Source organism: Enterobacter cloacae complex sp. OE43NF (genome assembly GCF_023544405.1).
Lineage (GTDB): Bacteria > Pseudomonadota > Gammaproteobacteria > Enterobacterales > Enterobacteriaceae > Enterobacter > Enterobacter cloacae.
The window spans coordinates 1-55,921 of record NZ_JAMJFW010000031.1 but is presented as its reverse complement, the minus strand read 5'-3'; the positions used below and the strand labels follow the sequence as shown (position 1 = coordinate 55,921).

Genomic DNA, 55,921 nt, shown 5'->3' with positions numbered 1-55,921 from the left:
CCCGGTCGGCGAGCGCCTGAAGCGCCGCAGGATCCAGCAGGCTCTGGATATCGGTTTTCAGCTCGCGCGGGTCGGTGATGTGGGCATCGCGCAGGCCAAAGGCCAGTTTGGTGGCTTCCACAATGCGGTGCACTGTCCCGGCGTCGTCGGCATCGGCCATCGCCAGACGGTCGGCGATGCCGAGGATCGCCAGCGAGACCAGCCCCTGCGTCGGTGGGGCGAGGTTCCAGACCTCACCCTGCTGATGCGCTAATTTCAGCGGCGTGGTGCGCCGGGCGACATGCGCGTTCAAATCCGCCAGCGTAATGGGCAGGCCGAGCGTCTCCATCCCACGGGCCAGACGCGCCGCCAGCGGACCACGATAAAAACTCTCCAGACCCTCTTCGGCAAGTTGCGTCAGCGTGGAGGCCAGCGCCGGTTGATAAAACCGGCTGCCGACCTCCGGTGGTTTGCCGTCTACCAGCCAGGTTTCTGCAAAGCCGGGCAGGTCTTTCAGTTCGTCGAATTTACTGGCGGTGGCAGTGGCCTGCGAGGCCGTGACCGGCGTGCCATTGCGGGCATAGTCAATGGCATCTGCCAGCAGGCGCGTCAGCGGCAGGGCGTTGCCCGTCAGCGCATGTGAGACTTTAAGCGCCTCCGCCCAGCCACTGACGGTACCCGCCACGGTCAGCGCCGCACGGGGGCCGCGGTGGGGGATGTGCGCCAGATCGCCATAGGCGGCAAGCGTCGCCAGCGATCCCGCCGCGCCGCTGGCATCGATGGCAATCGGTTCGCCGCCGGGGGGCACGATAAGCCAGAAGCCATCGCCGCCCAGGCCATTCATATGGGGATAGACCACGGCAATGGTGGCCGCTGCCGCGACCATCGCTTCAATCGCGCTACCGCCATCGCGCAGCACAGACAGCGCGCTCTGGCTGGCAAGATGATGGGGGGCAACCGCCATTCCGTGAACGGAGACATTACTTTGCATGAACAGTCCTCATAACCCTGAAAGTCACAAGGCGCTGCAAAAGCTGTTCCAGGTATGAAAGAAAAGTTTCATGTCATCCCGGCTGATAAGCTGGCATGCTTAATGAATAGAGAGCAAGAGATGAAACAAACGTTACAGAGGCGTTATGGAACAGCTTGATGAACGACTGAAAGCACAATACGCGTCACTGTCGCCGCAGGAGCAGCGGGTGGCGGATTTTATTTTCGATCACTTCGACGACCTGATCAGCTACAACAGCGCCGAGCTGGCACAGCTGAGCGGGGTGTCGAAAGCCACGGTGAGCCGCCTGTTTAAGCGTCTGGGCTATGAGAAGTATAAGGACATGCGCGATGAGCTGCGTACCCTGCGCCAGAGCGGTATGCCGCTGACGGACAACCGCGACGCGGTGCAGGGCAATACGCTGCTGGCGCGTCACTATAAGCAGGAGATGGCTAACCTGACCCAGTGGGTGAATGCCCTGGATGCCCGGCAGTTTGCCGACGCGATGGCGTGCATGGTTAAGGCGAAGCGCATCGTCATTATAGGGATGCGTAACGCCTATCCCGCGGCGCTGCACCTGCGTCAGCAGCTGTTGCAGGCGCGCGGGCAGGTGCTGGTGTTGCCGCAGCCCGGGCAGAGCCTGAGCGAAGAGCTGGTGGATCTCACCCCCGACGATCTGGTGGTCATGATGGCCTTTCGCCGCCGCCCGCGCATCATCCGCCCGCTGCTGCAGCAGCTTCAGAGCAGTGGTATTCCGGTGCTGCTGATGTGCGAGCCGCAGGCGCACAGCCTGTTTCCGCTGGCGAGCTGGCAGCTTTGCGCTCCGCTGGACAGCGTCTCAGCCTATGACAGCTACGCCTCGGTCAATAGCCTGATTAACCTGCTGGCAAACGCCTTCCTGCATGAAATCCTCGATAAAGGCCGTCCGCGCATTCATGAGATCGCCACCCTGTATCAGCACCTGGACGAGCTCGAACAACGATAATGGGGCATCGGTGTGGTGCTTTGCATTGAAATGGTGCAGTGAGGCGGGGCGAAAAAGAGACAGCTTTTCCGCCCCGCCTTTGTTTTATCAGGCATTACAACAAAATCCCGCGTTTCGCTTTATCTGGCACATTAGTTGCAAAATCCAATTCAAAGAATCTTTTGTTTCATATTAACGTTACGGGGAAGCACCATGAAAAAATTGTTGATTGCACTGGCCGGGGCCGTCTGTCTGCTCACTAACCTGTCGGCAAAGGCGGACCAGCTTCAAAATATTGAAAAACGCGGCACCATTCGCATTGCCGTGCCGCAGGATTTCCCGCCGTTTGGCTCGGTCGGAACCGATCTGCAGCCGCAGGGCTATGACATCGATATGGCGCGTTATCTGGCCAAACAGATGAAGGTCAAGCTGCAACTGGTTCCGGTGACCAGCGCCAACCGCGTGCCGTATCTGCAAACCGACAAAGTTGACCTTGTCATTTCAAGCCTCGGTAAGAATGCGGAACGTGAAAAGGTGATCGATTTCAGCCGCGCCTATGCGCCGTTCTTCCTCGGGGTGTTTGGCCCGAAAGGCGCAGAGCTGAAAGATGCCGCCGCCCTGAGCGGTAAAACCATCGGCGTGACGCGTGGCGCGGTCGAGGACATGGTGCTGACCAGCCTGGCGCCGAAAGACGCAGACGTAAAACGCTATGAGGACAACAACACCACGCTGTCGGCGTATCTGTCCGGACAGGTGCAGTATGTGGCCACCGGCAACCTCGTGGTGGCGGCCATCTCGCGCCAGAACGCGGAGAAAGCTCCGGTGCCGAGCTTTATGCTGAAAGATTCACCGTGCTTTATCGGGCTGAAGAAAAATGAACCAGCGCTGAAGGCGAAAGTGGATGCGCTGATTGAACAGGGTATTAAAGACGGCACCCTGAACGGCTTCTCTGAGCAGTGGCTCAAGGCGCCGCTGCCGGCAAGCCTTGGCGTGTAAGGCAATGACAGATCAACTCCATTTCTCTGAGCTCTGGCCGCACTGGCCGGCGCTGCTGGCCGGGCTGTGGGTCACCATCCAGTTGACGGTGATGGCGACCCTGGGCGGTCTGACGATTGGTATTTTCGGGGCGGCTATTCGCAGCGGGCGGGCGACGTGGTTTAGCCGGATCTGGGGCGGTTACGTGGAGATTATCCGTAACACGCCGTTTGTGGTGCAGCTGTTTTTTATCGTCTTTGGCCTGCCCAATATGGGGCTGAAGATGACGGCGGGTGAGGCGGCACTGCTGGCGATGGTGATCAATCTGGGCGCGTACAGCACGGAGATTGTCCGGGCGGGCATTCAGGTGACACCCAAAGGGCAGTGGGAGGCCGGACGCGTGCTGGGGCTGACCCGCACCCAGACCTTCATTCGCGTGGTGTTACCGCCTGCGCTACAGCGTATTTATCCGGCGCTGGTGAGCCAGTGCATTATCGTGATGCTCGGCTCGTCGGTGGTGTCGCAGGTCTCGTATGAAGAGCTGACCTTTGCCGCCAACCTGATCCAGTCCAGAACGTTTCTGAGCTTTGAGGTTTATCTGGTGGCAACCGGGATTTACTTAGCGCTGTCGATTACCCTGCGTCAGCTGATGATGGCGGCAGGACGCAAATGGCTGGGGGTACAGGCATGATGACCACCTTTACCGACTGGGACATTATTCGCAACCTGCTGCTGGCCGGGCGCTGGACGATACTGCTGTCGCTGGTGGCGTTTGTCGGCGGCGCGGTGGTGACCCTGCCGCTGCTGCTGCTGCGTCTCACTGGCGGGCGAATGATCATGCGCCTGATCCGCGGCTATATCGAACTGTTTCAGGGTACACCGCTGCTGATGCAGCTATTTCTGGCGTTCTTCGGCGTGGCGCTGTTCGGCATCGATGTCTCGCCATGGACCGCCGCATCGCTGGCCCTCACGTTCTACACCAGCGCGTTTTTGCTTGATATCTGGTTTGGCAGCATTCGCGCGCTGCCCAAAGGGCAGTGGGAAGCGTCGCGCTGTCTGGGGCTGACCTTTGGCCAGACGCTTTATCGGGTGGTCGCGCCGCAGGCGTTGCGGATTGCGATTGCGCCGACGGTCGGTTTTGCCGTCCAGGTGATTAAGGGCACGGCGCTGGCGTCAATCATCGGCTTTATCGAGCTGACCAAAGCCGGGACGATGCTCACCAATGTCACTTATCAACCGTTTAAGGTCTTTGCGCTGGTGGCGCTGGGCTACTTCATTCTGTGTTATCCGCTGTCGCGTTACAGCCGTTATCTGGAGACTAAATTCAATGCCTCTCATCACCATTAATCAGGTGCAGAAGTACTACGGCGATAACCATGTCCTGAAGGGGGTCGATCTCGATATCGACATGGGTCAGGTGATTTCGATTATCGGGCGCAGCGGATCCGGCAAAAGCACCCTGCTGCGCTGCATCAACGGTCTGGAAGGGTATCAGGACGGCAGCATCAAGCTTGGCGGCATGACCATTACCGACCGGGATTCCCAGGCGCGTGAAATCAGCCGCTCGGTCGGGATGGTGTTCCAGAACTTTAACCTGTTCCCGCACATGACGGCTCTGGAAAACGTGATGCTCGCCCCGCGTCGGGTGCTGAAGAAAAGCGCCGCCGAATGCCGGGCGCTGGCGCAGCAGATGCTGGAGAAAGTCGGCCTCGGCGATCGTCTGGATTACTACCCGTCGAGTCTCTCCGGCGGCCAGCAGCAGCGCGTGGCAATTGCCCGTGCGCTGGCGATGTCGCCAAAAGTCTTACTTTGTGACGAGATCACCTCCGCGCTCGACCCGGAACTGGTGGGCGAAGTGCTTAAGGTGCTGGAGCAGCTGGCAGCAGAAGGGATGACCCTGATTCTCGTGACCCATGAAATGAATTTTGCCCGCGAAGTGGGCGACCGCGTGGTGTTTATGCACCAGGGGAAAGTCTGGGAGCAGGGCGACAGCAAAACGCTTTTCGCCAACCCGCAGACCACCGAACTGAAGCAGTTCATCTCCTCCGTGCGCGGCCTCAACTGATAAGGACTTAACAATGGATATCGCTCAATTTCCGCAACTTAATCCGCCGCCGCGTCTGCTGATGGGGCCGGGGCCGATCAATGCCGATCCGCGCGTACTGCGCGCCATGTCGAGCCAGCTGATTGGTCAGTACGACCCGGCGATGACCCACTACATGAACGAAGTAATGGCGCTCTACCGCGGGGTGTTCCGCACCGAAAACCGCTGGACGATGCTGGTGGACGGCACCTCGCGCGCGGGCATTGAGGCGATTCTGGTGTCGGCCATTCGCCCGGGCGATAAAGTGCTGGTGCCGGTGTTTGGCCGCTTCGGCCATCTGCTGTGCGAAATCGCCCGCCGCTGCCGGGCGGAAGTGCATACCATCGAGGTGCCGTGGGGCGAGGTGTTTACCCCGGATCAGGTGGAGGATGCCATCAAACGTATTCGTCCCCGTCTGCTGCTGACCGTGCAGGGGGACACCTCCACCACCATGCTGCAGCCGCTGGCCGAGCTCGGCGCGATTTGCCGCCGTTATGACGTGCTGTTTTACACCGACGCCACCGCGTCGCTGGGGGGGAACGCGCTGGAAACCGATGCCTGGGGGCTGGATGCCGTCTCCGCTGGCATGCAGAAATGCCTTGGCGGTCCGTCCGGCACGTCACCGATCACCCTGAGCCCACGCATGGAAGAGGCGATCCGCCGCCGCAAATGCGTCGAGGAGGGGATCCGCACCGACGCCCATCGCGACGGCGACGAGGAGATGATCTACTCCAACTATTTTGATCTCGGCATGGTGATGGATTACTGGGGGCCGGAGCGGCTGAACCATCACACTGAAGCCACCACCGCGCTGTTTGGCGCCCGCGAATGCGCGCGGCTGATCCTGCAGGAGGGGCTGGACAACGGCATCGCCCGGCACAAGCTGCACGGCGATGCGCTGCTGAAAGGCATTCAGGCGATGGGGCTGGAGACCTTTGGCGATCTGAAGCACAAGATGAACAACGTGCTGGGCGTGGTGATCCCGCAGGGCGTTAACGGCGATCAGGTGCGTAAGCTGATGCTGGAAGATTTCGGCATCGAAATTGGCACCTCGTTTGGCCCGCTGCACGGCAAGGTATGGCGCATTGGCACCATGGGTTATAACGCCCGTAAAGACTGCGTAATGACCACCCTGAGCGCGCTGGAGTCGGTGCTGAACTACCTGAAATTCACCACCCCCCAGGGGGCGGCGATGCAGGCCGCGTGGGATCATTATCGCCGCGAGACGTCACAATGAGCCCGGCGGCAGAGCGGGTGATGGCCCGTGCCGATGCGCTGGCCGCCATCAGCGAAACCCCGGACGGCCTGACGCGGGTTTATCTTTCCACGCAGCATCTGCAGGCCAACCAGCTGGTCGGGCAGTGGATGAGCCAGGCGGGCATGACCGTCTGGCAGGACAGCGTCGGGAATATTTGCGGGCGCTATGAGGCGCAGCTGGAGGGCGCACCGGCGATACTGCTTGGCTCGCATCTGGATACTGTGCGCAATGCCGGGCGCTACGACGGCATGCTTGGCGTGCTCACCGCCATTGAAGTGGTGGACAGTCTGCATCAGCAGGGCGTGCGCCTGGCGCAGGCCATCGAGATTGTTGGCTTCTGCGACGAAGAGGGAACCCGCTTCGGCATCACGCTGTTAGGCAGTCGCGGCCTGACTGGCACCTGGCCGGAGAATTGGCTTGATACCTGTGATGCCAGTGGCGTAAGCGTGGCGCAGGCGATGGTGCAGGCGGGGCTGGATCCCGCACGGGTAGCACTTGCCGCGCGGCATCAGGACGATTTCAGCGCCTGTCTGGAGCTGCATATTGAACAGGGGCCGTGCCTGGAGCAGGAGGGGCTGGCGCTGGGGGTGGTGGAAGCCATTAACGGTGCGCGGCGTCTGAACTGTCTCTTTACCGGCGAAGCCGGGCATGCCGGTACCGTGCCGATGGCTCACCGTAAAGATGCCCTGGCCGCGGCTGCCGAATGGATGGTGCAGGTTGAAAACACCACCCGACAGCGCGGCGGCAATCTGGTTGCCACGGTGGGGGCGTTACGCTGCCTGCCCGGCGCGGTCAATGTGATTCCCGGCGAGGTGGCGCTCTCGCTGGATATTCGCGGCCCGCAGGATGCCCCGCTGGACGCACTGCTCACTGAACTGCTCATTCAGGCGGAAGAGATCGCAGCCCGGCGTGGGCTCCGTTTCAACGCCGAGGAGTTTTACCGGATCGCCGCCACGCCCTGCGATGCCAGACTGCAATCGCTGTTAGGGGAAGCCGTGACATCGGTTCAGGGCCGTACGCTATCGCTGCCGAGCGGTGCCGGGCACGACACCATTGCGCTGGCAGAACGCTGGCCGGTGGGGATGTTGTTTGTGCGCTGCAAGGGGGGCATCAGCCACCATCCGGCGGAGTCGGTGATGGCTGAGGATGTCGCGCTGGCGATTGAGGCGTTTGGGCGGGCGGTGAGAGCGCTGGCTGACGGTGGCGCGCGTTAAGCCACCGAACGCACCGCATCTTCGATATCAGCGCTCACCCGTACATCCTGGTCATCAAAAACCATGCAGTGATGGTCGTCAAACGCCACGTCTATCTTCTGCCAGGGCGCGAACTTCACGTCGCCCGGCAGCAAGATCTTCACGTTGTCATGGCCATAGCATTGCCCAAACAGGTAAGTATTGTTTCCCAGTCGCTCCACCACTTCACAGTTAAATTCCAGCCGCGTGCCGCGGTGAAGGTCGGTGGTTAAATGTTCCGGGCGGATGCCCAGCGTGACCTGACTTCCCGGCTGCAGCGGTGTGGTGGTTATCGCGAGCGTGAGCGACTTCTGTTGCGATAGCCTGACGGTAAGCTTACCTGGCTGCCAGGCTTCAACGGTCGCCGACAGAAAGTTCATCTTCGGAGAACCGATAAACCCGGCGACAAACTTATTTGCCGGTTTGTAATAGAGATCCATCGGGGCGCCCATCTGCTCAACCTTGCCATAGTTCATGACCACGATCTTGTCGGCCAGGGTCATCGCTTCGATCTGGTCGTGCGTGACATACACCATGGTGGTTTTCAGCTCCTGATGCAGGCGGGCAAGGTGCAGACGCATCTCGACGCGCAGTTCGGCGTCCAGGTTAGAGAGCGGTTCATCAAACATAAAGACGCGCGGGTTACGCACGATGGCGCGGCCTATTGCCACGCGCTGGCGCTGCCCGCCCGAAAGCTGTTTAGGTTTGCGGTCCAGCAGATGGGAGAGCTGCAGCGTTTTTGCCACCATCTCCACCTGGTGACGGATCTGTTCTTTTGGGACCTTATTCACTTTCAGCCCGTAGCCCATGTTTTCGGCGACCGTCATGTGCGGATAGAGCGCGTAGGACTGAAACACCATGGCCACGCCGCGGTGGGAAGGCGCGACGTCATTCATGACCTCATTACCGATTAAGACTTCACCTTCGCTAATCTCCTCCAGACCGGCAATCATGCGCAGCATGGTCGATTTACCGCAGCCGGAAGGGCCAACAAAGACGGCGAATTCCCCGTCTTCAATTTCAAGATTCACGTTGTGCAAGGTGACGGTGTCGCCAAAGCGCTTGGTGACATTCCTTAACTGTATGTTTGACATCAGTGTTCCCCGAGTAAACCGCTGTCTATGTTTTACGTATAACAATCAGGTTCAACATAGCTGGACGGTGCAATTTGTCTGTATTGACTATAACTTCCAGTATTCATGCGCCCTATACAGATTTTCCATTAATGTTATGACGATCACACAACTTACAGTTTTTTGTAGAGTTATCATGATGTGAAGGGTAGCGTATACCAAACCAAAGATATTTGACGTCATACGTGCAGCATCTGATTTTGATGAATTTTAGATGAGGCAGATAAGGCGTTAAATGTCATAACAACCATAAAATTGTTATACCTTCACATGAGGTTTGTAATGAAAAAGAACCTACTTGCCGCTCTGATCCTCTCTACGCTCTCGGTGCAGGTACATGCCACCACGCAGCTTAACGTCTGGGAAGACATCAAGAAGTCATCCGGTATAAAAGAGGCGGTGGCTGACTTTGAAAAACAGTACGACGTTAAGGTCAACGTCCAGGAAACCCCTTACGCCCAACAGCTGGAAAAACTGCGTCTGGATGGCCCGGCGGGCATTGGCCCGGACGTGCTGGTGATCCCTAACGATCAGCTGGGCGGCGCCGTAGTGCAAGGGTTGCTGACCCCCCTGAATCTGGAGGCTAAGCAGACCGAACAGTACACCCCGGCCTCAATTAATGCCTTCAAAATGGATAATGCCCTCTACGGCGTACCGAAAGCGGTCGAGACGCTGGTGCTGATCTACAACAAAGACCTCATCGACAAGCCCCTCAATTCGCTGCAGGACTGGTATGACTTTTCGAAACAGCAGCGCGCGAAAAACCAGTACGGCCTGCTCGCCAAGTTCGACCAGATTTACTACAGCTGGGGGGCAATTTCCCCGATGGGCGGCTACATCTTCGGTCATAACGACAAGGGCGGCTATAACGCCAGCGACGTTGGCCTGAACAAGCCGGGCGCGGTAGAGGCCGTGACGTACCTTAAAAAATTCTACGCCGACGGGATCTTCCCGGCCGGGATAGTCGGTGACAACGGTCTGAACGCCATTGACTCCCTGTTCACCGAGAAGAAAGCGGCAGCCGTGATCAATGGGCCGTGGGCATTCCAGCCGTATGAAGCAGCAGGGATCAACTACGGCGTTGCGCCGCTGCCAACGCTGCCCGACGGCAAGCCTATGAGTTCTTTCCTTGGCGTGAAAGGCTACGTTGTCTCCACGTGGAGCAAAGACAAAGCCCTGGCGCAGAAATTTATCGAATTCATCAACCAGCCGCAGTATGTGAAAACGCGCTACATCGCCACGCGTGAAATCCCGCCGCTTACCGCGATGATCGACGATCCGATTATCAAAAACGACGAAAAAGCGAGTGCCGTCGCGGTACAGTCGGCGCGCGCAACTGCCATGCCGGGCATCCCTGAAATGGGTGAAGTCTGGGGGCCAGCCAACGCCGCGCTGGAGTTGAGCCTGACCGGCAAACAGGATCCTAAAGCCGCGCTGGATAGCGCAGAAAAACAGGTCCAGATGCAAATCGAAGCCATGCAGGCCAGCAACCAGTAATTTTCTGCCGTCGCAAAACGGGAGGACTCTCTCCCGTTTTTTTGAAAGGAGTTGTCTGTGAGTATCATCCCGGAAAATTTTGCCAGACCGCACGGGGCCGGGCGCCATGCCTGGACCGGCCTGCTGCTAGCGTTCATCCCCGGCTTCGGCCAGTTCTACCATCGTCAGTGGCTGAAAGGGATCATCTTCCTGGTACTGCTGGTGAGTTTTATCGGCGTATTTGCCGATTTTCTGCGCGAAGGGCTGTGGGGGCTGGTGACGCTGGGCGAGGAGGTGCCGCGGGACAACTCTATCTTCCTGCTGGCTGAGGGGATCATCAGCGTGCTGATCGCCGCGTTTGGCGTGATGGTCTGGTACCTGTCGATGCGTGATGCGTGGGTGAATGGCAGAAAACGCGATACGGGACTTGCGCTTAACAGCGTGCGCAAGCAGTACCAGATGCTGCTGAGCGACGGCTTCCCGTATCTGATGATCACGCCCGGCTTTATCCTGCTGGTGTTTGTAGTGGTTTTCCCGATCCTGTTCGGCTTTGCCATCGCCTTTACCAACTACAACCTCTATCACACGCCGCCGGCTAAGCTGGTGGACTGGGTTGGGTTTAAGAACTTCATCAATATCTTCACGCTCTCCATCTGGCGTTCGACCTTCTTCGACGTGCTGCAGTGGACGGTGGTCTGGACCCTGCTCGCTACCACGCTGCAATGTTCGGTAGGCGTGCTGCTGGCCATTCTGATAAACCAGAAAGATCTGCGCTTTAAACCGCTGATCCGCACCATCTTCATTCTGCCCTGGGCGGTGCCGGGCTTTGTCACCATCCTGGTGTTTGCCGGAATGTTTAACGACTCCTTTGGGGTGATCAACAACGCCATTCTGGCCTTCTTCGGCATCGCGCCAAAAGCCTGGATGACCGATCCGTTCTGGACCAAAACGGCGCTAATTATGATGCAGACCTGGCTCGGCTTCCCGTTTGTTTTCGCCATGACCACCGGCGTGCTGCAGGCCATTCCGGACGATCTGTACGAAGCGGCGACCATGGACGGTGCCAGTAGCGCGACTAAGTTGCGTACCATCACGCTGCCGCTGGTGCTTTACTCGATTGCGCCGATTCTGATCACTCAATACACCTTCAACTTCAATAATTTCAACATCATCTACCTGTTTAATAACGGCGGACCGGCGGTGGTAGGGTCGAATGCGGGTGGGACGGATATCCTGGTGTCGTGGATCTACAAACTGACGATGTCCTCTTCGCAATATGCGATTGCGGCGACCATCACTATCCTGCTGTCGATCTTTGTCGTCGGGCTGGCGCTGTGGCAGTTCCGCGCCACGAAATCGTTCAAAAATGACGACATGGCGTAAGGAACGGAACAATGGCTCAATCACAAAGTATTAAACGTGAGAAGTGGGTTCGCCTCTCGCTCTCCTGGCTGGTTATCGTGCTGGTCTCGATAATCATCATTTACCCGCTGGTGTGGACGGTCGGTGCGTCGTTTAACGCGGGTAATAGCCTGCTGAGCTCGTCGATTATTCCAGAGAACTTCTCGGTGCAGCACTATGCCGACCTGTTCAACGGCCAGGTGAACTACATGACCTGGTACTGGAACTCAATGAAAATCAGCTTTCTGACCATGGTACTGACCTTAATCAGCGTCAGCTTTACCGCCTACGCGTTTTCGCGCTTTCGCTTTAAGGGGCGCCAGAACGGTCTGATGCTGTTCCTGCTGCTGCAGATGATCCCCCAGTTCTCGGCGCTGATTGCCATCTTCGTGCTGTCGCAGTTGCTGGGCCTTATCAATAGTCATCTGGCGCTGGTGCTGATCTACGTGGGCGGCATGATCCCGATGAACACTTACCTGATGAAAGGCTACCTTGATGCCATCCCGAAAGATCTGGATGAATCCGCGCGTATGGACGGGGCCAGTAATTTCCGGATTTTCATCGAAATTATCATGCCGCTTTCGAAGCCGATTGTGGCGGTGGTGGCGCTGTTCTCCTTCACCGGGCCGCTGGGGGATTTCATCCTCTCCAGCACCATTTTGCGCACCCCGGACAAATACACCTTACCCATCGGGCTTTATAACCTGGTGGCACAAAAAATGGGGGCCAGCTACACCACCTACGCGGCAGGCGCGGTCCTGATTGCGGTGCCGGTGGCGATCCTCTACCTGGCGTTACAAAAATACTTCGTCTCCGGCCTGACCTCCGGGAGTACCAAAGGATAACCATGAAAAGACTCAAACCCGCTTTGCTCGCCGTTTGCCTCTCATGTGGCCTTGCCGCGAGTGCTTTTGCTGCCGACGCGGTGAAAACGCGTCCGTTTAACACCATGCCTGCAGATTTTATTAAGGGGGCGGATATTTCGACCCTACTGGAAGCCGAACAACACGGCGCGAAATTCTATAACCAGAACGGCCAGCAGCAGGATGCGATTGCGATCCTGAAGGCCAACGGCGTGAACTATGTACGCCTGCGCCTGTGGGTTGATCCACAGGATGCGAGCGGCAAGACCTATGGCGGTGGCAGTAACAACCTGGAAAACACGATTGCGCTGGCGAAGCGCGTGAAGGCGCTGGGCCTGAAGCTGCTGCTCGATTTCCACTACAGCGATTTCTGGACCGATCCGGGCAAACAGTTCAAGCCGAAAGCCTGGGAGAAGATGGACTACCCGCAGCTTAAAACGGCGATCCATGACTACACCCGCGACACCATCGCCCGCTTTAAGCAAGAGGGCGTACTGCCGGACATGGTGCAAATCGGTAACGAAATCAACGGCGGCATGCTGTGGCCGGAAGGCAAAAGCTGGGGGCAGGGCGGCGGCGAGTTTGACCGTCTGGCCGGACTGCTCAACGCCGCGATTGGCGGGCTAAAAGAGAATCTGACCGGCGGCGAGCAGGTGAAAATCATGCTGCACCTGGCCGAAGGGACTAAAAATGACACCTTCCGCTGGTGGTTTGACGAAATCGCGAAGCGCGGCGTGCCATTCGATATCATCGGCCTGTCAATGTACACCTACTGGAACGGCCCGATTAGCGCGCTGAAGGCCAATATGGATGACATCAGCAGGCGCTATAACAAAGACGTGATTGTGGTGGAAGCGGCATACGGCTATACGCTGGACAACTGCGATAACGCTGAGAACAGCTTCCAGGCGAAAGAAGAAAAAGACGGCGGCTATCCGGGTACCGTTCAGGGCCAGTACGATTATATTCACGATTTAATGCAGTCCGTTATTGATGTTCCGGACCACCGTGGCAAAGGCATTTTTTATTGGGAGCCGACCTGGATTGCCGTACCGGGCACCACGTGGGCGACCAAAGCCGGCATGAAATATATTCATGACGAATGGAAAGAGGGGAATGCCCGCGAGAATCAGGCGTTATTTGATTGCCAGGGAAAAGTGCTGCCATCAATAACGGTATTTAAATAATTTTTATCTTCATTCAGGACGTTTTTAATATGAATAAATTTGCGCCTTTAAGCCCAAAGGTCGCGGCGTTATTGCATGGCGCCGACTATAACCCGGAGCAATGGGAGAATTATCCCGGTATTATTGAAAAAGATATTGCCATGATGCAGCAGGCAAAATGTAATGTGATGTCGGTGGGCATATTTAGCTGGGCAAAGCTGGAGCCGCGTGAAGGGGAATATGATTTTGCGTGGCTGGATAATATTATTGAAAAACTGTATGCGGCAGGTATTCATATTTTCCTTGCTACGCCAAGCGGCGCGCGTCCGGCGTGGATGTCGCAAAAATACCCTGAGGTGCTGCGCGTCGGGCGCAACCGGGTGCCCGCGCTGCACGGAGGCCGACATAACCACTGCATGTCATCGCCAGTGTACCGTGAGAAGACATTCACCATTAACCGCCTGCTGGCGGAGCGTTATTCACACCATCCGGCGGTGCTGGGCTGGCATATCTCTAATGAATACGGCGGCGAATGTCACTGTCACCTGTGTCAGGCACGTTTTCGCGACTGGCTGAAGGCGCGCTATAAAACCCTGGACGTGCTGAACCACGCGTGGTGGAGCACCTTCTGGAGCCACACCTACACCGACTGGTCGCAGATAGAGTCCCCTGCGCCGCAGGGAGAAGTATCGATTCACGGCCTCAACCTCGACTGGCGTCGCTTCAATACCGCACAGGTGACCGATTTCTGCCGCCATGAAGTGGCCCCGCTAAAAGTAGCGAATGCGGAACTGCCGGTAACCACCAATTTTATGGAGTATTTCTACGACTACGACTACTGGCAGCTTGCGAAGGCGATCGACTTTATCTCCTGGGACAGCTATCCGATGTGGCACAAGGAGAAAGACGAAACGGCGCTCGCCTGCTACACCGCCATGTATCACGACATGATGCGTAGCCTGAAGGGCGGTAAGCCCTTCGTGCTGATGGAGTCGACGCCGAGCACCACCAACTGGCAGCCAACCAGCAAGCTGAAAAAGCCGGGGATGCATATTCTCTCGTCAATGCAGGCGGTGGCGCACGGAGCGGATTCGGTGCAGTACTTCCAGTGGCGTAAAAGCCGCGGGTCGGTGGAGAAATTCCACGGCGCGGTTATCGACCACGTGGGTCATCTGGATACCCGCGTCGGGCGTGAAGTGACGCGCCTGGGCGAGATGCTGGCACGCCTGCCGGAGGTCGCAGGTTGCCGTACCGAGGCCCGGGTGGCGATTGTCTTCGACCAGCAAAACCGCTGGGCGCTGGATGATGCCGAAGGTCCGCGCAATATGGGAATGGAGTACGAAAAAACCGTCAACGAGCACTATCGTCCGTTCTGGGAAAAAGGCATTGCGGTGGATGTCATTGACGCTGACGGCGATCTGAGCGACTACGCGCTGGTGGTGGCCCCCATGCTTTATATGGTACGCGAAGGGTTTGCCGAGCGGGCAGAAGCCTTTGTGGCTAATGGCGGGCATCTGGTGACGACCTACTGGACCGGCGTGGTGGATGAGACCGATCTCTGTCATCTGGGCGGTTTCCCTGGCCCGCTGCGCAAGCTTCTGGGCATCTGGGCGGAAGAGATCGAGTGCCTGGGCGAGGGGGAACGCAACCTGATTCAGGGGCTGGCAGGCAACGCGGCAGGTTTGCAGGGGCCGTATCAGGTGCGACATTTATGCGAGCTGATCCACGCTGAGTCCGCACAGGTGCTGGCGACCTACCGCGATGATTTCTACGCAGGTCGCCCTGCGGTAACGGTCAACCGCGTCGGTAAAGGCAAGGCGTGGCATGTCGCTTCACGTAACGATCTGCCGTTCCAGCGCGATTTCTTCGCCGGGATTATCAACGAGCTGGCACTACCGCGCGCCATCGAGTGTGAGCTCCCGCCGGGCGTGGTTGCCACGGCACGCACGGATGGCGAAACCACCTGGGTGTTTGTGCAGAACTACACGGCACAGCAGCAGTACATCACGCTGCCACAGGGGTATACCGACTGCATGACAGACGCCGCTGCTGCGGGCGATACCGCTCTGCTGCCCTGGGACTGTCGTGTGCTCAGGCGTAAAGCGTAATTGATTTTCTCCCTCTCCCTGTGGGAGAGGACTGGGGTGAGGGCATCAGACCGCACCGTCCGGGCAAAAAGGCACAGAACGCCTGCTCCACGAGCAGGCATTTTTTTATCTGCATATAATGAGGCGTATTATGGACAGTCAAATTACCCAGCGTTTAATTCCCGCGTTTGGCGGCGACGATAATATCGAACACGTCGAAGCCTGTATTACCCGCCTGCGCGTGACGGTAAAAGATTTAAATAAAGTTGACTCAGAGGCATTACAGAATGAAGGGGCGCTGGGGGTAATTATTATTGGCCAGCAGGTGCATGCCATATTTGGCAGGCAGTCTGATGCCTTACGTCAGTTATTAGATGAACATTTTAATCAATAAATAAAAAAAGGGATAGCCAAAATAATGGCTATCCCGAAACAGGCGAATAAACTGCCAGTTGTTGGAGATACAATAACGATTAACGCATTTTAGAAATAAATATTACCACCAGGCTTCAACCTGCACGCCGAAATTCCAGGTATTACTGGCGGTGCCGTCTTCGAAGGATTTCCCATGTTCGGAATCATTCAGGTAGGAGGCAAACACCCGTAGCTCGGGACGTGACATAAAATCAGGTCCGTCCGCCAGACCTAAGGCGATCGTGTACTTCTCACCGCTCTGCTTGTAGTTTGAACCGTCGGTATAGGTATCTTTCTGGTAGAACCCGCCCACTTCACCAATCAGACGCACATATTCGGTGAACTGATACTGCGCGCGGCCCACCAGCGAAATCAGGCGCGATTTATCGGTATACTGCGTGGTGTCATCCGCCGAGCCCCAGGTCAGGACGTGGTTAAAGGAGAGCTTATCGGTAATGGGAATTAAGCCGGTATTAATCACGCGGTAGCCGCTGGCATCGTTCACATAGTTCCACATGTCGTACCAGCCGCCCCCCTGGGAAACCATGTTCTGCGCCAGACCTTTGTTGGCATACTGCAGCACCAGCTTGTTATAGCCGCCCAGCATGTCCTGGCTGATCTCTCCGGTTACCATCACGCCGTTGTCGGCCTCGTACAGCCCGCCATACTCTTTCTGTTTGTTGGTCGGGTTTGGCATGGCATAGTCAATACCCACTTCCGTCCACGCGCCTGCCCACGGTTTCCAGCCCGCATAGCGGAGATCGATATAATTAATGTTCACGTCGTTATCACCGTCAACGCGGTAGTCCACGTCGTTGGCATCGCCGCGGATCCAGGCCACGGAGACCGCGCCAGGGCCGAGCGTATAGTTTTCAATACCTGCACCGGATCCCGAGATGTTCCAGTATTTGGTGTCAATGATGTGCAGATCATGACGCTGGTAATAGCGCTTCCCACCCCAGATAACCGCATTCGGATCGCCCGGGATCAACCCCTTGATCTGCAGGTTAAGCTGACGCAGGCCAAACTGAGCGTCGTCGCCAAAGGTGGTTTCGTTATCGTTAGAGCCGTCAGACACCATGCTCACCATGCTGTCGAGATAAAAGCTCACGTCGTTCTTTTTGTAGACCTCAGAGCCCAGTTCCAGCTCGCCGTAGGTATCGGCTTCGTTACCCAGACGGCCTATTTTATTCTTCTGCCACTCCTCCATCCCACCATCCCGTGAGACGCCCACGCCGGAGCGAAGATAGCCATGAAAATCAATCGGTACTGAAGACGCAGCAAACAGCGATGGAGACGCTAACGCGGCAGCCAGCGCAACGGATACAGAGCGGATCGTCGTGTTCATTGTTACCCTCTTATTGTTTTGTAATACGTTCACAAATCCGCTGTCATAAAATGCCTAAACCTTCTGGCTGGCAATTGAACGATCCTAAATGTGTGATTAACTGCAAATAAAATAGACAATTTTGTTACGAGTGATGAGCTGTGCCACAAATTATGGCATTGTGAGCGTAATACTTTTTGATGGTGTTATGTCTGCGAAGTGAGGGCGGTGAGCGTTTTTTTACAGCGCCCCTGTTACAATCATCGCATAACAACATAAGGAACCGGACCATGAAGTCGAAAAGCGCAACGTTAGAGGACGTCGCACGCCATGCAGGCGTCTCCTATCAGACCGTGTCCAGGGTACTGAATAAATCTGCCAATGTATCCGAGGCCACGCGCCACAAGGTTGAGAAATCCATAGAGTTATTGCGGTATGTGCCGAATCGCCTGGCCCAGCAACTGGTAGGCAAGCAGAGCCAGACCGTCGGGCTGGTGACCATTTCGCTGGCTCTGCACGCGCCTTCTCAGGTGGCGGCAGCTGTAAAACGCTATGCGAACGTGGAGGGATACCAGGTACTGATCTCAATGATAGATGAGAACGTCAACCAAAGTATTCAGGACTCTATCAACGAACTGAAGTCCCAGCTGGTGAGCAAGGTGATCATTAACGTGCCTCTGGAGGCCGAAGAGGCGCAGAAAATCGCCACCGACAACGACGATATCGTCTGTCTTTTCCTGGATGTCGACCCGTACAGTTCTGTGTTTAACGTTTCGTTTAACCCGGCGGATGGGACCCGCGCCAGCGTTAAATACCTTTACGAGCTGGGCCATCGCGACATCGCCCTGCTGGCGGGGCCGGAGTCCTCTGTGTCGGCACAGTTGAGGCTAAAAAGCTGGATCGAAACCCTGAAGGGTTACGGGCTGGAGCCCGCTTCGGTGATCCGCGGCAACTGGGATGCGCAGAGCGGGTATGCCGGTGCGCTGCAGATGTTGCGCGAAACGCCGCAGTTTTCCGCCGTACTGGTGGCCAACGACCAGATGGCGCTGGGCGTACTGAGCGCCTTCCACCAGCAGCAGATTTCCATTCCGGGCGAGAAGTCGGTGATTGGCTACGATGATACCTACGAAAGCTCGTTCTTCTACCCGGCGCTGACGACGGTCTCACTGGATTTAGATCTGCAGGGCAAAGAGGCGGTGCGCCGCATTCTGGACAGCGGCGAAGAGAGTGCCCTGCGCATGTCTTCGATTTTACCTGCCCGTCTGGTGGTGCGACAGTCCACCGGGCCGAAAGGGGAGAAGGGAAAAAACCTCCAGGCGCTGGCCCAGCAGCTGCGCGAGATTGCGCATCAACTGGGTGATGTGTAGCGGAGTGAGCACCTCAATCACAGGAAAGAGGTGCTCGTAAGATTACTCCAGCCCCAGCGTATACTGGGCGATTTTGAAGTAGATAATCAGCCCGGTACCGTCGATAAGCGTCGCGATAAACGGCGCGGAGACGACGGCCGGGTCAATGCCGCAGCGCTTGAGTACCATGGGAATAACGGACGAGACTATGGCACTCCACAGCGTAATGCACACCAGCGTCAGGCTGACGATAAGGGTAATTTCCAGCCCAATCCCCATCATCCATGCGCGGATGCACCCGGCAATACCGAGCGTGACGGCAATCATCAGTGAGGTGGTCATCTCTTTGCAAAGTACGCGACCAACATCGCGCAGATGCACTTCACCCAGCGCCATGGCGCGCACCAGCGTGGAGGTGATCTGCGTTCCGCTGTTCCCGCCGGTGCCAATCAGCAGCGGGATAAAAAATGCCAGCGCAATGGCGGACTCCAGCGCCTCTTCAAAGTGCTGGATCACCGAGCTGGTGTAGGCTTCCGCGACAAACAGCAGCAGCAGCCAGACAGAGCGTTTTTTCCACAGGCTGAAGGCGCTGGTCTCCAGATAGGGCTTTTCCAGCGGCAGCGTGGCCCCCTGGCGCTGGGCATCTTCGGTGACATCGTCTTCCAGCAGGTGAGCCATTTCGCGCTCGGTGAGGCAGCCAACCAGCTTGCCGTGGGTGACCACGGGCACCACATCCGCACCGCTGTGGGCCAGCAGTCCGGCGACATCGGCCCGCTCATCTTCCGGTTTGACCTGCAGAAATTGCGACAGCATCAGCGATTTTACCGGCTGTACGGTATCGGTGGTTTGCAGTAATTTGCGTACCGCAATCATGCCTGCCAGGCGACCCTGATCTTCAATGAAAATATGCGACGGAATATCATCGTCTTTTAATTTTTCGAAAAACTGCTCGCGCGCCAGCGCCACGCATAACGAAATATCGAGGACAATAAAATCGGTATTCATATATTGCGCGATAGCGCTGTCATTGAATACCGGGTTCTGGTTGTGAATAGCGTAAGACATAGTGAATTCCCTTTGAATAAAAAATCTCTCAGGGGCGAGCAAGACAGGGCATGTCGAAGAGGAGATCCCCACGTCCTGGGTTCAGCACTGTACACCGTATCCCGTAAGGGAAGTTATACTGACAAAGCCTTGATTCGACAGTGCCTGTTTTACCCTGTGCGGGTTCTCTCGAACCTGCCAGAGCGATAACGTGTATTTGTACAGGAGCCTCGCCATAACGAGATCGTTGTAAACCAGCGGGATAATACGCTTATTTTATTTTCCCGCTCTGGAATTTAAAAAATGTTTAGGGAATGTTTATGTATTCATTATTCATGACGCGTTGAGTCTTTATTTAAACTTGCTCGACTTTAATAAGAAGGTAAATATTCACGAGGAGAACAAGGTGGCGTGGTTTGACAATCTGCTCAATCATTTTGCGCATTATCCGACGCATCTCTTTGCGCTACTCTTCGTGCTGGCTTTGAGTAAATCCACGGTGCTGATCTCCTCCGTGCTGCCGCCCGCCTCGGTGATGTTGCTGACCGGGATCACCGTCAGCCAGGCGAGCCTGCATCCGGCGTTGACGTGGCTGGCGGTGGTAATGGGGGCCACGCTCGGTTCGCTGCTGAACTATCATATCGGTCAGTTGATGGGGCATACGCGGCTGGTGACGCGCATTACCTCAAAACATGCCGATACATTTTTGCGGGTGCAGCATCAGCTACAGAAAAACGGCGTGCTGGTGCTCTTCACCGCCCGTTTTCTGGCGGTACTGCGCTATATCGTGCCGCTGGCGGCGGGCATGCTCAGGCTCAACCGGGTGAAGGTTTACGCGGTCAGCCTGTTTTCTGCCGCCGTCTGGGCGGCGCTGTATGTCGGCATTGTCACCGGCATCAGCGCCTTTTAAGTTACAAACTTCCCATTCCGCCGTCCACCAGCAGTTCCGTTCCTACCGTGTAACTGGATTCGTCGGAGGCCAGATAGAGCGCGGCTTTTGCCAGCTCCGTCGTCGAGCCCATTCTGCCCAGCGGCACAAGCTTGATGATCTCCGCCATCATCGCGTTAAGCGTTTCTTCGCTTAAGCCCGTTTTCGTAAAGGCCGGGGTTTCTACCGGGCCGGGGCTCAGACCGTTAACGCGAATGCCGCGCGGTAACAGCTCTGCTGACAGTGTGCGTGCCAGCGACAGCAGGGCGGCCTTGCTCGCGGCATACACGCTGCTGGTGGGCAGGCCGATGCGCGCGCTTACGGAGCCGCACAGGATCACCGAGGACGGATTATTCAGCAGCGGCAGCAGCGCCTGAATTAAAAAGAACGGTCCCTTCAGGTTGATGCCCATAAGACGATCCCAGGCCTCTTCCTGCCACGCTTCCAGCGGTGCGTGCGTCACGTCGCCGGCGTTGAGAAACACCGCGTCCAGGCGTGGCCAGCGGGCGGCAAGCGTCTCCGCCAGCGCTTTTTGCGAAGCAATATCTCCCGCTTCGGTCGGGATCACCCAGGCCTTATCGCCCAGAATGCGCTCTGCTTCGGCGAGCGTTTCCGGGTTACGACCGGTGACGGCGACATGCGCCCCTTCGGCGAGAAACATCTGCGCAGTGGCAAGGCCAATGCCGCTGGTTCCGCCGGTAATCAGCGTATATTTACCTGCTAAACGACCCATGTTCTTCTCCTGAAATGTCTCTGGAGAAAGCACTATAGAAACGTTAGTATCGAAAGGAAACCAGGTACCAATTGGATACTAATGCGGCAAGAGGTGTGCTATGGCGGAATTGCTCGATATACGTTGTGAAAAAAATTCTGAGGTTTATGTCTGCCCGATGACGCAGTTTGTGAACCTGATTTCCGGGAAGTGGGCGATCCCTGTTCTTTATCGCCTGATTATCCTCAATGCGCCGGTACGCTTTGGCGATCTGCTGCGCGCTACCGCCCCCATCACGCAAAAAGAACTCACGAAGCAGCTCAGGCTGTTCGAACAGCGCGGGCTGGTGTCGCGCACGGTTTACCCGGAGATCCCACCGCGCGTGGAGTACCAGATAACGGGGCTGGGGTTGACCCTGCAAGGGGCGCTCTCGCCGCTGGCCGCCTGGATGAGTGAGTACGGCGACCAGCTTGAGCGTTAGCCTACTGTTTTACATAGCGCGGCGCCGGGATGCCGGTGCGGGCGCTGTTAAACAGTTCCAGACGTGCCGTTTCGTAGCGATCCCATAGGCTGGCATCATGCATTGGCGGAATGGTAATCAGCTCGCCCTGATCCAGACCCGCCAGCGAAGCATTCACCATATCGTCAGTGGTCATCACCGAGCCTTCCGGCAGATCGTTCACCGTCACGCCGGAATGCTGCCAGATTTCTGTTGCCGTTGCGGCGGGTAACACGGCCTGAATACGCAGATTGCTGTCGGCAAACTCCTCCTGTAACCCACGGGTAAAGCTGAGCACCCAGGCTTTGGTGGCGCTGTACAGCGCGCTGCCTGCACGCACGTGCAGGGACAACACCGAGGCGATATTGATAAGCGTACCGTGGTTATTCTGCGCCAGGCGCGGCAGGATCGCATAGGTCAGGCGCATCAGCGCCGTGGTGTTGAGGGTGTTAATGGCCTGATGCGCGGCCACATCGCCCGCGAGGAACGGGGCCATCTGCGCGGTGCCGGCGTTGTTAACCAGCGCATCAATGGCGGTATTGCTACGCAGTTCGTCTTCTACCGCGCGGATCCCGGTTTCATCGGTGAGATCGGCCACCAGAATATCGACGCTCACGCCATAGCGCGCGCGCAGGTCGGCGGCGAGGGTTTGCAGCCGATCCTCGCGGCGGGCGACCAGGACCAGGTTAGCGCCGCGCGCGGCAAGGCGATCGGCATAGACGGCACCAATCCCGGAAGAGGCACCCGTAATCAGGGCGGTTGTGATTTGCGTAGTCATCGTGTGTTACCTCAAAGCAAAGTGGGTTATTTGGTTTCAATATGAAACTGAATTCACTGTCTGCTATTTGGTTTTATAATGCAACTATGTTGGTGGTCATTTTGTGCTTTTGCCGTCGGGAACGATCAGGAGGGTAGTTTAGCCACGATCTCTTCAGGCGTAAGTTCGCGGCCATCATCGGCGATAAGCAGCAGTTTACGCAGCGGTTTGCGCTGTTCGCTATCAACGAGAACGGTGCCGCATTCGTTTTCCGCGAACAAAAATTCATTGCCCCACTGGGACAGGGCAACCAGCACCGTCTGAAGTGCGCGTCCCTTGTCGGTCAGAACGTATTCCTGCCAGGCGCTGCCGTCGGAGGCGGGCTGGAGCCGGAGGATGCCTTCATCGACCAGCAGTTTTAGCCGCGCGGTCAGCATGTTTTTCGCGATACCGAGGCTTTTCTGGAACTCGCCGAAGCGTTTAATCCCACGCAATGCGTCGCGAACAATCAGCAGCGACCACCAGTCGCCGATGATATCCAGCGAACGGGCGACAGGGCAGGTACTCTCTTCAAGACGGGTGCGTTTCACAGGCAAATCTCCGGGCGTATGTAGTTTTATTATAAAACTAATCTGCTCACCGGGTAAGCGTGTTATTCATCAGTTTGAGAAATGCTTCCCGGAAAATTGTCACGGATCTGTCACACTGAACGCGACATTTTAAAACGAGTGAGGAATTAGGGATGAGAAAAGCACTACTCGCGGTGGCCGTAGCCGGTCTCTTTTCAGCAGCCTCCGGGGTGCAGGCGCAAGAGACGCCGGAAGGGTATCAGCTGGAGCAAGTTTTAATTATGAGCCGTCACAACCTGCGCGCACCGCTCGCCAATAACGGCAGCGTGCTGGAGCAGTCCACGCCAAAGCAATGGCCTGAATGGGAAGTGCCGGGCGGTCAGCTCACCACCAAAGGTGGCGTGCTGGAGGTTTACATGGGGCACTACATGCGCGAGTGGCTGGCCCAGCAGGGGATGGTGAAGACGGGAGAATGTCCACCGGCGGAGAGCGTTTATGCTTACGCCAACAGCCTGCAGCGCACCGTCGCCACAGCGCAGTTCTTCATTACCGGCGCGTTCCCGGGCTGCGACGTGCCTGTGCACCATCAGGACAAAATGGGCACCATGGACCCAACCTTTAATCCGGTAATTACCGATAACTCACCGGAATTCCGCGAAAAAGCGCTCAAGGCGATGGAGTCCGAGCGCCAGAAAATGCAGCTTGGCGAAAGCTATAAGCTGCTGGAGCAGATGACGAACTACGCCGATTCGCCGTCGTGCAAAGAGAAAAAAGTCTGTTCACTGGCAGACGCGAAAGATACCTTCAGCGCCGACTACGAAAAAGAACCGGGCGTTTCCGGGCCGCTGAAAGTGGGCAACTCGCTGGTGGATGCGTTCACGCTGCAGTATTACGAAGGCTTCCCGGCCGACCAGGTGGCCTGGGGAGAGATTAAAACCGACCAGCAGTGGCGCGTATTGTCGAAGCTGAAAAACGGATATCAGGACTCGCTGTTTACCTCAACCGAGGTGGCGCAAAACGTCGCCAAACCGCTGGTGAAGTATATCGATAAAGCCCTGGTTACCGATCAGGCAAAAGCGCCGAAAATCACCCTGCTGGTGGGGCATGACTCCAACATTGCCTCTCTGCTGACGGCGCTGGACTTCAAGCCGTACCAGCTGCATGACCAGCAGGAACGCACCCCAATCGGCGGCAAAATTGTCTTCCAGCGCTGGCACGACAAAAACGCCAACCGCGAGCTGATGAAAATTGAGTATGTGTATCAGAGCTCAGAGCAGCTGCGTAACGCCAGCGTGCTGTCGCTGCAGTCTCCGGCGCAACGCGTGACGCTGGAACTGAAGGGATGTCCGGTGGATGCGAACGGTTTTTGCCCGATCGATAAATTTAATACGGTGATGAACGACGCGGCGAAATAAGATAATCCCCCCGCGCAGGCGGGGGGAAACGCTCAGACGTTTTTACGTTCGATGGTTTGCTCACCCCAGAAGAGCGAGTCTTTGTCCGTTTTTTCGAAGGCGCGTACCAGCACTTCATCATTGCCTTCTTCCCAAATCTGCTCTGCCAGTTTTTCATCGTATTTCGCGACTTCAAAAATGGCTTCGGCGATCTCCGGAGAGGTATTGCGTAAACTTGCCCATTCGCCCACGTGGTGAGCTTTGGATTCTTGAGTTGGCATGCTTGTCCTCCTGTTGAGTTAGCCGTTCAGTTTTTTGGCCAGACCCGCGACATATTCACCCTGATAGCGGGCGATAGCGAGCTCTTCATTGCTCGGCTGTCGGGATCCATCGCCACCGGCAATGGTGGTTGCACCGTAAGGTGTGCCGCCACGTACCTGAGAGACGTCAAACAGTTCCTGCGCGCCATAGCCAATCGGTACAATCACCATCCCATGATGAGCAAGGGTAGTCCAGGTTGAGGTAATCGTCTGTTCCTGGCCTCCGCCGGTCCCGGTGGAGCTGAACACGCTGGCGAGTTTGCCGTACAGCGCGCCAGAGGCCCACAGCCCGCCCGTCTGATCGAGGAAGGTGCGCATCTGGCCTGACATATTGCCAAAACGGGTGGGGGTGCCGAAGATAATGGCGTCGTAATCCGCCAGCTCCTGAGGCGTGGCGACCGGCGCATTCTGGGTTTTTCCTCCGGCTTTGGCGAACGCTTCTGCCTGCATGGTTTCCGGTACGCGTTTTACCACAACCTCCACGCCGTCCACTTTGTTTGCACCTTCTGCTACCGCGTGAGCCATGGTTTCAATGTGTCCATACATGGAATAATAGAGCACCAGAACTTTAGCCATTTTGCATCACTCCTCGTTTGTTTTTTCTGACAGCGAATCGCTGCGTTCATTTAAAGATATGACATCACAGCCAGACTGCAAAAATGAACGGCATTTCTTTGATTTATAACAATATGCTGACCATCGCGGCTTGTAGCAAAATGAAACATTTTTACCGCCGACGATTTTTGAAATGATAAGAAAGGCTTATGAATGACCGCCGCGTTTTCTCACCCAAAAGACTGAGATCTTGTTGCAGAATATTAACTACAGCTTGCCGGATACCCTCAGTCCACTAAGCTTAGTTTCACGCGGCACAGATAAAGGCGCTGTCCTTTAGCCGCGAGGTGAAAGAATCCTCTTTTACTGAATGCAATATGATGTCTAATGTTTCACACACTGGAGGTTAGAGATGGCAAACCATCGTGGTGGTTCAGGTAATTTCGCCGAAGATCGTGAAAGAGCATCAGAAGCAGGCCGTAAAGGTGGCCAGCATAGCGGGGGTAATTTTAAAAATGACCCTCAGCGCGCATCTGAGGCTGGCAAAAAAGGGGGTAAAAACAGCCATGGCGGCAATAAGTAAGTCGCCGGGTTGAAAGACCTCTGCCGCCGGGATCTCCCGGCGGTTTTTTTATTTCTGTAACATTGAACTGCAATCAAAGGCATCGCACACTAGTCCCTTCATTCTACGTTCTGGTGCCTCATGTCTGTTTCTCGTTTTACCTTCTCCGTCAAACCTCAGGAAGCGATCCTCATTCTGATCACCATGTTCTGGGGCGGAACCTTTCTCGCCGTCCAGTATGCGGTCACCCTGAGCGATCCGTTCTTCTTTGTCGGCCTGCGCTTTGCGACGGCAGCGATTGCCGTGGGGTTGATCTCGTTGAAAACCCTGCGCGGGCTGACCCTGCAGGAGCTCAAGGCCGGGGTGGCGATTGGCGTGGCGATTGCCATGGGGTATAGCCTGCAGACGTGGGGGTTACAGTCAATTTCCAGCAGTAAATCGGCCTTTATCACCGCCATGTATGTGCCGCTGGTGCCGTTATTGCAATGGCTGTGTCTGGGACGCCTGCCGGGTGTGATGTCCTGCATTGGTATTGTGCTGGCGTTTATCGGCCTGATTTTGCTGGCCGGGCCGGAAAATAACCTGCTGGCACTGGGGCCGGGCGAGATCATTACTCTGGTGGGAGCCATTGCGATTGCCGCGGAAATTATCCTCATCAGCGCCTGGGCCGGGAAGGTCGACGTTAAGCGCGTCACGGTGGTACAGCTTGCCACGGCGTCGCTGGTGGCGTTCGCGACGATGGTTCCGGCAGGGGAGTCGGTTCCGCCGATGTCTACCGGGCTGGTGGTGGTGGCGCTGGGGCTGGGTATTTTCAGCGCCATTATTCAGGTGACCATGAACTGGGCACAGCGCAGCGTGTCGCCGACGCGGGCGACGGTGATCTACACCGGGGAGCCGGTCTGGGCGGGGATTTTTGGACGCATTGCCGGAGAACGCTTACCGCTGCTGGCGCTGGTCGGCGCGGCGTTTATCGTTGTTGGGGTGCTGGTGAGTGAGCTAAAGCTCAAAAAACGACGTAAGGCGATTGCCGGGTAAGCGCAGCGTCACCCGGCAAGTAAGGGGGACTTATATCAGGTGGAGGGGGTGATGGCTTCCCCTTGCGCTTCATCCCCTTTCCGGCGGCTCAGCAGGGCATTAAGCAGGATCGCCCCAAAGGTCGCCGTACCAATCCCGCCAACCGTAAACCCGCCCAGCGTCAGGGCAAAATCACCTGCACCCAGCACCAGCGTGACCGCCACCATAATCAGGTTACTGTTCTGGCTGAGATCGACGCGATGCTGTACCCAGATGCGCGCTCCCGCCACGGCAATCAAGCCGAACACCACAATTGATGCGCCGCCGATGACCGGCGAGGGAATGGTGTGGATCAGCGCACCAAATTTTGGTGAGAAGCCGAGCAGCATCGCCATGACCGCCGCCGCCACGAACACCAGCGTGGAGTAGACTTTCGTTACCGCCATCACGCCAATGTTCTCGGCGTAGGTGGTGACACCGCTGCCGCCCACCGACCCGGAGAGCATCGTCGCCAGGCCATCCCCGACAAACGCGCGCCCCATATACGGATCCATACTGCGCCCGGTCATGCCCGCCACGGCCTTCAGGTGCCCTAAGTTCTCCGCCACCAGGATCACCGCGACAGGGGCGATAAGCATCATCGCCTGCGTGTTAAAGGTTGGCGACGTGATCTGCGGCAGACCGAACCAGGCAGCCTGATGGAGCAGGGTAAAGTCGACAGGCTTGCCGAAACCAAAGACATTGGCCAGCAGGGCGTAGATCAGACAGGCCACAATCAGCCCGACCAGAATCAGCAGACGCTGAACCATGCCGCGGGTGAATACCGCCACCAGACCGATACACAGCACGGTGATCACCGCCATCCAGCTCTCAAACGGCGAGCCGGAGACACTCTTCACGGCAATTGGCGCCAGGTTCAGGCCAATCGCCATCACCACCGCACCGGTAACCACTGGCGGCATCATTCGCTCGATCCAGCGGGTTCCGATCTTCATCACCACGACGCCAATCAGGGTATAGACAAGACCACAGGCGATAATGCCGCCGAGGGCGACGCTGAGGTTGGGGTTGATCCCCTGACCGTTAAACCCGGTGGTGGCGATGACCACGCCGACAAAGGCGGCGCTGGAGCCCAGATAGCTGGGCACGCGCCCGCCGGTGACAAAAAAGAACAGCAGGGTGCCAATACCCGACATCAGAATGGAGAGATTGGGGTCAAGGCCCATCAGCATCGGCATCAGCACCGTTGCACCAAACATGGCGACCGCGTGCTGGACGCCCATCACCAGGGTTTGCCCGAGCGGGAGCCGTTCATCCGGCGCGACCACGCCAGGTTCTGTAGAGGTCGATTTCAACTGCCAGTGGGGAAATCCGAACATTGCCATGAGCTGCTTCCTTAAGAAGGGTTAACAGGCGGGTCGCATAAGCGCGTGGTAGCCGCGGTCAAACCACACCAGCCCCTGCGGGGCGGGGTGGCGGATAATGGACACGATGTCGCAAAACAGAATGTCGTGGGTGCCGACGCTGACCACCTGGCTGATACGGCAATCAAACGAGGCCAGCGCCTCCTCCAGACGCGGGCAGCCCGTCTCGCCCGTCTGCCAGCGGGCAGCGGCGAAGCGATCTTCCATCGGCGTTTTGCCGCCAAACAGGTTGGAGAGTGGCTCCTGTCCGGCGCTCAGGGTGTTGACGCACAGGGTGCGGTTTTCGCTAAACGTCGGCCAGACGGACGCGCCGCGGTTAAGACACACCAATAGCGTCGGGGGCGAGTCGGTGACGCTGCATACGGCGCTGGCGGTGAAGCCCGCTCTGCCAGCAGGGCCGTCGGTGGTGATGATATTGACCGCCGCGCCCACACAGGCCATGGCATCGCGAAAGGTTTGTTTATCGGGTGTCGTCATGATGGCTCCTTACGCCAGCCCGCAGGCGTCTTCAAAGGCCAGGCGCGGCAGACGGCCGTAGAGTTTGCCCACATCGCCATAGCCGATATTGATCAGCAGATTGCTTTTCAGCAGCGTGCCGGTGAAAAAGGCTTCGTCGACTTTTTGCCGGTCAAAACCGGACATCGGGCCGGTGTCCAGCCCCAGGGCGCGACAGGCAAAGATGAGATAAGCGGCCTGCATGGAGCTGTTGCGAAAGGCGGTCTCTTCAGCGTGCGCGGGGCTGGTGGTAAACCAGCTCTTCGCATCCCCGTGCGGGAACAGTTCAGGCAGACGCTCATAAAATTCCGTGTCCCACGCCACAATCGCGGTGACCGGTGCGGTGAGGGTTTTCTCCAGGTTGCCGCTGGAGAGTGCGGGGCGCAGCTTCTCTTTACCCTCTGCGCTGCGCACAAACACAATACGGGCCGGGGAACAGTTAGCGGAGGTAGGCCCCCATTTCATCAGGTCGTAGATCTCGCGCAGCGTCTCGTCGCTGACCGGTATGTCCAGCCAGCCGTTGTGGGTGCGTGCGCCGGTGAACAGTGAATCCAGCGCGGCAGAGGTAATGGCTTCGCTCATCGAAACTCCTTATAAAGCGGGTTCATGGCTGTTCAGCAGGCTGGCAAGCCCGTTAAGCAGCAGGGTATTAAACGTTTCCGGCTCGGTGACGTTGCAGGCATGACCGCCCTGGCGCATCACCACGCTGTGGCTGTGCGGGAGCGCCGCCTGCAGCTCAGACGAGCAGACAGAGGGCACCAGCAGGTCATCGGCGGAACAGATAAGGTGTACCGGGCAGGCGATGCGGGCGGCATGGCGACTAAAATCGGCCTTTTTCAGCGCGTTCAGCCTGCGCAGCAGATTGTTTTTGCCCTGAAAGTGCGCCAGCGCCAGTGCCTCTTCAGCCTCCAGACGCGGTGCGCGGGCGGCCATCCAGTCTGCCGGATAGAGAAACAGCGGCTGCGCCTCTACCCACGCCTGCGCGCCACCGGCATGCAGCAGCCGTTCGCGGATCTGAAAGCAGCGTCGGGTATGGGCATTCAGCGTCAGCCAGCCGTTGACGCACACCAGCGCTTTGAGCGCATCGGGGTTGTCGAGCGCCAGCTGCAGGCCGATCAGCGCCCCCAGCGCATGGCCGACCACACAGTAGCGGGTGATGCCGACCGCGGTCAGCGCCTGTGCCAGCTCACCGGCCATCTGCGCCAGGGTGTACTCTTCCGGCAGGGTGTCAGGGTTATTGCCGGTGCCACGCTGGTCGTAACAGACCACCTGATACTCCTGTTCCAGCGCGGCTAGCTGGGGTAACCAGTAGCTGCCGCCCCCGCCGAGTCCGGCAATCAGCACCACGACGGGCGCGCCGTCAAACGGGGGCGGTGAGACGGAGAGCTTCATGGCAGCCTCACTTTCCAATGTGCGCAACGGTGGCGATTTCAACCAGCGCGTCCGGCTTCACCAGCCCGCACTGAATGCAGAAGCGGGCCGGCTTATCGCCGGGGAAGAACTCCGCGTAGATCTCGTTAATCGCGGCGTAGTTTTTCCAGTCGGTGATAAAGATGCTGTTGAACGTCACATCCTCCATCGTGCCACCTGCGGTTTCGATCACGGTCTTGATCGTCTCCAGCACGTGGCGCGTTTGCGCCTTTGGGTCGTTGATAAACACCACGTTGTTGTCTTTATCAAACGGCAGGGTACCGGAGACGTACACCACGCCATCGGCGAGCGTGCCGGGGACAAACGGCGCAATCGGCGTGCTGGTGCCCGGTGGAATAATCACGGATTTCGGCATCGTATGTCTCCTCAGGCGATACGGGCGAGCGGCGGGTTCAGGGCGTCGCAAAAATCGGCGACGTTACTGACCCAGCCAAAAAAGGTTTCGATATTGAACAGCGCCGCTTTCTGGGCAAATTCCGGCCCCGCCTGATGAGTGGCGTCTTCCAGTACCACGCCGAAATACTCGAGGAAGAAGCCGTCGCGCAGGGTCGACTCCACGCAGACATTGGTAGCAATGCCGGTAAAGACCAGATGACGAATGCCCCGGCTGCGCAGCAGGCTGTCGAGCGGCGTGTTGAAAAAGCCGCTGTAGCGCGGTTTGGGCAGCACGATATCGCCTGCTTCCGGCACCAGTTCATCCACCAGCTGATAATCCCAGCAACCTTTAGCCAGCAGCTTGCCCTGCAGTTCGGGCCGTTTGCGCATGGTTTTCAGGGCGTTCGATTTGTGAAAATTGGGCGAGCCGGGGCCACCGGCTTCCACGTATTGATCGTCCCAGCCGTTCTGAAACCAGATGATGAGCATCCCGGCGGCGCGTGCGGCGGCGACGGCGGTTTTGATGTTCTCAATCACCGGCCGGGTGGCGGAGACGTCAAACCCCGCCAGATCCAGATAACCGCCGGGGCTGGCGTAGGCGTTTTGCATATCCACCACAATCAGCGCGCTCTGCGGTGCAGAAAAGGTGATGGCTTCCGGACGGGCATTAAGGGTTGTCATTACGCCACCTCCTTGGTGATGGCGGGAATGTGGGCGCGGCACTGCATCAGCGGCTGAATGCGCTCGCCGAAGGTCTCCACACCGGTGAGGAAATCGTCGAAGGTCAGCAGAACGCCTTCCGCGCCGGGAACGGCGGCCACTTCGTCGAGCATTCTGGCAACGCTGGCATACGAGCCGACGAGCGTGCCCATGTTGATATTGACGGCAGAGGTCGGGTCGGCCATCTGGCGCACGTTGGTGTCCGCGCCGGAACGGGTATCTTTCTGGCTCTGTTCGGTGAGCCAGCTCAGGGCCTCGTCGTCGGCCCCGTCCTTATAACGCTCCCATTTGGCGCGCGCGGCCTCATCGGTTTCGTCGGCAATGACCATAAACAGCACGTAAGAGCCCACATCACGGCCGGTTTTGTCGGCGGCCTCTTTCATGCGTGCGGCGGTTGGGGCGAAGGCGGCGGGGGTGTTGACGCCTTTACCGAAACAGAAATTGAAGTCGGCGTATTTTGCCGAGAACGCCATTCCCGCGTCGCTCTGCCCGGCGCAGATCACCTTCATTGGCGCAGAAGGCTGCGGGCTGACGCGACAGTCATTCATGGTGAAGTAGTCACCTTTGAAATCGCTCTTGCCGGTACCCCACAGATCGCGCAGCACCTGCACGTATTCGGTAAGGTACTCATAGCGGCGCGAGAAGTACTCATCTCCCGGCCAGAGCCCCATCTGGTCGTACTCCGGCTTTTGCCAGCCGGTGACCAGATTGACGCCAAAGCGTCCCCCGGAGATGGAGTCGATAGTGGAGGCCATCCGCGCGACAATGGCTGGCGGCAGGGTGAGCGTGGCGGCGGTGGCGTAGATCTGAATCCGTGACGTCACCGCCGCCAGGCCCGCCATCAGGGTGAAAGACTCCAGATTGTGATCCCAGAATTCGGTTTTGCCGCCAAAGCCGCGCAGCTTGATCATCGAAAGTGCAAAGTCGAAATGGTAGTGCTCCGCTTTTTGCACGATGGCTTTGTTCAGCTCAAAGGTCGGCATGTATTGCGGGGCAGTGGTCGAGATAAGCCAGCCGTTGTTGCCGATGGGTACAAATACGCCAATTTTCATCACGAACCTCTCTTCACTACGTTGCAGGTGAACAGGGTTTTGCAAAGGGAGTGCCAGTTTTTAAAATGGCTTTGTTATTAATGTGTTAATCAATGGTTTCTGAATTGAGCGTGACAAAAGTGGACTAACTGGTCAAAAACATTGCACACAAAACAGGCATTCATGCGCGATGGGAGTGCAGGATGTCGTGGCGAGGCGGGGGTTTTGCTATGCTGTTGGCAACGCAGAATAAGGAGAGCGGGATGACACAAGGCGCAGTGAAAACAGCAGGTAAACGTTCGCAGGCGGTGAGCGCCAAAAAGCACGCCATCCTCAGTGCGGCGCTGGAGACCTTTTCACAGTTCGGCATTCACGGCACGCGCCTGGAACAGGTGGCGGAGCAGGCCGGGGTGTCCAAAACCAATCTGCTCTACTATTACCCGTCGAAAGAGGCGCTGTATGTGGCAGTAATGCAGCAGATCCTGGATATCTGGCTGGCGCCGCTAAAGGCCTTTCGTCAGGAGTTCGCCCCGCTGGTGGCGATCAAAGAGTACATCCGCCTGAAGCTGGAGGTCTCCCGTGATTATCCGCAGGCATCCCGGCTGTTCTGTCTGGAGATGCTGCAGGGCGCGCCGCTGCTGAAGGCAGAGCTGACGGGGGATTTAAAACAGCTGGTGGACGATAAATCCGCGATCATCGCCGGGTGGGTCGCCAGCGGCAAACTGGCACCTGTCGATCCGCAGCATCTGATCTTTATGATTTGGGCCGCCACCCAGCACTATGCAGACTTTGCGGCCCAGGTGGAAGCGGTAACCGGAAAGACGCTGCAGGACGAAGCGTTTTTCCAGAGCACTCTCGAAAACGTGCAGCGGATGATTATTGAAGGGATCCGCGTGCGCTAGTTTCCCTCACCCTAACCCTCTCCCACGGGGAGAGGGGACTGTTCTGTGCTGTCTTTTATCCCTCGCCCCTATGGGGTGAGGGGACAGCTTAAGTCGCCCTCTTCACACTGCATCAGCGAGGCCAGAAACGCCTCGCGTTCCACGGTTTTCTCCGTCAGGCACTGACTCATGATCATAGGCTGCACGCTGCCTCCCTCGGTACCAGAACCGATAAAATTGCAATCCGCATCGCGCAGGGCGATCCACGCCTGCTGCGCCTTTTTCAGCAGGTCACGCTGTGGGGCCGCCGCACGCTTAATGGCGGACTGATAAGTCTGGTTGAGCTTTTTATCAGCGGCCTGGTACTGCTGCGCGCTACAGGTATTCAGTTCAAGCTGCGTAGTGGCGTTGTCGCACTCGTCGGCCAGCGCGCTGGCGCTCAGCAGCAGGGCGGCGCCTGCGAGAAATACTCTTTTCATCATCCCCTCCGTGTAAAAAAGCCGGATGCGCTGTGCTTATCCGGCCTAAGGTGAAGTTGTAGCCCCGGTTAGCGTAGCGTCACCGGGGAGAGTGTACACGATTACCCGATTGTCATCAGGCTGGCGTTACCGCCCGCTGCCGCGGTGTTGACGCTGAGCGAACGCTCCACGTACAGGCGCTCCAGCAGCAGGTTGGTTTCACCGCGGGCGAAGCCCTGCACCGAAACAATCGCCCCGCTGCGGGCCGCAACCTGCTCGCACAGTTCGCGCAGCTGATCGGAATCACCGTGGTAGATAACCGCGTCAAACGGCTGCGCAAGCAGGGCATCAGGTTTCGCAAAGTGAATGCGGGCAGACACCGCTTTCGGCAGTTGCTTCGCCAGATCGCGGTGCAGACCGTCTTCCGGCCACAGCACTTCACAACCTGTTGCCATCGCGGCGGCCAGCTGAACCAGCGCATCCTGTTCGTTATCCGCCACGCACAGCACGCGTTCACGCGGCATCAGCGTCCAGGTGTTGCGTTCGCCGGTAGGACCCGGCAGCAGACGCTGCGTGCCAGCCTGCGCCAGCTCGCCGTACTGCTGTGCGACAGCGCGCAGCTCAGGACGTTTTTCCGCCCAGGTGATGAGTGCTTCCAGCGGCTGCGTCAGCACGGTTTTCAGCTGGACATCCACCGGATAGTCCGCGTCCTGGCGTGCCAGCGTCACGCCCAGCGCGCGCTCAGGACGGTTCGCCAGCAGACGGTACAGATAGAGCGGGCCACCCGCTTTAGGACCGGTGCCGGAGAGCCCCTCGCCGCCGAACGGCTGCACGCCCACGACCGCGCCAACCATGTTGCGGTTGACGTACAGGTTGCCCACTTTGGCGCTGCCGGTGACCTGGGCGATGGTTTCGTCGATACGGGTATGCACGCCGAGCGTCAGGCCATAGCCGGAGGCGTTGATCTGCTCAATCAATGCATTCAGGTTGTTACGGTTGTAACGCACCACGTGCAGGACCGGGCCGAAGACCTCTTTTTTCAGCTCGTCGAAGCTTGCCAGTTCGATAAGCGTAGGCGGCACAAAGGTGCCGGTCTGCCACTCGCGGGCATCTTCGCTGTTCTCGCGCACGGCCTGGAACACTGGACGGCCTTTGGCACGCATGGCCTGAATGTGGTTTTCAATATTCGCTTTGGCTTCCGCGTCGATCACCGGCCCGATATCGGTGGTGAGGCGGCCCGGGTTGCCCATGCGGCACTCGGCCATGGCACCACGCAGCATCTTCAGCGTGTGGTCGGCCACGTCGTCCTGCAGGCACAACACGCGCAGGGCGGAGCAGCGCTGACCCGCGCTGTCAAAGGCGGAGGCCAGCACGTCTACCACTACCTGCTCGGTGAGAGCAGAGGAGTCGACAATCATGGCGTTCATGCCGCCGGTTTCCGCGATGAGCGGCGTTGGGCGGCCCTGGGCATCCAGACGGGTGGCGATGTTACGCTGCAGCAGGGAGGCCACTTCGGTCGAGCCGGTAAACATCACGCCGCGCACGCGGTTATCCGCAGTGAGCTTCGCACCCACTGTTTCACCCCGCCCAGGCAGCAGCTGCACCACGCCCGCCGGTACGCCCGCTTCCAGCAGGATGTTAATCCCCTGAGCGGCAATCAGCGGGGTTTGCTCCGCCGGTTTGGCCAGCACGCTGTTGCCTGCGGCAAGCGCGGCGGCAATCTGGCCGGTGAAGATCGCCAGCGGGAAGTTCCACGGGCTGATACAGACCACAGGACCAAGCGGGCGGTGCGTTTCGTTATCGAAATCATCGCGCACCTGGCCTGCATAGTAGTGCAGGAAGTCGACGGCTTCACGGACTTCGGCGATGGCGTTGCTGAAGGTTTTCCCCGCTTCGCGCACCAGGATACCGATGAGCGACTGCATCTGATCTTCCATCAGCACTGCGGCGCGTTCCAGAATGGCGGCACGTTCTTGCGGCGGGGTGGCGAACCAGATTGGCGCGTTGTTTACCGCGCTCTCCAGCGCCTGCTCCACTTCCGCTTCCGTGGCTTCACGCACGTAGCCGACAATATCTTTTGGCTCTGCCGGGTTGATCACCGGCTGCATCTCGCCGTCTGCGACCGGCTGTTCCAGCATCGGTTTGGCCTGCCATTTCTGCAGTGCGCTGTTGAGCAGGGCAGAGGAGAGGGACGCCAGACGGTGTTCGTTGGCGAGATCCAGACCCGCCGAGTTGATGCGGCCTTTGCCGTACAGCTCGCGCGGCAGGGCAATCTTCGGATGCGGCAGACCAATCTGGCCTTCCTGTGCCGCCATTTTCTCAACGGCCTGCACCGGATCGGCAACCAGTTCGTCCAGCGGCAGGGTGGTATCGGCAATGCGGTTAACGAAGGAGGTGTTCGCCCCGTTCTCCAGCAGACGACGCACCAGGTACGCCAGCAGGGTTTCATGGGTACCCACCGGAGCATAAATACGGCACGGACGGTTCAGCTTGCCCTCTGCCACTTTACCGGTGACCTGCTCGTACAGCGGTTCACCCATGCCGTGCAGGCACTGGAATTCGTACTGGCCCGGATAGTAGTTCTGCCCGGCCAGGGTGTAGATCGCCGCCAGGGTATGAGCGTTGTGGGTAGCGAACTGCGGGTAGATCAGGTTTGGTACGCCGAGCAGCTTTTTCGCACAGGCGAGGTAAGAGACGTCAGTGTAAACCTTGCGGGTGTAAACCGGGTAGCCTTCCAGACCTTCCATCTGGGCGCGTTTGATCTCGCTGTCCCAGTAAGCGCCTTTTACCAGACGGATCATCAGGCGACGACGGCTGCGGCTGGCCAGGTCAATCAGGTAATCAATAACGAACGGGCAGCGTTTCTGGTAGGCCTGAATAACAAAGCCAATTCCGTTCCAGCCTGCCAGTTCTGGCTCAAAGCACAGTTTTTCCAGCAGATCGAGCGAGATCTCCAGACGGTCTGCCTCTTCGGCGTCGATGTTGATGCCAATGTCATACTGGCGCGCCAGCAGGGTCAGGGATTTCAGGCGCGGGTAGAGCTCTTCCATCACCCGGTCGTACTGCGCGCGGCTGTAGCGCGGGTGCAGGGCGGAGAGCTTGATTGAGATGCCCGGACCTTCATAAATACCGCGACCGTTGGACGCTTTACCGATGGCGTGGATCGCCTGCTGGTAAGAGACCATGTAGGCCTGCGCGTCGGCAGCGGTCAGGGCCGCTTCACCCAGCATGTCGTAAGAGTAGCGGAACCCTTTATCTTCCAGCTTGCGGGCGTTGGCCAGCGCTTCGGCGATGGTTTCACCGGTAACAAACTGCTCGCCCATCAGGCGCATCGCCATATCCACGCCTTTGCGGATCAGCGGCTCGCCGCTCTTGCCGATAATACGGTTCAGGGAGCGGGAGAGGTTCGCTTCGTTGTGGGTCGAGACCAGCTTGCCGGTAAACAGCAGACCCCAGGTGGCGGCGTTAACGAACAGCGACGGGCTGCGGCCAATGTGTGACTGCCAGTTGCCGTTGCTGATTTTGTCGCGGATCAGCGCATCGCGGGTGGCTTTGTCAGGGATACGCAGCAGTGCTTCTGCCAGACACATCAGCGCCACGCCTTCCTGGGAGGAGAGGGAAAACTCCTGCAGCAGGCTCTGCACCATACCGGCACGGCCGCTGGCGGTTTTCTGGTTACGCAGTTTGTCGGCCAACTGATACGCCAGGCTGTGCGCCTGCGCGGCGACGGCTTCAGGCAGGCGAGCCTGCTCCAGCAGCATTGGCACGGCGTCCGTTTCAGCACGGCGGTACGCACCGGTAATGGCGGCGCGGCTGACGGACTGCGGCAGGATCTGCTCCGCGAACTCCAGGAACGGCTGATGATTCTCGTCGCCAGCAACCGGCGCGTCTTCGCTCTCATTGGCGGCACCTGCCAGCAGGGCGGGCAGCTCGGGCAGACCTTCGTCGCTCTCAAGCCGTTCGAGATAGTTAAAAATTGCCTGCTTGATTAGCCAGTGCGGCGTGCGGTCAATGCGGGTTGCTGCGGTCTTAATCCGTTCGCGGGTTGCGTCATCCAGCTTAACCCCCATGGTGGTCATGCCCATGCCAAAACTCCTGTTGTTCTTTGATCGTGTTCGGTGGTTAGCCTGAAATATCCACCATGTTGCAACTTTGTGCAACCGTGTTAAATGTGACCCGGCTAGCAAGCTGAAAAATGAATGGATTGTTAACGGATGGTTAGCTGGAAAAAAGCGCTGGCTTCTGCATACGAAGCCTGTTTTTATGCGGTACTTAACACTTTTAAAAGGTGCAACCCGTATAAATGTGAGCGAGTGCAACCTATACGAAAGACATATAAAACCGGGGATGAATTTGATGTAAATGCAGTGTTAAATCGTTTGTGTGCGAGCACTGCTTACGGCAGGATACGCGCGGCCAACAGAAACACAGATACCCATCACCCCGTTCCGGTGATGACATAACAAGGCAACCCGGACGGTTGTCGCTCGACTTTTGGAGAATTTGAATGGCAATGAGCACACCGATGCTGGTGACATTTCTCGTTTATATTTTTGGCATGATCCTGATAGGGTTTTTGGCATGGCGTTCTACAAAGAACTTTGACGACTACATTCTGGGTGGCCGCAGTTTAGGCCCAATGGTGACTGCGCTTTCTGCGGGGGCATCGGACATGAGTGGCTGGCTGCTGATGGGGCTGCCGGGTGCGATTTTCATCTCCGGCATCTCTGAAAGCTGGATCGCCATTGGCCTGACTCTCGGGGCGTGGATTAACTGGAAGCTGGTAGCAGGCCGTCTGCGCGTGCATACCGAAGTGAACAACAACGCCCTGACGCTGCCGGATTATTTCACCGGCCGTTTCGAAGATAACAGCCGCATCCTGCGCATTATCTCGGCGGTGGTGATCCTGCTGTTCTTCACTATCTATTGTGCCTCCGGCATTGTGGCCGGTGCGCGTCTGTTCGAAAGCACCTTCGGCATGAGCTACGAAACCGCCCTGTGGGCCGGTGCGGCGGCTACCATCCTCTACACCTTCGTGGGTGGGTTCCTGGCGGTAAGCTGGACCGACACCGTGCAGGCGAGCCTGATGATTTTCGCCCTGATCCTGACCCCGGTGATTGTGATCTTCACCGTTGGTGGTTTTGGCGAGTCGCTGGAAGTGATCAAGCAGAAGAGCATTGAAAACGTCGATATGCTCAAAGGGCTGAACTTTGTCGCCATCGTCTCCCTGATGGGCTGGGGTCTGGGCTATTTCGGTCAGCCGCATATCCTGGCGCGCTTTATGGCGGCCGACTCTCACCACACCATCGTTCATGCGCGTCGCATCAGTATGACGTGGATGATCCTCTGCCTGGCAGGGGCGTGCGCGGTGGGCTTCTTTGGCATTGCATACTTCAACAACAACCCGGCGCAGGCGGGCGCGGTAAACCAGAACGCCGAGCGTGTGTTTATCGAGCTGGCGCAGGTGCTGTTTAACCCGTGGATCGCCGGTATTCTGCTCTCCGCTATTCTGGCGGCGGTGATGTCCACTCTGAGCTGCCAGCTGCTGGTCTGCTCCAGTGCGATCACCGAAGACCTCTACAAGGCATTCCTGCGTAAAGGCGCAAGCCAGAAAGAGCTGGTGTGGGTAGGGCGCTTCATGGTGCTGGTGGTGGCGCTGGTGGCCATTGCGCTGGCGTCGAACCCGGAAAACCGCGTGCTGGGTCTGGTGAGCTACGCGTGGGCGGGCTTTGGTGCGGCGTTTGGTCCGGTGGTGCTGTTCTCCGTGATGTGGTCGCGTATGACCCGTAACGGCGCGCTGGCGGGGATGATTATCGGTGCGGTCACGGTTATCGTCTGGAAACAGTTCGCGTGGCTGGGTCTGTACGAAATTATCCCGGGCTTCATCTTCGGCAGTCTCGGTATTGTGGTCTTTAGCCTGCTGGGTAAAGCGCCGTCTGCCTCCATGCAGAAACGCTTTGCGGAAGCGGATGCCCATTACCACACTGCGCCGCCGACGAAGCTCCAGGCTGAGTAATTTTTCTTCCTGCACACTGTAAGCCGGGTGAGCGTCAGCGCCACCCGGCTTTTTTCTTGCCAAAATCCGTAATTTACGGTGATATCGCTGCACTTATAACAATGAGGATAGCGAAGCATGACAATCAAAACAGGGTTACTGGCAGCGGCATTCCTGATGCTGGCTGGCTGTACGGCACCGTCGCAGCATACGGCGACTGACACCTGCAAAGTGGATAACCAGATGCAGCAGACCACGCTTTATTTCGGCTTAAATCGTCCGGCCGGGGCGCAGATCACCCCCGACGAGTGGCAGCAGTTTGTTGACCGGGACGTGACGCCGCGTTTTCGTGATGGCTTAACGGTGTTTGATGCGCGCGGACAGTGGCTGGGCAACGACGGTAAAGTGGCGCGTGAGCCGAGCAAGGCGTTGATGCTGATCCACGGAAAAGATGCGCAGAGCGAGAAGAACATTGAGGCGTTACGCGGTATCTATAAATCCCGCTTTGCGCAGGAGTCGGTGATGCGGGTCGATCAGCCGGTGTGTGTGCAGTTTTAAAGAAAACGGCGGGATAACCCGCCGTTGTTGCATCGTAGGCCGGGATCGCTGCGCGCCACCCGGCATCACATCACAATACCAGGCCCGCAAAGCTCGCCGACAGCAAACTCACCAGCGTCGCGCCATACACCAGACGCAGACCAAACCGCGACACCACGTTGCCCTGCTGCTCGTTCAGGCCCTTGATTGCACCTGCGACAATACCGATGGAGGCGAAGTTGGCGAACGACACCAGGAACACGGATAAAATCCCCAGCCCGCGCGGTGACATCTGATGCGCAATTTTTTGCAGCTCAATCATCGCCACAAATTCATTCGCTACCAGCTTAGTTGCCATAATACTGCCGGCATTTAAGGCATCGCTCAGCGGAATACCCACCAGCCACGCCAGCGGATAAAACACATAGCCCAGGATCTGCTGGAAGCTCATACCAAATACGCTGGAGAAGAGGGCGTTAATGGCGCTTATAAGCGCAATAAAGCCAATCAGCATCGCCAGAATAATCATCGCCACTTTAAAACCGGCCAGAATATACTCGCCCAGCATTTCGAAGAAGCTCTGGGATTCATGCAGTTTTTCGAGCTTAATATCCGGCTCCGCTTCCGGGCGAACCGGGTTGATGACGGAGAGAATAATAAAGGTGCTGAACATGTTCAGAATGAGCGCCGCCACCACAAATTTAGCGTCGAGCATGGTCATATAGGCACCGACAATCGACAGGGAGACGGTCGACATGGCCGTGGCCGCCATGGTGAACAGACGACGTGACGAGAGATCGCCCAGTACGCCCTTGTAGGCAATAAAGTTTTCAGACTGTCCGAGGATCAGCGAACTCACCGCGTTAAAGGATTCCAGCTTGCCCATGCCGTTCAGTTTTGACAGCAGCGTGCCAATCAGCCGAATAAAAATCGGCAGAATGCGCCAGTGCTGAAGAATACCAATGAGTGCGGAGATAAAAATAATCGGGCAAAGCACGCCGAGGAAAATGAACGCCAACCCTTTTTCACCCATTCCGCCAAAGACGAAATTGGTCCCTTCGCCGGCAAATTTGAGCAGTGATTCAAAGAAACCGGAGATGTATTTAATCAGGAATAACCCGCTTTCGGCGTGCAGGAAAAAGAACGCCAGCGCAATTTCAATAACGATCAGCTGTAAAACAAAGCGAATGCGAATTTTTCGGCGGTCAAAACTTACCAGCCAGGCAAGCGCAAGAATAATCACCAGCGCCAGCAGGAAATGGACAATCTTAAACATGGTTTATTTTCGGTTAGTTTGCGAGGCGGATATTTAGCCACAGCGCTGATTAACCGTAAATGGGCATTTTCGTTATACCTTATAAACCGGAACGTCACGAGCGCAACTATTACCCCGCGATGCGTTTACAACTCGTCATCAAAAACCACACATTTCGCTTGTTTTTCTTATCGCCGTAATGATAATCACTATCACAAGAATTTACCTTTCTTTGCATCAGTTGACCGCGATAAACATTTAAGGTGTCTGCATGTTTGTTCCATTTCTCATTATGTTACGCGAAGGCCTGGAAGCGGCCCTCATTGTTAGCCTCATCGCCAGTTATCTGAAGCGAACCCAGCGCGGACGCTGGATTGGGGTGATGTGGATAGGGGGTTTCCTCGCCGCTGCGCTCTGTCTGGGCCTGGGCATTCTGATCAATGAAACCACCGGTGAATTCCCGCAGAAAGAACAGGAGCTGTTCGAAGGTATCGTTGCCGTGATAGCGGTGGTGATCCTCACCTGGATGGTGTTCTGGATGCGTAAAGTCTCGCGTAACGTGAAGGTGCAGCTGGAGCAGGCGGTAGATAATGCCCTGCAGAAGGGAAATCATCACGGCTGGGCGCTGATCATGATGGTCTTTTTCGCCGTGGCGCGTGAAGGTCTGGAATCCGTTTTCTTCCTGCTGGCTGCCTTTCAGCAGGATGTGGGGATCTGGCCACCGCTGGGGGCGATGCTGGGGCTGGCAACGGCCGTGGTGCTGGGTTTCCTGCTCTACTGGGGTGGCATTCGCCTGAACCTGGGGGCCTTCTTTAAATGGACCAGTCTGTTCATTTTGCTGGTGGCCGCAGGGCTGGCGGCAGGGGCGATTCGCGCTTTCCATGAGGCGGGTCTGTGGAACCACTTCCAGGATGTGGCGTTCGATCTTAGCAATGTTCTTTCTACCCATTCACTGACCGGCACGCTGCTCGAAGGGATCTTCGGCTATCAGGAAACGCCAAGCGTCAGTGAAGTGACGATGTACTTTATCTATCTTATTCCGGCGCTGGCGCTGTTCTTTATGCCATCGCGCCCCAGCGCTCAGCCGTCGCGTACTGCGCCCTGATGTGCTTACTGTAGTTACAACATACTTTTAAAAGGGAAGGGTCATGGCAATTCAATTTCGTCGTAGTGCGTTACAGGTTGGTGTGGCAGCGCTTGTTGCTTCTGCCTTCGCCGCTCAGGCTGCTGATATTCCACAGGTCAAGGTGACGGTGAATGATAAGCAGTGTGAGCCGATGACCATTACGGTCAACAGCGGTAAGACACAATTTATTATTCAGAACCACAGCCAGAAAGCGCTGGAGTGGGAAATTCTCAAAGGCGTGATGGTCGTGGAAGAGCGCGAAAATATCGCGCCGGGCTTTAGCCAGAAAATGACGGCTAACCTGCAGCCGGGTGAATATGACATGACCTGCGGTCTGCTGACCAACCCGAAAGGTAAGCTCATCGTTAAGGGGAATGCCACAGCGGATGCCGCGAAAGGCACGGCCCTGCTGAGCCTGGGCGATGCCATTACCGCTTATAAAGCGTATGTCATCAAAGAGACGGCAGACCTGGCAGCGGGAACCAAAGCCTTTACGGATGCGGTGAAAGTGGGCGATATCGACAAAGCGAAATCCCTGTATGCGCCCACCCGTCAACACTACGAGCGCATTGAGCCGATTGCGGAGCTGTTCTCCGATCTTGATGGCAGCATTGATGCCCGTGAAGACGATTACGAGCAGAAAGCGGCCGATCCAAAATTCACCGGCTTCCACCGTCTGGAGAAAGCCCTGTTTGGCGATAACTCTACCAAAGGGATGGAGAAGTATGCCGATCAGCTCAACAGCGACGTGCTGGAGCTGCAAAAGCGCATCAGCGAGCTGGCCTTCCCGCCATCTAAAGTGGTGGGCGGTGCGGCCGGACTGATTGAAGAAGTGGCCGCCAGCAAAATCAGCGGTGAAGAAGATCGCTACAGCCACACTGATCTGTGGGATTTCCAGGCGAACGTCGATGGCGCGCAGAAAATTGTTAACCTGCTGCGCCCACAGCTGCAGAAAGAGAACAGCGAGCTGCTGGCAAAAGTGGATGCCAACTTTAAGAAAGTCGACACCATTCTGGCGAAGTACCGCACCAAAGACGGGTTTGAAACCTACGACAAACTGACCGACGCCGACCGTAACGCGCTGAAAGGCCCGATTACCACCCTGGCGGAAGATCTCTCCCTGCTGCGTGGCGTACTGGGTCTGGACTAAGCACGATGAACAAGCATGACGAATACGACGTGGCAGAACCGTCACGTCGTCGGTTGTTGAAAGGGGTAGGGGCGCTGGGGGGCGCATTTGCCCTGGCCGGAGGGTGTCCGGTGGCGCATGCGGCAAAACCGCAAAGTGCGCCCGGTACGCTGTCACCGGACGCCCGTATGGAGACGCAGCCTTTCTATGGCGAGCATCAGGCGGGCATTCTGACACCACAGCAGGCCTCCATGATGCTGGTGGCCTTTGATTCGCTGGCAAGTGATAAAGCTGACCTGGAGCGCCTGTTTCGCCTGCTGACCACCCGCATCGCGTTTTTGACTGCAGGGGGACCGGCGCCAGAAACGCCAAATCCACGACTGCCGCCAATGGACTCGGGGATCTTAGGGTCGTTCATCGCCCCGGATAATCTGACCATTACGGTGTCGCTGGGCGAATCGCTGTTTGATGAACGTTACGGGCTGGCAAAACAGAAGCCGAAAGCGCTGCAAAAAATGACGCGTTTCCCGAATGACTCGCTGGATGCTGCTCTCTGCCACGGCGATCTGCTCCTGCAGATTTGCGCTAACACGCAGGACACGGTGATCCACGCTCTGCGGGATATCATCAAACACACGCCTGATCTGTTGAGCGTGCGCTGGAAGCGGGAAGGGTTTATCTCTGACCATGCTGCCCGCAGCAAAGGCAAAGAGACGCCGGTGAACCTGCTGGGCTTTAAGGATGGCACCGCCAACCCGGACAGCAGCAACGGCGCGCTAATGAAAGAGGTCGTCTGGGTCACAGCCGATCAGGGTGAGCCTGCCTGGGCCGTCGGCGGGAGCTATCAGGCGGTGCGGGTGATTCAGTTCCATGTGGAATTCTGGGATCGCACGCCACTTAAAGAGCAGCAGACGATCTTTGGCCGTGACAAGCAGAGCGGGGCGCCGCTTGGCATGAAGCACGAGCATGATGTGCCGGATTACGCCAGCGATCCTAATGGCGATACCATTGCGCTGGACAGTCACATCCGGCTGGCGAACCCGCGCACCAAAGAGACGCAGTCAAGCCTGATGATGCGCCGGGGCTATAGCTACTCGCTGGGGGTGACCAATTCCGGTCAGCTGGATATGGGGCTGCTGTTTGTCTGCTATCAGCACGATCTGGAGAAGGGGTTCCTCACCGTGCAGAAGCGGTTAAACGGCGAAGCGCTGGAAGAGTACGTTAAACCTATCGGCGGCGGCTATTTCTTCGCGCTGCCCGGCGTGCGCGATTCGAACGCATGGCTCGCGCAAGGGCTGATAGAAGCCTGATAATTGTCCCTGCGATAGTTCGCGGGGACATTATTTTTTCATATGACTATCCCTCTGTTATATTTCTGTAATATTCCTGTATGAGACTGTTTTCAACTGCAGGAGCAGTCTTAAAAGTTGCATTCAGGTAAAATAAATGTTGCATTTATGATAATCCCTGATGTACTTAAGATAAGACAGCGGTAGTTCCCGGCAGTGATGCTGAATCACTATGGAGATCGCGAATGGTATCGTCCTGTACTGGACAAGGTAAACACAACAACCGCAGTACCCGGCGCGGAGGCTCAGACTCCGGCAGCGATTTCCTCACCACTAAATTCTCCCCTTCTATTCAGAAACCAGATTCTACCGACGTGCAGAATGGTGCGCGTAGCTATTCTGTATCGTCATCCGGCAAGGCAAGCAATGGCTTACAAGGAAGCCAACCCTCTGATGTTCGTGCGCATAATCGTGCCGAAACTGGCGCGTGTGATGAATACCAACAACTCAAGGTGCTATCCATGGGAAGACAAAAAGCAGTGATCAAAGCTCGTCGCGAAGCAAAACGTGTGCTGAGACGGGATTCACGTAGTCATAAACAGCGTGAAGAAGAATCGGTCACCTCGCTTGTGCAGATGAGTGGCGTAGAAGCAATTGGCATGGCGCGGGACAGCCGTGATAATTCCCCAATTGTGGCGCGCAATGAGGCTCAGGCGCACTACCTGAATGCTATCGAGAGTAAACAGCTCATCTTTGCAACCGGTGAAGCCGGATGCGGGAAAACCTGGATCAGTGCAGCCAAAGCAGCGGAGGCCCTGATCCATAAGGACGTGGAGAGAATTATTGTTACCCGTCCGGTACTGCAAGCTGATGAAGATCTCGGCTTCTTGCCCGGTGACATATCGGAGAAGTTTGCCCCTTACTTCAGGCCCGTTTATGACGTGCTGGTGAAGCGACTGGGTGCATCCTTTATGCAGTACTGCCTGCGACCAGAGATTGGCAAGGTGGAAATCGCGCCGTTCGCCTATATGCGCGGACGTACATTTGAAAATGCGGTCGTCATTCTTGACGAGGCTCAGAACGTGACCGCTGCGCAAATGAAGATGTTCTTAACGCGCCTCGGGGAGAACGTGACGGTTATCGTCAATGGCGATATTACCCAGTGCGACCTGCCATCCGGCGTGAAATCCGGCTTGAGCGACGCCATGTCACGTTTTGAGGAAGACGACATGATTGGGGTAGTACGCTTTACCAAAGAAGATTGTGTGCGGTCGGCGCTGTGCCAGCGCACGCTGGAAGTCTATTCCGACTGACGGTAAAACATCGCCGTTTTACCGCTCACCTGTCATCCCTTCCCGGCGTAATGCCGGGAAGCTTCTTTTATTTCTTCTCACGACTCGCGTCTGGTTGTCTTTTAAAAGATTGCCTGTCTTGCGGAATTCATCATGTCGGTTATTCATTTTTGACGCTGGTTTTTTTATCACGCTCAGCGAAATGTGATGTGTATTTATAATATCCACAAAGTACCCATGAATATCATGATCGCGCTAATTGTTCGCTCAAATTTAAACGTGAATGTTGTCACATAATGTTACTAAGATGTGAAAATTAAGTTGGTGTATTGTGTCTAATTCTCTATGTTTCGTACTGATTCAAACAACATTCTAACAAGAAAATCCCATGGGGAACCGTTTCCCTGGAACATCACGTTGAGGGTCATACATGAACGAACTGGTTGGTGCAATTAACGGTGTTATCTGGAGCCCGGCGTTAATATTTTTATGTCTGGGTGTCGGCCTCTATTTCTCATTACGTAGTCGTTTTTTGCAGTTACGTCATATAAAACATATGATTACCTTGATGTTCCAGGGGCGTCCTACCGATGCTGGCGTATCGTCGTTCCAGGCACTGACGATGACGCTGGCAGGGCGTGTAGGGACCGGGAACATTGCTGGCGTCGCCACCGCTATCACCTTCGGTGGACCGGGCGCACTTTTCTGGATGTGGATGGTGGCGTTTTTGGGGGCCAGCTCTGCGTTTGTGGAATCTACGTTGGGCCAGGTTTATAAAGAAAAAATCAATGGTGAATATCGTGGCGGTCCTGCCTTTTATATTGAAAAAGGATTAGGCGTTAAATGGTATGCATGGTTATTTGCCATCGTCACCATTTTCTCCTGCGGTTTATTAATGCCAGGGGTACAAGCAAACTCGATTGGTGCCAGCCTGGAGATTGCATTTGGGCTTGATCCAAATGTCACGGCGGCACTACTTGCCGTACTGTTAAGTTTTATTATTTTTGGTGGTGTAAAAAGGATCGCCAGTTTTAGCAGTATGGTCGTTCCGTTTATGGCGCTCGGCTATATTATTGTGGCTTGCGTTATTATCGCCATTAATATTACCGAGCTTCCTGGTGTGATTCTGTTGATCTGGAAAAGCGCTTTTGGTCTGGAAGCTGGTTTTGGTGCCATTCTTGGTCAGGCTATCATGTGGGGCGTTAAGCGCGGGGTCTATTCCAATGAGGCGGCGCAAGGTACCGGGCCGCATGCGTCATCTGCGGCGGCAGTGAGCCATCCGGTGAAGCAGGGGCTGGTTCAGGCTTTCTCGGTCTATATCGACACGCTGTTTGTCTGCTCGGCGACCGGGTTTATGCTGTTGATCACCGGTCTGTATAACGTGCAGGGCATTGACGGTGCTGCACTCTATACCGGTATTTCCGGCGTGGCAGCAGGGCCTGGCTATGTGCAGACGGCAATGGAAAGTATGATGCCAGGCTTTGGTAATTACTTTGTTGCTGTTGCGTTGTTCTTCTTTGCCTTCACGACCATTATTGCTTACTACTATATTGCTGAAACTAATATCGCCTTCATCAACCGTAAAATTCACCGTCCATGGCTGACATTCGTTCTCAAATTATGCCTGATGGCTTCAACGGTATATGGCACAGTTCGTACGGCGGATCTGGCATGGGGGCTGGGGGATATTGGGGTAGGGCTGATGGCATGGCTTAACATTATTGCCATTGTGCTTTTACATAAAAAAGCGTTTGCCAGCCTTAAGGATTATGAAATTCAGAATGCGCAGGGGGTGGATCCGCACTTTGACCCGATTCGCCTGGGGATTAAAAATGCGGATTACTGGCTGGAAGAGCGTAAAGATGAACCTGCTGCGAATCCAGAACAGACGACTTCTGTCGTGAGAGAGCAGAACGCAGGGAAACTGAACAATTAATCGTGGTAGCCCGTATTAATTTACGGGCCCATGGGTCTTGTAGGCCGGGTAAGCGTTAGCGCCACCCGGCGAATAAGGCGACTACGTTGCTGAACTGTCTTTGTCGAAACCCGGTCGGGGATTCTCATCCCCCGCAAGCGAGCAACATGCGAAAAAAAAGCCCGCATTTTCATGCGAGCTCTTCTTTAAATATGGCGGTGAGGGGGGGATTCGAACCCCCGATACGTTGCCGTATACACACTTTCCAGGCGTGCTCCTTCAGCCACTCGGACACCTCACCATATTGTTTTGCTGCCTGACCGCTTGGGGGGCAACGGGGCGCTACTATAGGGAGTTGCGCTAAAACGGTCAAGCAGATTTTCAGCTTTAGTGCGTGTTCGGTTAAGCCTTAATCAGCTTTGGTCACAGCACGGGCGCTTAACGCTGTGAATCGAGCGCTTCGCTGTTTTTCACCACTTCCTGTGCCTTGCCGTAGCTCTCGATCAGCAGCTGGTACGCCGGGAAAATGTGCGTGTAGACTTCTGCCCACTCGGCCGCATCTTCACGGTTCCATGTCCGCTGGATCTCAGAGGCAACAGCCGCCGTATCCATTGGCACCACGCCCGCCTGCACCACACGGGCCAGGGTGATCTCCTGCGCCATTTTGCTGTAAGTACCGGACGCATCAATCACCGCAAAGACTTTATAGCCATCCGCCACTGCGCTAATCGACGGAAACGCCATGCAGACGCTGGTGATGGTACCGGCGATAATCAACGTCTTACGTCCGGTGGCTTTAACCGCGGCCACAAATTCCGGGTTATCCCAGGCGTTGATCTCCCCTTTACGTGCCACATACTGTGCATGCGGCGCGTTGGCATGAATTTCCGGGATGAGCGGACCGTTCGGGCCCTGCGGGACGGAAGCGGTGGTGATCACCGGGATGTTCGCAAGCGTCGCGATTTTCGCCAGAGCCGCCGCACGGGCACGCAGCTCAGGCATCGGCATATCGCCGACGGTCTGGAACAGGCCACTCTGGTGGTCGATAAGCAACATCACCGCATCGTTCACATCAATGACCGGACGTGCTCCATTAAAGTTGGCAGGTGTAGACATGTTCATCTCCTTTATTACGGTTAGATCTGGCCGAAACGGCCGGAGTTGAAATCACGAATGGCTTCATTGATTTCGGTTTTACTGTTCATCACGAACGGGCCGTAGCCCACAATCGGTTCATTTAGCGGCGCACCGGCCATCAGCAGTACTTTGGCATCGCTGCTGGCTTCCAGGTGTAACCTGTCACCTTCCTGACTCATGACCACCAGCTGTGCTTCTCCCGCGTGAGCCGTACCGTTCACCGTGACATGGCCTTCCAGCACCACCAGCGCCGTGCTCCAGCCCTCTGGCTGACTGAGCGTGACGTGGCTGCCCTGGTTGAGGGCAATGTCCCACACGTTCAGCGGTGAGAAGGTATGCGCCGGGCCGCTAACATCGCCGTAGTGACCAGCGATAACCCGCAGCGAGCCGCTGTTGTCGGGCAGCGTCACCACCGGGATATCGGCTTTGGTAATGCTCTGATAGCCCGGCGTGGCCATTTTGTCTTTCGCCGGCAGGTTGACCCAAAGCTGCATCATCTTGAGTTCTCCGCCTTTGTGCGCGAACGCGCTGGAGTGGAACTCTTCATGCAGAATGCCTGCACCGGCTGTCATCCACTGCACGTCGCCCGGACCAATGACGCCGCCTCTGCCGGTGGAGTCGCGATGCTCCACTTCGCCGGAATAGACAATGGTGACCGTTTCAAAACCACGATGCGGATGCTCGCCCACCCCGCGTTTTGTGCCGTCCGCCGGGAAGGTATGTGGGCCTGCGTAGTCCAGCAGTAAGAACGGGCTCAGCGACTCGCCGTGTGTCTGATAAGAAAACATCGAACGCACCGGGAAACCATTGCCAACCCAGTGTTGACGGGGGGCGGTATAGACGCCTGTTACGTTTTTCATGATGAACTCCTGATGTTCTGTTGATGTAATTAGCTTATATTCAGAGTTAATGTTCCGGTAGAGAGTGAAAATGGCATTCACTGTTCTGGAAATAGAACGATGAGGATTTATGCAGGATCTCAATGACTTTGTGTGGTTTGTGAAAGTGGTCGACTACGGTGGTTTTGCAGCAGCAGGGCGGGCACTCGATCTGCCTAAGTCCAGGCTGAGCCGCCGTATTGCGCAGCTTGAAGAGCGGCTCGGCGTGCGGTTAATTCAACGTACAACGCGACAATTTACGGTAACGGAGGTCGGGCAGACGTTCTATCAACACTGCAAAGCCATGATGGTTGAAGCGGAAGCAGCGGAAGAAGCCGTGGCCGCGCTGCAGGCGGAACCGCGCGGTATCGTCAGGCTCACCTGTCCTGTCACGTTGTTGCATGTGCATGTCGGCCCGATGCTGGCGCGGTTTATGGTGCGCTATCCCGGGATCAACCTTCAGCTGGAAGCAACGAACCGGCGGGTTGATCTGGTGGGGGAAGGTGTGGATGTGGCGATCCGCGTGCGTCCCCGTCCGTTTGATGACAGCGATTTGGTATTACGGGTGCTTGCCGACCGGGGACATTGCCTGGTCGCGGGCCCGGCCTTGATTGAACGCCTGGGAAAACCGTCGATGCCTTCAGAACTCAGCGCCTGGCCCGGGTTGAGTATGGGCGAGGGTAAGCATATCCATAAATGGCAATTATGCGGCCCGGAAGGCGCGAAAGCAGAAATTCATTTTACCCCGCGCCTGATTACCACCGACATGCTGGCGCTGCGTGAAGCGGCCATGGCGGGGATCGGTGTGGTGCAACTGCCGATATTGATGGTGAAAGATCAGCTGGCATCAGGAGAGCTGATTCGGGTGCTGGAGGCGTGGGAGCCAAAAAGAGAAGTGATTCATGCGGTTTATCCATCAAGACGCGGATTACTGCCGTCCGTCAGGGCGCTGGTGGATTTTCTTACAGAAGAGTATGCACGGATGGTTGAAGAGTAGTTTTTTGTAGGTCGGGTAAGCGCAGCGCCACCCGACATAAAGAGCGCAGGGGGCTCAAGGTTCTCATCCCCCTCAAGCGAGCAACATGCGAAAAAAAAGCCCGCATTTTCATGCGAGCTCTTCTTTAAATATGGCGGTGAGGGGGGGATTCGAACCCCCGATACGTTGCCGTATACACACTTTCCAGGCGTGCTCCTTCAGCCACTCGGACACCTCACCATATTGTCATCCCGTTGTTGTCGGGACGGGCGCTAATGTAAGGAAAAGCCGAACAGCCGTCAACACACTTTTTCAGTAAATTAGCGCATTTAGACAAACTTCAAACAACATGATTCTTAAATGTGCTGAAAGCGCCTTTTTTATCGGCAACGCGGTCCGGCGATAAATTTGTTATGCTGGCAATCCAGTTGAAAATGAAAATAAAACAGCGCAAAAAAGGCAGGAATGAGTATGGATATTATCTTCTATCACCCCACTTTTGATACGGCTTACTGGATTAAAGCACTTTCGGCAGCGTTACCGGGGGCGCGCGTGCGTGAATGGAAGCGCGGTGATAACGAACATGCAGACTACGCGCTGGTGTGGCATCCCCCGGTCGAGATGCTCCAGGGGCGCAAGCTGAAGGCCGTTTTTGCCCTCGGTGCCGGTGTGGATTCCATTCTGAGCAAACTGAAAGCGCACCCTGAAATGCTGCCGGAGGAAATCCCCCTGTTCCGCCTGGAAGATACCGGCATGGGCCAGCAAATGCAGGAATATGCCGTGAGTCAGGTGCTGCACTGGTTCCGACGTTTTGACGATTATCAGGCCTTAAAACTGCAATCCCGTTGGGAGCCGCTGCCAGAATATCAACGTGAAGAGTTTACCATCGGTATTCTCGGGGCGGGCGTGCTCGGCTCAAAAGTGGCCGAAGCGCTTGCACCGTGGGGCTTCCCGCTGCGCTGCTGGAGCCGCAGCCGCAAGAACTATCCTGGCGTTGAGAGTTTTGCCGGAACAGATGAACTCCCGGCGTTTCTGAAGGGGACGCGCGTACTGATCAATCTGTTGCCGAATACGGCGGAAACGGTCGGCATTATTAATAGCGCGCTTATGAATCAGCTGGCGGATCAGAGTTACGTGATGAATCTGGCGCGCGGGGTTCATCTGGTGGAAGCCGATCTCCTCAAAGCTCTTGATGGTGGCAAGGTGAAAGGCGCGATGCTGGATGTGTACAGCCGCGAGCCGTTGCCGGCAGAGAGCCCGCTGTGGGCACATCCGCGCGTGGCGATGACCCCACACGTCGCCGCCGTGACGCGTCCGGCAGAGGCGGTGGCCTATATTACGCACACCATCAGTGAGATAGAGCAGGGCAACGCGGTGACCGGGCAGGTCGACAGAACGCGCGGCTACTGAGTGAAACCCGGCGTTAGCCGGGTTTTTGCTAATAATCGCAGCAGATAACTGCTATCCTTTGAAAAAATCGCAGAGGAGAGAGAGATGTATCCCGTTGACCTGCATATGCACACCGTCGCCAGCACCCACGCGTATAGCAACCTCCATGATTACATTGCACAAGCGAAGCTCAAGGGCATCAGGCTTTTTGCGATCACCGATCATGGCCCGGATATGGCGGATGCGCCGCACTACTGGCATTTTGTGAATATGCGGATCTGGCCACGCCTGGTGGACGGTATTGGGATACTGCGTGGCATTGAGGCGAACATTAAAAATACCGACGGTGAGATCGACTGCACCGGCCCGATGCTGACATCTCTTGACCTTATTCTCGCCGGTTTCCATGAACCTGTCTTTGCGCCTCAGGATAAAGAAACCAACACCGCGGCGATGATTGCCACCATTGCCAGCGGCAACGTGCATATTATTAGCCACCCTGGCAACCCGAAGTACCCAATTGATATTCAGGCTGTCGCGCAGGCGGCAGCGAAGCATCACGTGGCTCTGGAGATTAACAACTCCTCCTTCGTGCACTCGCGTAAGGGCAGTGAAGCGAACTGCCGCGAAGTGGCGGCCGCAGTGCGTGATGCAGGAGGCATGGTGGCGCTGGGTTCAGATTCCCATACTGCGTTCACACTGGGTGATTTCAGCGAGTGCCTGAAAGTGCTGAATGATGTTAACTTCCCGGAAGCGCAAATCCTGAACGTGACCCCTCGTCGCATGCTCGATTTCCTTGAGTCGCGCGGAATGGAACCGATTGCCGAATTTGCCGATCTTTAATTGTGTAATGGAATAAAAAAATGAATGAGTTTTCCATCCTTTGCCGCGTGCTGGGTACGCTGTACTACCGCCAGCCTCAAGACCCGCTGCTGGTCCCGCTCTTTACATTAATTCGTGAAGGGAAACTGGCGCAGAACTGGCCGCTGGAACAGGATGATTTACTGGAGCGCCTGCAGAAAAGCTGCGACATGCAGCAAATCTCCACAGATTACAACGCGCTGTTTGTGGGGGAAGAGTGCCGTGTTTCACCTTACCGCTCTGCCTGGCAGGAAGGGGCAACGGAAGCGGAAGTGCGCGCTTTTCTTTCAGAGCGCGGCATGCCGCTGACCGACACGCCTGCCGATCATATCGGTACGCTGCTGCTGGCCGCATCCTGGATTGAGGACCACGCCGGTGACGATGAGAACGAAGCCATCGAAACCTTGTTCGAAATGTACCTGCTGCCGTGGGTCGGGACATTCCTTGGGAAAGTTGAAGCGCATGCCACCTCGCCATTCTGGAGAACGCTGGCTCCCCTGACGCGTGACGCCATCGCTGCAATGTGGGATGAGCTGGAAGAAGAGAATGAAGAGTGATCATGATCACATTAGTTCTGCAACGCAACGCATCATCTTGCATATAATGTGCTTCTGATCTCATTTCCATGGCGCGCTTCTGCTAAGATGCGCGCCATGAACATATTACTTTGTATCGCACTCACAACAGGTATCCTCTCCGGGCTTTGGGGATGGGTAGCCGTCTCTCTCGGACTGCTCAGCTGGGCTGGATTTCTCGGCTGCACGGCCTACTTCGCCTGCCCGCAGGGTGGGATCAAAGGGCTTTTTATCTCAGGCTGCACTCTGATGAGCGGCGTTATCTGGGCGCTGGTTATCATGAAGGGCAGTGCGCTCGCTCCGCATCTGGAGATCCTCGGCTATATCATGACGGGTGTGGTCGCCTTTTTGATGTGCGTTCAGGCAAAGCATCTGTTGCTGTCGTTTGTACCCGGCACGTTTATGGGGGCGTGTGCCACCTTTGCGGGGCAGGGTGACTGGAAGCTGGTGGTCCCCTCGCTGGCGCTGGGGTTGCTGTTTGGCTATGCCATGAAGAACAGTGGTCTGTGGCTGGCGGCACGACGAGAAAAAGCGCAAAACGTGCCAGCGGTGAGTGAATAAAAAAAGGCGAGATAACTATCTCGCCTTTTTTATGCGCGTCCTGTCAGGATTCCGGAGGAACCGACATATCGCGGTATTTCACCAGTACCGGGTTTTGCACGTCTGCTTTGTTTTGCAGATCCCACAGCCCGCGTTCGATACCATCATTTATCAGGAAGATAACTCCGGTTTCAATGGCTGACATCAGGCACATCATCACCGGCTCGTTAGAGGTATAACCGATTTCACCCTCCAGCAGACGCTGATAGTCAATGAAGCGGAACACCCCGGCCTGCACTTCATAAGAGAGTATGGTTTTGCTGGTGGTTACCGAAGAGAGCACTTCCCCGGTACTGACGTTAACGACACGCAGGTTAACGGCAATTTGGTCGAGCTGATACTGAGTATCTGCACCGATACCGAAATAACGTGCGCCAGCACCGCCAGATTTCACGTTACTTTCGTAACCGATAATCGACCCTTCAATCATAACGTTCGCCGCAGCCAGAGATTGCAGCGGCATGCGGTTATTATCTGCAACGGTACCATTCTCCTGCGCCGCACGAATAATTTTTCGTTCATTTAACAGGTTTTGCAGCCCCTGACGTTCCAGTGGAATAAACCAGCGCGAATCTTTCAGCGCGGTCACCAGCATGGCGGTGGCGCTTTGCGGTACGGCCGTAGAGAAGTTACTTGCCGGGTAAGGTTTAAATTGCCCGGTTTCATCCTGAATGTTGTAGACGGAGACAAATATTTTACCTGTCGGGGCAGGCAAATGGGTTAAATCACGATAACTTTGAGCCCGAGGCATTAATGTCGGTTTTGCAGCTTCTTTAGGTGGAGCAGTTAAACAACCGCTCAATAAGCACACTGCAACAAGTATCAGGAAGCGCTGCATGATCGTTGTCCTTATTTTGGGGTTGTTCAAAAGTCAGTCGAGTTATTTTGTAAACCGGAAACCTGAATGGTTGAGGTTTTTCCGGTTTTACGATCGGTAACGTTCAACTGGAGCTGCCCGTCCCTGTTGGCGATATCGACAATGAAGTCATTGGTCACCATGCGGCCGGGTTTGCCGGTGTTGATATTGGTCAGCAAACCGCCCAGAATTTGCGACTGGATCGCCTGGGTGAAGTTGTCCAGTGCAGATGGCGTATCCACGCTAA

The 55,921-nt window shown here is 56.5% G+C and carries 55 protein-coding genes, 2 tRNA genes and 1 riboswitch (1 of these 58 cut by a window edge); of the genes, 32 read left to right on the top strand and 25 right to left on the bottom strand.

Annotated features, from left to right (window positions below):
• Positions 1 to 970, bottom strand: the 5' portion of a protein-coding gene (hpxW, locus tag M8370_RS15330) for an oxamate amidohydrolase (RefSeq protein ID WP_250021275.1). The gene continues 614 nt to the left of window position 1, outside the view; only the first 970 of its 1,584 coding nucleotides appear in the window; the start codon lies at positions 968 to 970; its stop codon lies beyond the left edge, outside the window.
• Positions 971 to 1,115: 145 nt separating this feature from the next.
• On the opposite strand from hpxW, the gene hpxU reads away from it, so the two are divergent.
• The 7 genes from hpxU (at position 1,116) to hpxK (ending at position 7,464) form a co-directional block, all read left to right on the top strand.
• On the top strand, positions 1,116 to 1,955 hold the full coding sequence (gene hpxU / locus M8370_RS15325; RefSeq protein WP_013097225.1) for a MurR/RpiR family transcriptional regulator HpxU: 840 nt from the start codon (positions 1,116 to 1,118) through the stop codon (positions 1,953 to 1,955).
• Positions 1,956 to 2,147: 192 nt separating this feature from the next.
• Complete coding sequence (locus tag M8370_RS15320) at positions 2,148 to 2,930, top strand: transporter substrate-binding domain-containing protein (RefSeq protein WP_047351981.1); 783 nt, start codon at positions 2,148 to 2,150, stop codon at positions 2,928 to 2,930.
• Positions 2,931 to 2,934: 4 nt separating this feature from the next.
• A complete protein-coding gene (locus tag M8370_RS15315; RefSeq protein WP_250021273.1) occupies positions 2,935 to 3,600 on the top strand; it encodes an amino acid ABC transporter permease in 666 nt (221 codons plus the stop codon).
• Positions 3,600 to 4,256, top strand: coding sequence for an amino acid ABC transporter permease (locus M8370_RS15310; protein ID WP_020689664.1), 657 nt, complete (start codon positions 3,600 to 3,602; stop codon positions 4,254 to 4,256). The genes M8370_RS15315 and M8370_RS15310 overlap by 1 nt, the downstream gene beginning before the upstream one ends.
• A complete protein-coding gene (locus M8370_RS15305; RefSeq protein ID WP_013097221.1) occupies positions 4,237 to 4,974 on the top strand; it encodes an amino acid ABC transporter ATP-binding protein in 738 nt (245 codons plus the stop codon). The genes M8370_RS15310 and M8370_RS15305 overlap by 20 nt, the downstream gene beginning before the upstream one ends.
• A gap of 13 nt (positions 4,975 to 4,987) precedes the next feature.
• The gene (locus M8370_RS15300) at positions 4,988 to 6,229 is read left to right on the top strand and encodes a pyridoxal-phosphate-dependent aminotransferase family protein (RefSeq protein ID WP_094084076.1); all 1,242 of its coding nucleotides are present in this window, start codon (positions 4,988 to 4,990) and stop codon (positions 6,227 to 6,229) included.
• Positions 6,226 to 7,464, top strand: a complete 1,239-nt coding sequence (gene hpxK, locus M8370_RS15295) for an allantoate amidohydrolase (RefSeq protein WP_250021271.1) — start codon at positions 6,226 to 6,228, stop codon at positions 7,462 to 7,464. Before M8370_RS15300 ends, hpxK begins: the two co-directional genes overlap by 4 nt.
• On the opposite strand, the gene M8370_RS15290 is transcribed toward hpxK, so the two are convergent.
• A complete protein-coding gene (locus M8370_RS15290) occupies positions 7,461 to 8,576 on the bottom strand; it encodes an ABC transporter ATP-binding protein (RefSeq protein ID WP_013097218.1) in 1,116 nt (371 codons plus the stop codon). The genes hpxK and M8370_RS15290 overlap by 4 nt on opposite strands.
• A gap of 321 nt (positions 8,577 to 8,897) precedes the next feature.
• Here M8370_RS15290 and M8370_RS15285 point away from each other — a divergent pair, with 321 nt between their 5' ends.
• The 6 genes from M8370_RS15285 to M8370_RS15260 all read left to right on the top strand — a co-directional run bounded on the left by M8370_RS15285 (position 8,898) and on the right by M8370_RS15260 (position 16,002).
• On the top strand, positions 8,898 to 10,112 hold the full coding sequence (locus M8370_RS15285) for an extracellular solute-binding protein (RefSeq protein WP_013097217.1): 1,215 nt from the start codon (positions 8,898 to 8,900) through the stop codon (positions 10,110 to 10,112).
• A gap of 57 nt (positions 10,113 to 10,169) precedes the next feature.
• On the top strand, positions 10,170 to 11,474 hold the full coding sequence (locus M8370_RS15280) for a carbohydrate ABC transporter permease (protein WP_013097216.1): 1,305 nt from the start codon (positions 10,170 to 10,172) through the stop codon (positions 11,472 to 11,474).
• Positions 11,475 to 11,485: 11 nt separating this feature from the next.
• A complete protein-coding gene (locus tag M8370_RS15275; protein ID WP_013097215.1) occupies positions 11,486 to 12,337 on the top strand; it encodes a sugar ABC transporter permease in 852 nt (283 codons plus the stop codon).
• A gap of 2 nt (positions 12,338 to 12,339) precedes the next feature.
• Positions 12,340 to 13,542, top strand: coding sequence for a glycoside hydrolase family 53 protein (locus tag M8370_RS15270; protein WP_250021269.1), 1,203 nt, complete (start codon positions 12,340 to 12,342; stop codon positions 13,540 to 13,542).
• 29 nt (positions 13,543 to 13,571) lie between these two features.
• Positions 13,572 to 15,629, top strand: coding sequence for a beta-galactosidase (locus M8370_RS15265; protein ID WP_250021260.1), 2,058 nt, complete (start codon positions 13,572 to 13,574; stop codon positions 15,627 to 15,629).
• A 130-nt stretch (positions 15,630 to 15,759) separates the two neighbouring features.
• Positions 15,760 to 16,002, top strand: coding sequence for a PTS sugar transporter subunit IIB (locus tag M8370_RS15260; protein WP_013097212.1), 243 nt, complete (start codon positions 15,760 to 15,762; stop codon positions 16,000 to 16,002).
• A 102-nt stretch (positions 16,003 to 16,104) separates the two neighbouring features.
• Here M8370_RS15260 and M8370_RS15255 read toward each other — a convergent pair whose 3' ends face one another.
• Positions 16,105 to 17,370, bottom strand: coding sequence for a maltoporin (locus tag M8370_RS15255; protein WP_013097211.1), 1,266 nt, complete (start codon positions 17,368 to 17,370; stop codon positions 16,105 to 16,107).
• A gap of 269 nt (positions 17,371 to 17,639) precedes the next feature.
• Here M8370_RS15255 and M8370_RS15250 point away from each other — a divergent pair, with 269 nt between their 5' ends.
• A complete protein-coding gene (locus tag M8370_RS15250) occupies positions 17,640 to 18,716 on the top strand; it encodes a LacI family DNA-binding transcriptional regulator (RefSeq protein WP_038419069.1) in 1,077 nt (358 codons plus the stop codon).
• 42 nt (positions 18,717 to 18,758) lie between these two features.
• Here the strand turns inward: M8370_RS15250 and M8370_RS15245 are convergent, their stop codons facing one another.
• Positions 18,759 to 19,760, bottom strand: coding sequence for a magnesium transporter (locus tag M8370_RS15245; protein ID WP_040021574.1), 1,002 nt, complete (start codon positions 19,758 to 19,760; stop codon positions 18,759 to 18,761).
• Between the two features lie 59 nt (positions 19,761 to 19,819).
• Positions 19,820 to 19,989, bottom strand: a riboswitch (M-box (ykoK) riboswitch).
• Positions 19,990 to 20,145: 156 nt separating this feature from the next.
• On the opposite strand from M8370_RS15245, the gene M8370_RS15240 reads away from it, so the two are divergent.
• On the top strand, positions 20,146 to 20,649 hold the full coding sequence (locus M8370_RS15240) for a DedA family protein (RefSeq protein WP_023620983.1): 504 nt from the start codon (positions 20,146 to 20,148) through the stop codon (positions 20,647 to 20,649).
• A gap of 1 nt (position 20,650) precedes the next feature.
• On the opposite strand, the gene M8370_RS15235 is transcribed toward M8370_RS15240, so the two are convergent.
• Entirely contained in the window at positions 20,651 to 21,400 is a 750-nt protein-coding gene (locus M8370_RS15235) for an SDR family oxidoreductase (RefSeq protein ID WP_250021259.1), read from the bottom strand.
• A gap of 100 nt (positions 21,401 to 21,500) precedes the next feature.
• Here M8370_RS15235 and M8370_RS15230 point away from each other — a divergent pair, with 100 nt between their 5' ends.
• Positions 21,501 to 21,860, top strand: coding sequence for a winged helix-turn-helix transcriptional regulator (locus M8370_RS15230; protein ID WP_013097206.1), 360 nt, complete (start codon positions 21,501 to 21,503; stop codon positions 21,858 to 21,860).
• 1 nt (position 21,861) lies between these two features.
• Here M8370_RS15230 and M8370_RS15225 read toward each other — a convergent pair whose 3' ends face one another.
• A complete protein-coding gene (locus tag M8370_RS15225; protein ID WP_058684545.1) occupies positions 21,862 to 22,656 on the bottom strand; it encodes an SDR family NAD(P)-dependent oxidoreductase in 795 nt (264 codons plus the stop codon).
• Positions 22,657 to 22,781: 125 nt separating this feature from the next.
• Entirely contained in the window at positions 22,782 to 23,225 is a 444-nt protein-coding gene (locus M8370_RS15220) for a winged helix-turn-helix transcriptional regulator (RefSeq protein ID WP_013097204.1), read from the bottom strand.
• 152 nt (positions 23,226 to 23,377) lie between these two features.
• Between M8370_RS15220 and agp the strand changes: the two genes are divergently transcribed.
• Positions 23,378 to 24,619: a bifunctional glucose-1-phosphatase/inositol phosphatase gene (gene agp, locus M8370_RS15215; protein ID WP_097536261.1), complete on the top strand. Its 1,242-nt coding sequence runs from the start codon at positions 23,378 to 23,380 to the stop codon at positions 24,617 to 24,619.
• Positions 24,620 to 24,651: 32 nt separating this feature from the next.
• Here the strand turns inward: agp and M8370_RS15210 are convergent, their stop codons facing one another.
• Entirely contained in the window at positions 24,652 to 24,879 is a 228-nt protein-coding gene (locus M8370_RS15210; RefSeq protein WP_008499832.1) for a YccJ family protein, read from the bottom strand.
• Positions 24,880 to 24,897: 18 nt separating this feature from the next.
• Positions 24,898 to 25,494 (bottom strand): NAD(P)H:quinone oxidoreductase, encoded by a 597-nt coding sequence (gene wrbA, locus M8370_RS15205; protein ID WP_013097202.1) that lies wholly within the window; start codon positions 25,492 to 25,494, stop codon positions 24,898 to 24,900.
• 391 nt (positions 25,495 to 25,885) lie between these two features.
• Between wrbA and M8370_RS15200 the strand changes: the two genes are divergently transcribed.
• Positions 25,886 to 26,056, top strand: a complete 171-nt coding sequence (locus M8370_RS15200; RefSeq protein ID WP_013097201.1) for a con-10 family general stress protein — start codon at positions 25,886 to 25,888, stop codon at positions 26,054 to 26,056.
• A gap of 120 nt (positions 26,057 to 26,176) precedes the next feature.
• On the top strand, positions 26,177 to 27,070 hold the full coding sequence (locus tag M8370_RS15195) for a DMT family transporter (protein ID WP_014831382.1): 894 nt from the start codon (positions 26,177 to 26,179) through the stop codon (positions 27,068 to 27,070).
• Between the two features lie 35 nt (positions 27,071 to 27,105).
• Here M8370_RS15195 and rutG read toward each other — a convergent pair whose 3' ends face one another.
• Genes rutG through rutA form a run of 7 tightly spaced genes read right to left on the bottom strand, consistent with a single transcriptional unit; the run spans position 27,106 to position 32,546 of the window.
• Positions 27,106 to 28,434 (bottom strand): pyrimidine utilization transport protein G, encoded by a 1,329-nt coding sequence (gene rutG, locus M8370_RS15190; RefSeq protein ID WP_013097199.1) that lies wholly within the window; start codon positions 28,432 to 28,434, stop codon positions 27,106 to 27,108.
• A 21-nt stretch (positions 28,435 to 28,455) separates the two neighbouring features.
• Positions 28,456 to 28,950: an NADH-dependent FMN reductase RutF gene (gene rutF / locus M8370_RS15185; RefSeq protein ID WP_013097198.1), complete on the bottom strand. Its 495-nt coding sequence runs from the start codon at positions 28,948 to 28,950 to the stop codon at positions 28,456 to 28,458.
• Positions 28,951 to 28,959: 9 nt separating this feature from the next.
• Positions 28,960 to 29,550 carry a malonic semialdehyde reductase gene (locus M8370_RS15180; RefSeq protein WP_013097197.1) on the bottom strand — a complete coding sequence of 197 codons (591 nt, stop codon included), beginning with the start codon at positions 29,548 to 29,550 and terminating at the stop codon, positions 28,960 to 28,962.
• 9 nt (positions 29,551 to 29,559) lie between these two features.
• On the bottom strand, positions 29,560 to 30,360 hold the full coding sequence (gene rutD / locus M8370_RS15175) for a pyrimidine utilization protein D (RefSeq protein WP_250021258.1): 801 nt from the start codon (positions 30,358 to 30,360) through the stop codon (positions 29,560 to 29,562).
• A 7-nt stretch (positions 30,361 to 30,367) separates the two neighbouring features.
• Complete coding sequence (gene rutC / locus M8370_RS15170) at positions 30,368 to 30,754, bottom strand: pyrimidine utilization protein C (protein WP_013097195.1); 387 nt, start codon at positions 30,752 to 30,754, stop codon at positions 30,368 to 30,370.
• 11 nt (positions 30,755 to 30,765) lie between these two features.
• Positions 30,766 to 31,455, bottom strand: coding sequence for a pyrimidine utilization protein B (rutB, locus tag M8370_RS15165; RefSeq protein ID WP_250021257.1), 690 nt, complete (start codon positions 31,453 to 31,455; stop codon positions 30,766 to 30,768).
• Positions 31,455 to 32,546, bottom strand: a complete 1,092-nt coding sequence (rutA, locus tag M8370_RS15160; RefSeq protein WP_013097193.1) for a pyrimidine utilization protein A — start codon at positions 32,544 to 32,546, stop codon at positions 31,455 to 31,457. Before rutA ends, rutB begins: the two co-directional genes overlap by 1 nt.
• 242 nt (positions 32,547 to 32,788) lie before the next feature.
• Between rutA and rutR the strand changes: the two genes are divergently transcribed.
• Positions 32,789 to 33,427, top strand: coding sequence for an HTH-type transcriptional regulator RutR (gene rutR, locus M8370_RS15155; protein ID WP_013097192.1), 639 nt, complete (start codon positions 32,789 to 32,791; stop codon positions 33,425 to 33,427).
• Positions 33,428 to 33,495: 68 nt separating this feature from the next.
• Here rutR and M8370_RS15150 read toward each other — a convergent pair whose 3' ends face one another.
• Both M8370_RS15150 and putA read right to left on the bottom strand, forming a co-directional pair.
• Positions 33,496 to 33,885, bottom strand: a complete 390-nt coding sequence (locus M8370_RS15150; RefSeq protein WP_044158640.1) for a lysozyme inhibitor LprI family protein — start codon at positions 33,883 to 33,885, stop codon at positions 33,496 to 33,498.
• Between the two features lie 101 nt (positions 33,886 to 33,986).
• On the bottom strand, positions 33,987 to 37,949 hold the full coding sequence (gene putA, locus M8370_RS15145) for a trifunctional transcriptional regulator/proline dehydrogenase/L-glutamate gamma-semialdehyde dehydrogenase (RefSeq protein ID WP_038419081.1): 3,963 nt from the start codon (positions 37,947 to 37,949) through the stop codon (positions 33,987 to 33,989).
• Positions 37,950 to 38,371: 422 nt separating this feature from the next.
• Here putA and putP point away from each other — a divergent pair, with 422 nt between their 5' ends.
• Together putP and M8370_RS15135 are read left to right on the top strand one after the other, a co-directional pair.
• A complete protein-coding gene (gene putP / locus M8370_RS15140; RefSeq protein ID WP_029882760.1) occupies positions 38,372 to 39,880 on the top strand; it encodes a sodium/proline symporter PutP in 1,509 nt (502 codons plus the stop codon).
• A 117-nt stretch (positions 39,881 to 39,997) separates the two neighbouring features.
• Positions 39,998 to 40,417, top strand: a complete 420-nt coding sequence (locus M8370_RS15135; protein WP_013097188.1) for a DUF3574 domain-containing protein — start codon at positions 39,998 to 40,000, stop codon at positions 40,415 to 40,417.
• Between the two features lie 70 nt (positions 40,418 to 40,487).
• On the opposite strand, the gene M8370_RS15130 is transcribed toward M8370_RS15135, so the two are convergent.
• Positions 40,488 to 41,672 (bottom strand): NupC/NupG family nucleoside CNT transporter, encoded by a 1,185-nt coding sequence (locus tag M8370_RS15130; protein ID WP_013097187.1) that lies wholly within the window; start codon positions 41,670 to 41,672, stop codon positions 40,488 to 40,490.
• A gap of 250 nt (positions 41,673 to 41,922) precedes the next feature.
• Here M8370_RS15130 and efeU point away from each other — a divergent pair, with 250 nt between their 5' ends.
• The 5 genes from efeU (at position 41,923) to M8370_RS15105 (ending at position 48,423) form a co-directional block, all read left to right on the top strand.
• Positions 41,923 to 42,756 carry an iron uptake transporter permease EfeU gene (gene efeU / locus M8370_RS15125; RefSeq protein ID WP_250021256.1) on the top strand — a complete coding sequence of 278 codons (834 nt, stop codon included), beginning with the start codon at positions 41,923 to 41,925 and terminating at the stop codon, positions 42,754 to 42,756.
• Between the two features lie 43 nt (positions 42,757 to 42,799).
• Complete coding sequence (efeO, locus tag M8370_RS15120; protein WP_058684537.1) at positions 42,800 to 43,927, top strand: iron uptake system protein EfeO; 1,128 nt, start codon at positions 42,800 to 42,802, stop codon at positions 43,925 to 43,927.
• Positions 43,928 to 43,932: 5 nt separating this feature from the next.
• Positions 43,933 to 45,216 (top strand): iron uptake transporter deferrochelatase/peroxidase subunit, encoded by a 1,284-nt coding sequence (gene efeB / locus M8370_RS15115; RefSeq protein WP_029882758.1) that lies wholly within the window; start codon positions 43,933 to 43,935, stop codon positions 45,214 to 45,216.
• 500 nt (positions 45,217 to 45,716) lie between these two features.
• The gene (phoH, locus tag M8370_RS15110; protein ID WP_013097183.1) at positions 45,717 to 46,508 is read left to right on the top strand and encodes a phosphate starvation-inducible protein PhoH; all 792 of its coding nucleotides are present in this window, start codon (positions 45,717 to 45,719) and stop codon (positions 46,506 to 46,508) included.
• Positions 46,509 to 46,917: 409 nt separating this feature from the next.
• Positions 46,918 to 48,423: an alanine/glycine:cation symporter family protein gene (locus M8370_RS15105; protein ID WP_013097182.1), complete on the top strand. Its 1,506-nt coding sequence runs from the start codon at positions 46,918 to 46,920 to the stop codon at positions 48,421 to 48,423.
• Positions 48,424 to 48,615: 192 nt separating this feature from the next.
• On the opposite strand, the gene M8370_RS15100 is transcribed toward M8370_RS15105, so the two are convergent.
• The 3 genes from M8370_RS15100 to M8370_RS15090 all read right to left on the bottom strand — a co-directional run bounded on the left by M8370_RS15100 (position 48,616) and on the right by M8370_RS15090 (position 50,399).
• Positions 48,616 to 48,703: transfer RNA gene (locus tag M8370_RS15100), tRNA-Ser, on the bottom strand.
• Between the two features lie 137 nt (positions 48,704 to 48,840).
• Positions 48,841 to 49,518, bottom strand: coding sequence for an isochorismatase family protein (locus M8370_RS15095; RefSeq protein WP_020689641.1), 678 nt, complete (start codon positions 49,516 to 49,518; stop codon positions 48,841 to 48,843).
• A gap of 20 nt (positions 49,519 to 49,538) precedes the next feature.
• A complete protein-coding gene (locus M8370_RS15090; RefSeq protein ID WP_114518664.1) occupies positions 49,539 to 50,399 on the bottom strand; it encodes a pirin family protein in 861 nt (286 codons plus the stop codon).
• Positions 50,400 to 50,508: 109 nt separating this feature from the next.
• Here M8370_RS15090 and M8370_RS15085 point away from each other — a divergent pair, with 109 nt between their 5' ends.
• A complete protein-coding gene (locus M8370_RS15085) occupies positions 50,509 to 51,414 on the top strand; it encodes a LysR family transcriptional regulator (protein ID WP_013097179.1) in 906 nt (301 codons plus the stop codon).
• A gap of 131 nt (positions 51,415 to 51,545) precedes the next feature.
• Here M8370_RS15085 and M8370_RS15080 read toward each other — a convergent pair.
• Positions 51,546 to 51,633 (bottom strand) — tRNA-Ser (locus M8370_RS15080).
• Positions 51,634 to 51,864: 231 nt separating this feature from the next.
• On the opposite strand from M8370_RS15080, the gene ghrA reads away from it, so the two are divergent.
• The 4 genes from ghrA (at position 51,865) to M8370_RS15060 (ending at position 54,779) form a co-directional block, all read left to right on the top strand.
• Positions 51,865 to 52,803, top strand: coding sequence for a glyoxylate/hydroxypyruvate reductase GhrA (gene ghrA, locus M8370_RS15075; protein ID WP_013097178.1), 939 nt, complete (start codon positions 51,865 to 51,867; stop codon positions 52,801 to 52,803).
• Positions 52,804 to 52,887: 84 nt separating this feature from the next.
• Positions 52,888 to 53,625 carry a phosphatase gene (locus M8370_RS15070; protein ID WP_040019375.1) on the top strand — a complete coding sequence of 246 codons (738 nt, stop codon included), beginning with the start codon at positions 52,888 to 52,890 and terminating at the stop codon, positions 53,623 to 53,625.
• A gap of 20 nt (positions 53,626 to 53,645) precedes the next feature.
• On the top strand, positions 53,646 to 54,200 hold the full coding sequence (locus M8370_RS15065) for a TorD/DmsD family molecular chaperone (protein ID WP_013097176.1): 555 nt from the start codon (positions 53,646 to 53,648) through the stop codon (positions 54,198 to 54,200).
• Between the two features lie 96 nt (positions 54,201 to 54,296).
• Positions 54,297 to 54,779 carry a DUF1097 domain-containing protein gene (locus tag M8370_RS15060; protein ID WP_072200468.1) on the top strand — a complete coding sequence of 161 codons (483 nt, stop codon included), beginning with the start codon at positions 54,297 to 54,299 and terminating at the stop codon, positions 54,777 to 54,779.
• 43 nt (positions 54,780 to 54,822) lie between these two features.
• Here M8370_RS15060 and csgG read toward each other — a convergent pair whose 3' ends face one another.
• Together csgG and M8370_RS15050 are read right to left on the bottom strand one after the other, a co-directional pair.
• On the bottom strand, positions 54,823 to 55,656 hold the full coding sequence (gene csgG / locus M8370_RS15055) for a curli production assembly/transport protein CsgG (protein WP_250021255.1): 834 nt from the start codon (positions 55,654 to 55,656) through the stop codon (positions 54,823 to 54,825).
• A gap of 26 nt (positions 55,657 to 55,682) precedes the next feature.
• Positions 55,683 to 55,921, bottom strand: a 239-nt coding sequence (locus M8370_RS15050; RefSeq protein WP_284038888.1) for a curli assembly protein CsgF, incomplete at its 5' end; no start/stop codon positions are given.

What these genes read in the sequence shown, in the direction of transcription:
- hpxU (WP_013097225.1), top strand. Translation starts at nt 1,116, where the DNA reads ATGGAACAGCTTGATGAACGACTGAAAGCACAATACGCGTCACTGTCG.
- M8370_RS15320 (WP_047351981.1), top strand. Translation starts at nt 2,148, where the DNA reads ATGAAAAAATTGTTGATTGCACTGGCCGGGGCCGTCTGTCTGCTCACT.
- M8370_RS15315 (WP_250021273.1), top strand. Translation starts at nt 2,935, where the DNA reads ATGACAGATCAACTCCATTTCTCTGAGCTCTGGCCGCACTGGCCGGCG.
- M8370_RS15310 (WP_020689664.1), top strand. Translation starts at nt 3,600, where the DNA reads ATGACCACCTTTACCGACTGGGACATTATTCGCAACCTGCTGCTGGCC.
- M8370_RS15305 (WP_013097221.1), top strand. Translation starts at nt 4,237, where the DNA reads ATGCCTCTCATCACCATTAATCAGGTGCAGAAGTACTACGGCGATAAC.
- M8370_RS15300 (WP_094084076.1), top strand. Translation starts at nt 4,988, where the DNA reads ATGGATATCGCTCAATTTCCGCAACTTAATCCGCCGCCGCGTCTGCTG.
- hpxK (WP_250021271.1), top strand. Translation starts at nt 6,226, where the DNA reads ATGAGCCCGGCGGCAGAGCGGGTGATGGCCCGTGCCGATGCGCTGGCC.
- M8370_RS15290 (WP_013097218.1), bottom strand. Translation starts at nt 8,576, where the DNA reads ATGTCAAACATACAGTTAAGGAATGTCACCAAGCGCTTTGGCGACACC.
- M8370_RS15285 (WP_013097217.1), top strand. Translation starts at nt 8,898, where the DNA reads ATGAAAAAGAACCTACTTGCCGCTCTGATCCTCTCTACGCTCTCGGTG.
- M8370_RS15275 (WP_013097215.1), top strand. Translation starts at nt 11,486, where the DNA reads ATGGCTCAATCACAAAGTATTAAACGTGAGAAGTGGGTTCGCCTCTCG.
- M8370_RS15270 (WP_250021269.1), top strand. Translation starts at nt 12,340, where the DNA reads ATGAAAAGACTCAAACCCGCTTTGCTCGCCGTTTGCCTCTCATGTGGC.
- M8370_RS15265 (WP_250021260.1), top strand. Translation starts at nt 13,572, where the DNA reads ATGAATAAATTTGCGCCTTTAAGCCCAAAGGTCGCGGCGTTATTGCAT.
- M8370_RS15260 (WP_013097212.1), top strand. Translation starts at nt 15,760, where the DNA reads ATGGACAGTCAAATTACCCAGCGTTTAATTCCCGCGTTTGGCGGCGAC.
- M8370_RS15255 (WP_013097211.1), bottom strand. Translation starts at nt 17,370, where the DNA reads ATGAACACGACGATCCGCTCTGTATCCGTTGCGCTGGCTGCCGCGTTA.
- M8370_RS15250 (WP_038419069.1), top strand. Translation starts at nt 17,640, where the DNA reads ATGAAGTCGAAAAGCGCAACGTTAGAGGACGTCGCACGCCATGCAGGC.
- M8370_RS15245 (WP_040021574.1), bottom strand. Translation starts at nt 19,760, where the DNA reads ATGTCTTACGCTATTCACAACCAGAACCCGGTATTCAATGACAGCGCT.
- M8370_RS15235 (WP_250021259.1), bottom strand. Translation starts at nt 21,400, where the DNA reads ATGGGTCGTTTAGCAGGTAAATATACGCTGATTACCGGCGGAACCAGC.
- M8370_RS15230 (WP_013097206.1), top strand. Translation starts at nt 21,501, where the DNA reads ATGGCGGAATTGCTCGATATACGTTGTGAAAAAAATTCTGAGGTTTAT.
- M8370_RS15225 (WP_058684545.1), bottom strand. Translation starts at nt 22,656, where the DNA reads ATGACTACGCAAATCACAACCGCCCTGATTACGGGTGCCTCTTCCGGG.
- agp (WP_097536261.1), top strand. Translation starts at nt 23,378, where the DNA reads ATGAGAAAAGCACTACTCGCGGTGGCCGTAGCCGGTCTCTTTTCAGCA.
- M8370_RS15210 (WP_008499832.1), bottom strand. Translation starts at nt 24,879, where the DNA reads ATGCCAACTCAAGAATCCAAAGCTCACCACGTGGGCGAATGGGCAAGT.
- wrbA (WP_013097202.1), bottom strand. Translation starts at nt 25,494, where the DNA reads ATGGCTAAAGTTCTGGTGCTCTATTATTCCATGTATGGACACATTGAA.
- M8370_RS15200 (WP_013097201.1), top strand. Translation starts at nt 25,886, where the DNA reads ATGGCAAACCATCGTGGTGGTTCAGGTAATTTCGCCGAAGATCGTGAA.
- M8370_RS15195 (WP_014831382.1), top strand. Translation starts at nt 26,177, where the DNA reads ATGTCTGTTTCTCGTTTTACCTTCTCCGTCAAACCTCAGGAAGCGATC.
- rutG (WP_013097199.1), bottom strand. Translation starts at nt 28,434, where the DNA reads ATGGCAATGTTCGGATTTCCCCACTGGCAGTTGAAATCGACCTCTACA.
- rutF (WP_013097198.1), bottom strand. Translation starts at nt 28,950, where the DNA reads ATGACGACACCCGATAAACAAACCTTTCGCGATGCCATGGCCTGTGTG.
- M8370_RS15180 (WP_013097197.1), bottom strand. Translation starts at nt 29,550, where the DNA reads ATGAGCGAAGCCATTACCTCTGCCGCGCTGGATTCACTGTTCACCGGC.
- rutD (WP_250021258.1), bottom strand. Translation starts at nt 30,360, where the DNA reads ATGAAGCTCTCCGTCTCACCGCCCCCGTTTGACGGCGCGCCCGTCGTG.
- rutC (WP_013097195.1), bottom strand. Translation starts at nt 30,754, where the DNA reads ATGCCGAAATCCGTGATTATTCCACCGGGCACCAGCACGCCGATTGCG.
- rutB (WP_250021257.1), bottom strand. Translation starts at nt 31,455, where the DNA reads ATGACAACCCTTAATGCCCGTCCGGAAGCCATCACCTTTTCTGCACCG.
- rutA (WP_013097193.1), bottom strand. Translation starts at nt 32,546, where the DNA reads ATGAAAATTGGCGTATTTGTACCCATCGGCAACAACGGCTGGCTTATC.
- rutR (WP_013097192.1), top strand. Translation starts at nt 32,789, where the DNA reads ATGACACAAGGCGCAGTGAAAACAGCAGGTAAACGTTCGCAGGCGGTG.
- M8370_RS15150 (WP_044158640.1), bottom strand. Translation starts at nt 33,885, where the DNA reads ATGAAAAGAGTATTTCTCGCAGGCGCCGCCCTGCTGCTGAGCGCCAGC.
- putA (WP_038419081.1), bottom strand. Translation starts at nt 37,949, where the DNA reads ATGGGCATGACCACCATGGGGGTTAAGCTGGATGACGCAACCCGCGAA.
- putP (WP_029882760.1), top strand. Translation starts at nt 38,372, where the DNA reads ATGGCAATGAGCACACCGATGCTGGTGACATTTCTCGTTTATATTTTT.
- M8370_RS15135 (WP_013097188.1), top strand. Translation starts at nt 39,998, where the DNA reads ATGACAATCAAAACAGGGTTACTGGCAGCGGCATTCCTGATGCTGGCT.
- M8370_RS15130 (WP_013097187.1), bottom strand. Translation starts at nt 41,672, where the DNA reads ATGTTTAAGATTGTCCATTTCCTGCTGGCGCTGGTGATTATTCTTGCG.
- efeU (WP_250021256.1), top strand. Translation starts at nt 41,923, where the DNA reads ATGTTTGTTCCATTTCTCATTATGTTACGCGAAGGCCTGGAAGCGGCC.
- efeO (WP_058684537.1), top strand. Translation starts at nt 42,800, where the DNA reads ATGGCAATTCAATTTCGTCGTAGTGCGTTACAGGTTGGTGTGGCAGCG.
- efeB (WP_029882758.1), top strand. Translation starts at nt 43,933, where the DNA reads ATGAACAAGCATGACGAATACGACGTGGCAGAACCGTCACGTCGTCGG.
- phoH (WP_013097183.1), top strand. Translation starts at nt 45,717, where the DNA reads ATGGGAAGACAAAAAGCAGTGATCAAAGCTCGTCGCGAAGCAAAACGT.
- M8370_RS15105 (WP_013097182.1), top strand. Translation starts at nt 46,918, where the DNA reads ATGAACGAACTGGTTGGTGCAATTAACGGTGTTATCTGGAGCCCGGCG.
- M8370_RS15095 (WP_020689641.1), bottom strand. Translation starts at nt 49,518, where the DNA reads ATGTCTACACCTGCCAACTTTAATGGAGCACGTCCGGTCATTGATGTG.
- M8370_RS15090 (WP_114518664.1), bottom strand. Translation starts at nt 50,399, where the DNA reads ATGAAAAACGTAACAGGCGTCTATACCGCCCCCCGTCAACACTGGGTT.
- M8370_RS15085 (WP_013097179.1), top strand. Translation starts at nt 50,509, where the DNA reads ATGCAGGATCTCAATGACTTTGTGTGGTTTGTGAAAGTGGTCGACTAC.
- ghrA (WP_013097178.1), top strand. Translation starts at nt 51,865, where the DNA reads ATGGATATTATCTTCTATCACCCCACTTTTGATACGGCTTACTGGATT.
- M8370_RS15070 (WP_040019375.1), top strand. Translation starts at nt 52,888, where the DNA reads ATGTATCCCGTTGACCTGCATATGCACACCGTCGCCAGCACCCACGCG.
- M8370_RS15065 (WP_013097176.1), top strand. Translation starts at nt 53,646, where the DNA reads ATGAATGAGTTTTCCATCCTTTGCCGCGTGCTGGGTACGCTGTACTAC.
- M8370_RS15060 (WP_072200468.1), top strand. Translation starts at nt 54,297, where the DNA reads ATGAACATATTACTTTGTATCGCACTCACAACAGGTATCCTCTCCGGG.
- csgG (WP_250021255.1), bottom strand. Translation starts at nt 55,656, where the DNA reads ATGCAGCGCTTCCTGATACTTGTTGCAGTGTGCTTATTGAGCGGTTGT.